The sequence below is a fragment of the Longimicrobium sp. genome (assembly GCF_036280135.1).
Taxonomy (GTDB): Bacteria; Gemmatimonadota; Gemmatimonadetes; order Longimicrobiales; family Longimicrobiaceae; genus Longimicrobium.
On record NZ_DASURI010000399.1, the window covers coordinates 1 to 41,998 of the forward strand.

Genomic DNA, 41,998 nt, shown 5'->3' on the forward strand with positions numbered 1-41,998 from the left:
GGGCAGCGACGCCAAGCAGAAGCAGGCGACCATCGATCGAGTCAAGCAGGTGATCGGCAAGGCGCTGGAAGAGGGCGTGCTCCGCAAGGAAGACGAGGAGAAGTACAAGAAGATCTTGCCCACGATCGGAGATCCCCCGGACGTGGCGAAGGCCAAGATGGACGGCTTGTGGGATGCGATCCAGAGGCGCCGGCAGACGCAGCTCGACGCGCTCTCTGATGCGGGCTACGACACCGCGCGCTTCCGCGAGCGAGCCCCGCGCGAGCGTACCGCCCCGACCTCGCCCGGCCAGCCGACGGGCGCCAGGAAGAATCCGTTCCGATGAGCCCCGACCTCGAGGCCGTCCTGCGCCGTAGCCCGCTGACGAACCAGCAGCGGGCGGAGCTGTGGGACGCCTTCGAGGGCTCGGCCGACCAGGACGAGCTGGCGGGCCGGCTGGAGGGGCTCCAGATCCCGAAGCAGGTCAAGGCCGACCTGTGGGACATGAAGGGCGCCGGTTCGGCCCCGGCTCCCGCCCCGGCCCCGAGCGCGGGCCAGCGCGTGGCCGGCGCTGTCGATCGCGTGCTCGACGCGAACGAGGACTTCGGCATCGGCATTGCCAAGGGGGTCGGCTCGTCCGTGGTCGAGGGGATCCAGGGCGTCAACGCGCTCCCGTTCGCGATCAACCGCGCGCTGGGGATGCAGGACCCGTTGGAGCCGATGCTGGAGCGGGCCCGGCCAATCGTGGAACCGAAGGGCGCGGTCCAGAACGTGGGATTCGGGGTTGAGAAGGCTGGCGAGCTGGCGGTCCCGATGGGCGGGGCTCCGGTGCGCGGGGCCGTGCGCGCGGCGAAGGCGGCGCCGGGCGCGGCTCGCGCGGTGGCGCGCGGCGTCGGGAAGGTGGCCGGTTCCGAGCTGGCGGCCGAGCTGGCCGGGATCGCGTTCCCGCGCGCGGCGCACGCGGCGAAGGTGAGCAAGTCGCTCCTGGCCCGGCTCAATCATGCGCTGGGACGGGGTGCACGCGAGGTGACGGAGCAGGCCGTGCCGAAGGTGTCCCAGGCCACGGCCGAGGCCATGGAGGCCGCGGTGCGGCGTGGGGCTGTCCCGCTGGGCCCGCGCCCGCTGCCGCCGACCGGCGTGATGCCGGCCCTCCCGGCCGAGGTGGGCCCGGCAGCGCCGCAGATCCCGCAGGCGTTCGCGGACGCCACGGCCGCCTCGGCCAAGGCGCGGAACCTGCCCATGGACGCCGCGGGCGAGCTGGCGCAGAAGGTGGCTTCGCTCAAGGCGAGCGGGCTCTCGCGTGGGCAGATCGCGGCGTCGGTGCGGGACATCTTCGGCAAGCAGTTCGAGGGCATGACGCCGTCGAGCGCGCGGAAGATGGTGGACATGATCCTTGGCCCGGCGGCGAAGCGCGCGCCGAAGGCCGCAGCGAGGTAGGAGAGCATGGCCGGCACGCCGATGCCTTACGTCCTCCAGCAGTGGTTCACGAACGCGGGCGCCCCGCTCAACGGGGGCCTGCTCTTCGTGTACCTGGCCGGCACGAGCACCAAGACGGACAGCTACACCACGGCGGCCCTGAGCACGCCGAATGCTAACCCCGTGGTCATGAACAGCGCGGGCCGGCCCACGTCGGGCGGGATCTTCCTTGCGCCGGGCGTGAACTACAAGTTCGTGATGGCGCTCTCGACCGACACGGACCCGCCCGCCTCACCGATCTGGACCGTGGACAACGTCCAGGCCGTGCCGGCGGCCGCGTCTGACGTGGACGTCGAGGTCACCTTCGGTACGACGGTGGCGGCCGAGGAGTGGGTGTACCTGAGCGCGGGCGACGGCGGCAACACCACGGGCCGCTGGTATCTCACCGACGCCGATCTCAGCTATGCGTCGGTGTCGGCTCCGATGCTGGGGATCGCGCTGACCGGCGGCGACGCTGGAGACACCGGCACCGTGCGCGTGGTGGGGCGCATGACCGGCTTGTCCGGGCTCGTGGCCGGAACGGTCTACTACCTCAGCGCGACCGCAGGTGCCGTCACGTCCACGGCGCCGACCTCGACCGGGAACGTGCGGCGCGTGCTCATGGCCGACGGGACCACTAGCGGCCTCATCCTGGATCAGTCGTGGGCGAGCGACGTGCAGACGTTCGCCGCGAGCGGGACCTACTACAAGCCGAACACCGCCACTTTCGTCCGGGTGGTGGCCTACGGTGCGGGCGGTGGCGGAGGCGGTGGTGCCGGTGGTGAGGCGGCCGGCCAGGTAGCCCAGGAAGGGGCCGGCGGCGGTGGCGGCGCCCGGGTCGAGCGTACCTTCCTGGCTTCGGACATCTCCGCATCGGTGGCCGTCACCATCGGGGCCGGTGGGGATGGCGGTGCGGGCGGGGCCGGTGGTTCGCCATCGAATGGCACTATCGGCTCGGCTGGTGGGAATACGACCTTCGGGGCTTACCTCACCGCATTCGGTGGTGGCGGTGGTGCGCCTGGACTGGCTACGCCTGCGGCGTCGGGTGGCGGCGGCGGCGGTGGTGGTGGCGCCGTCGGTGGCAATGGGGCCAGCGGAGTGAACACGGTGGGGGGTGGGCCTGGATCGGACAGCCTTGGCGGTGACGCCACGTCGGATAGCGGTGGTGGCGGGTCCGCAACCAGTTCCAACGGGGGTGGAGGCTTCAACGGCGGTGGTGGCGGCGGCGCAAATGAGAGTGCCGGAAACGTCACGATCGCCGGCGGGACGTCCCTGTTCGGTGGAGGTGGGGGCGGCGCTGGCGGTGGAGTTGCTGCCGCGAACACCAACACCAACGGCGGCGCTGGTGGCGATACCGGCGGAGACCTGACCTTCGGCGGGACTGGTGGCGGCGGAACTGGCGGAACCGGCGGCGCGGCGTTCAACACGAACCAGAACGGTGCTGCCGGAGACAGCACGAAGGGCGGCCAGGGCGGCGGCGGTGGTGGTGGGCGGCGAGACGGGACCACCGCCGCAGCGGGTGGTGCCGGTGGCGTGCCTGGCGGTGGTGGTGGCGGGGGTGGGGCTGGTCAGGCCAGCAGCACCGCCGGAGGCGCAGGCGGTGCTGGTGGCGCTGGTGCGTGCTACGTGTTCAGCTTCTAGCGGCTGTAGGCGATCGGGCGGGCCCGGCTGTACACCGTCAGGCTCGCTGCCTTCGCGAACGACGGCGCCGGGCACGCCGTGAAGCTGGCGTAACCACCGTTGAACCGCACGCACGTGGAGCCGTACAGCAGCACGGGCTCGGCCCATCCCTGCTGTCCGATCAGGCTGAACTCGTGGACGCCGTCCTCGATGGTGCCGGGCGTGAAGACGGCCCGGAAGCCGCTGGGGTAATCCTCGAAGTAGCTCACCGCGGCGGGCGCGCCCCACGTCGGCGGGATCGCGTCCGGGCACATGGTCGGGCTCAGGGCCGCGTTGTCGCTCTTGGCCCGGTACACGGCCGTCAGGCGCACGGAGCCGTCCGCGAGGTTCGCCAGGTTGAAGCTCAGGCTCTTGGCTCGGCAGTCGTGCGACTGCGCGTAGACCTGGGATCCCGCCAGCAAGACCAGCACGGCGACGGCGATTCGCTTCGTCATGACCTTCACTCCTCCTCGTGCGCGCGGAAGTACGTTCCGGCCGTCGCGGCCTGGCCGGGCTGACTCGAGACCACGAACACGGTGGCGTAGTACAGCCAGCCGGGCTCGGGCGCGACCCATTGCGTATGCCAGTAGTCCTCGTCCACGACAACCTCGGTCGTGGAGCCGTCCTTGCGGATCACCCGCCAGACCTGCTCTTCGAGGAGCGGATCGCATCCGGCGGGGGCAAACGGGGAGACCTCCCAGGTGAGGTACACGGTGCCGGGCTGCTCGGCGTCGGGCGAGGCCACGGCCACGACCGGGCACGTCCCGGCCTGGGCCAGCGACCCCGCCAGGAGCAGCGCCACGGCTACGGCACAGCTACGGAACTTCACGCGACCACCTCATGCGCCCGCAAGTGACTGAATCTCCGCTGGTGACCCGCCATGGACTCGAACCATGAACCCAGAGATTAAGAGGCTCAGCGACGGGCATGCACTGGCCTCCACATCCGACTATACGCGAGCGAATCCGCCGGTGTTCCGTGCGGTTTGGCACAGTCTGTATCGGTGTGCTACCGTGCCACTCCACAGCTACGGCACGGCTATGCGAGTCAAGATCGGCGCTCGGACGGTGGCGGCTCTGGAGTCGGGGCAAACCGTCTGGGATACGGAGATCACGGGCTTCCACGTCCGGCTCCAGCGTGCGAACGGCCGCGCGTCGTACCTGCTCCAGTACAGCCTGCTCGGACGCTTGCGGGTGCTTACGCTCGGGCGCGCAGGCAAGATCACGGTGCATCAGGCCCGGCTCCTCGCGCAGCAGAGGCTCGGGGAGCTGGCGTCCGGGCAAGACCCCGCCGCGGCCAGGGACCGGGCGAAGGGGGTGCCGACGGTCGAGGAGTTCAGCAAGCGCTACCTCGCGGAGGTGAGCGACACCAAGAAGCGGCCTGCCTCCGCAGCGAACGACCGTAGGTATCTTCGCACCTACGTCAATCCGGCCCTTGGGCGGGACCGGCTGGACGCGCTCGACGTGCCGCGCGTGGCCGGCTTCCATCACGGCATGCGGAAGACGCCGGCGACCGCCAACAGGTGCCTCGCGCTGCTCTCGCACATGCTCAGCACGGCCGAGCGGTGGCACCTACGGCCGCAGGGGAGCAACCCGTGCAAGCTCGTGGAGCGGTTCCGCGAGCGGCCGCGCGAGCGCTACCTGACCGGCGAGGAGCTGGCGACGGTCGGCGCCGCGCTGGCTGCGGCCGAGGCCGAGGCGCCGTACATGACCGCCGGGGTGCTGCTGCTGGCGTATACCGGCGCGCGCCCGTCCGAGGTGGCGGGCCTGCGCTGGTCGTGGCTCGACCTCGAGCGAGGGCGCGCGCAGCTCCCGGACAGCAAGACCGGGCGGCGGGTGCTGCGCCTGACCGGGCCCGCGCTGTCGGTGCTGCGGACCCTGCCGCGCCTGGCGCGCAACCCTTACGTCCTGCCCGGGCACAAGCGCGGGACGCACGTCCGGCCCGGGAGCCTCGGTCACTTCTGGCTGCGCGTCGCGCGCGGGGCCGGGTTGCGTGGCGTGCGGCTCTACGACCTGCGACACACGTTCGCGAGCGTCGGAGCGACCTCGGGCAAGGGCCTGCCCACGATAGGCGGGATCCTGGGACACCGCCGGGCGGAGACCACGGAACGCTACGTGCACCTGGCCGCGGATCCGCTCGCGGCGGCCGCCGATGAGATCGGGCGGGAGATCGCGGCGGCTATGCGCGGCGGGGCCGGAACAGGTGCCGGTACGTCTGGCGAGCCAGAAGGGCCGCGCGCCGCTCGGCGCCGCCCGCGGTCGCGAACGTCTCCTCGACGTGCCGCCACTCGTCGGCCTCGGAGTGCCGATAGCTGAGGCGCCAGCGGTCCGCGAGCTGGACGGCGCGGTACAGCGGGTGCTCGTGGCCGGGGATCCGGAACAGGATCACGGCCGGCGAGATGTCGGTGCGCGTCAGGCGGGACAACGCCGGCCCGCAGGAGATTGCCCGGGATCTAGGTGGGTCGCCCTTAGCCCTGGCACGCAAGCGGGCCGGCGAGGCGCAGGATAACACGGCTGGCGCGCAAGCGTGTTGCCGGTTGCCAACAAATGTGATATAAATGTGCCGAAGTATCCAAAACGCGCCAGGCCACAATGGCCGTCCCTCCGGCCGCAATCCTTGGGGGCCTTGAATGCAATGCGGACTCTCCGCCGCCGTACAGTCGCGTAGGCTGGCCTCGTGACAGCGGAGGCCCTGCGGGACGCGCTACTGAAGATCGCGGACGCGCAGCGCAAGCTAGCGTGGCTCGTGGCCGACATCGCTACTTCTTCAGGCCGGCCAGCTCGCGCGCGGCGCGCAGGTCGTCCTCGATCGACTCCAGCCGCTTCGCCAGCCGTAGCGCTTCGTGCGAGGGCAGCGCGGCGGGGGCGAGGGCGGGCGTGACGCCAGCGTGTCCGTGCGGATCGCTGACCAGGCCGAGCAGGTAATCGACCGAGACCCCTGTAATTTGATGGATACGGACGAGCTCGTCCATCTTGGCCTCGGTGATGCCGTTTACCCACCGCGAGATCGCCCCCTCCGTGCGACCCATCCGGGCCGCAAAGGCCCGCTGAGACAGTCCCGTCCGGCGTAGAGCCTCACGGAGCCTGACCGCAAACACTTGAGAGCCTAGCGGTTGCGTAATCTCTCCAAATCTTAACAAGTAGTACCATTTTCCGCTTGACTGCGGGTCTAGTCGGGCCTATATTGCTTGCATGCGAAGCAAGTCGGCCCTCAACGGTTCCGCTCCCTCCCCCGTCGCGGTCCTGGACCGCGAGAACGGGGCGGCGGAAGATACCCGGAACGCAACGGGCGTTGTCCAGCCTCCGAACACTTCCGCCGACTGTCACACGTACCTGACGACTGTCGAGGCCGCGTCGTACCTGCGGCTCCGGCCTCGGACTCTCCAGCTCTGGCGCATGCAGGGCAAGGGTCCGGACTACCGCAAGCACGGGAAGCTCCGGGTTTACACGGTCGCAGACCTCGACCGCTGGGCCGACGCTCAGCGGGTGGCCGTTCACGCCGAGAAGTAGGGGGGAAACGCAATGACCAGCGTCGCCGTGACGAATCCGCTCCGTGGGATCTGCGCGCACTGCGGGTACACGTACCGCGGCGGCGCCGAGCCGGCCTCTCACGGGATCTGCAAGTTCTGCCTGCCGATCATCAAGGAGTTAGGCATGACCGGCGCGGCGATCGAGGCGTGCCGACGCCACGCCGAGACCCAGGTGGGCCGGCTGGAGCGCCAGATCATGGAGGGCCTGGCGCTGCGGCCGGCCCGGAAGGATCTGACCGAGGCCGAGGTGTTCGCGGGCCTGATGGAGCAGGGCCAGTGAGCGCCTCCCACGTCGGTTGGGAGCACGTGGCTCTGGAGCAGCGGCAGGCGCGCATCGTGCGCGTCATGGAGGTTGCCGCCTCGGGTCTGACGGAACGCGCGGCGGATCTGCGCGGCGCCGAGCCGGACGATCGCGAAGAGATCCGGATCAAGGTCGAGTCCGCGATCGAGGAGCTGCGGCTGGTGATCCAGGAGCTACGCGACGCTGCCGATCTGCGCTCGGCCACGTCCGAGGTGCGCGCGTTCCTGCGCGGAGGTGTGCGGTGAGAAAGACCGACGCGGTGCTGCTGGCGTGCGTGCCGTGGACGGCCCTGGCGGCTCTCGGCTGGGCGGTGCTGACTCGTCCCGCCCCGGTGACCGCCAGGGCGCAGCAGGTCAAGGTGGTGACGCTCACGACGGCGCAGGCCGACGAGCTGGCGCAGCTCCAAAGCTACATCTCTGGCTTCGGGCACTACCTGGCCGCAAAGAACGGCGACCCGCAGAAAGGCATCAGGCCCAGCGTGTCCCGGGCGACGGCCATCGCCGGGATCATCGGCACCTCCTGCCGTTACCGCTCGCTCCTGACGGCCGCGACCCTGGAGACGGACGGCCTCCTCGCCATCGAGCGGAACGACGTGACCACGGAGGACATGGAAGACACCGCGTTCGAGGCGGCCCGGTGCATCGAGCGCCGCCGGCTGCGGGCGGGCCTGTGAGCGTGCTCGTCAAGCTCGCGATCGTGGCCGCCGCCGGGACCGCGGTGTACTGGCTCGCACGCCTGATGCACCGCGGCGAGGACCGTGTGTCGGCCTCGACCCTGCGCGGCCTGGACAGGACACACGAGGCCGAGGAGCCGCGGCGGTGGCTGCGCGGCAGGACGGTGTCGGAGCGCGGGCCGGTCCGGCGTGACCGGTACTCGCGGGCGATCCATTGAGCGGGCGCTGGCAGTGCCCTTCATGTCGGCAGTGGCGGCGCGGTCCCGTGTGCGGGACGTGTCGCGTACCAAGGCCGCGGTAAGCGGCAGAAAGGCAGAGGCGTAATGAAGATCGGAAGTGCGTTCCCGAGCAACTACCTGAAGCACGAGGACCTGGGCGGCCGCAACGTGCTCGTGACGATCGAGAGCGTGCGCGTCGAGGAGATCCGCGGCGAGGGCGGGAAGGAAAACAAGCCCGTCCTGTACTTCGTCGGCAAGGAAAAGGGTCTGGTCCTGAACAAGACCAACGCGGAGACCCTCACGGAGATCCTCGGCACGGACGAAACCGACGACTGGCACGGCTGTCAGGTGGTGCTGTACCACGACCGCAACGTGAGCTTCGGCGGGAAGCGCGTGGGCGGCATCCGGATCGCGCCGGCACCGAAGCCGGCCAACGGCAAGCGGCCGCAGGCTCCGCCGCCGCCCGTGACGGAGGACGTCCCCCCGGCCGAGTTCCAGGCCACCGACGACGACATCCTTTTCTAGGCGCCCGGCCATGAAGATCGGGCGTTACTTCGACGCAGCGCCGGGGCCCAGGCCGGCCCCGGCCGTTCCCCGCACCCGTCCGCAGTCACCCGAGACCCTGCGCGAGTTCGGGCCTCGGTCGGAGACGGCGGTGGACCTGCTGGACCCGACGACGTACCGCATGGTCGAGGCCCTCGCGGCAGACGTGCGGGAGATCGCGCGGCGCGCTACGGGCCAGCCCCTCAAGTCTGCCGAGGAGGCGCACCAGCTCACGGAGCTGCTGGCCCGCGCGGCCTCGGCCGGCAAAGACCTGGACCGCTACCGGCGCCAGGCAGTGGACCCGCTCAACGCGCAGGTGAAGACGATCAACGCCACGTTCAAGCCCCTGACGACGGCGATCGAGAACATCCAGGAGCGGGGCAAGCGCTCGCTCGAAGCCTGGTTGCAGCAGGAGCGGGCCCGGGTCGAGCGGGAGCGGCGCGAGGCGGAGCGGCTGGCCGAGGAGGCCGCCGCGCGCGAGGGCCAGGCCCTGCTCGAGGCCGACGCCGCGCAGACGCCGGAGCAGCGCCAGGACGCACTGGCCCGGGCCGAGGCCGCGAGCGCGGACCAAGCGGCCGCCGTCGTGGCGGCTCCGCTCCCGGCCCCGCGCGTGCTCAAGGGCGAGTACGGCACCGCGGGCCTGCGGAAGCGCTGGACCTTCGAAGTCGTGAAGCCGGAGGACGTGCCGCGGCAGTACCTGACGGTGGACGAGAAGGCGATCCGTGCGGCTGTCGCGGGCGGTGTGCGGCAGATCCCGGGCGTGTCCATCACCGAAACCGAAGAGATCGCCGTCCGGGCGGGAGGGTAACGGACATGGCCTTGCGGTTCCGTCGGTCCAATCTCAAGTACGGCGAGGACGCGCCGTCGAGCTACCAGTGCATGCGTATCCGGATGCGCGCGGAGCGGCTGGTGCTGGCGGCTCGCAAGCTCCAGACGGAGGCTCAGCGGCAGCGCAGCGAGCGCGACTCGCTCACCTGGGAAGAGCACCTGTCGAGGGCGTTATGAAGACTGCCAAGACGTATCGCCATCAGATGCTCAGTGAGCTGCCGAAGCCGGCAAAGCTGGATCCGGTGCTGGCCGAGCCGTTGCCGGAGCCGGCCGCCGTGGTGTGGGAAGACCCGCCGCCGGCAAAGGGGCTGGGCCGCGGGAGGTCGAAGTATCCGGCGTTGTTTGCGTTGCTGCGGCAGCATCAGGGGCGCTGGGCGCTGCTCTACACCATCGGCGGCAAGACCAACAACGGCAGCATGGGCACCTACCTCCGGAAGATTGCTCTCGCGGCCGGCGGCGGCTTCGAGATCGTCCAGCGCGGGCTCAAGGTCTACGGCCGCTACGTCGGCACCAAGGCGGAGTAGGGGCCTGTGATCGTGATGATGCGAGGGGGCGCGGTGTCTGGCGTACCCCTCGCCGTGACCGGCAGTCAGCAGAAGCCCGCGGAGCGGTTCCCCTCGCGTGAGCGGCCCCGCCCCGCTCGCGTCACCGTTCCGCGGGCTTTTCCTGGCGGCCGTTCAGATCACCCGCGCGTGCAGGAGGGTACGTCCGGGTGCAGCCGCTACCACGAGCGCCGGTACGCCCAAGGGCCGGCGAGACACCGCGCAGGACGGCCGCCAGGAACCTCTAGAGAGCCGGCGTCGGATCCACGCTGGAAGGCGATGGGGTGGGGCTCATTCCCCCTACATGACGCGCACGCCAGGGGCGTAGGAGCAGGAGAGCGCCCCTATCCCGGTGGCCGCGTTGCCTGACGCCGGCTCTCTAGAGGTGCGGTGAATGGCTGAGACATCGATTGCGTGGACGCACTACACGTTCAATCCCTGGTGGGGCTGCACGCGCGTTTCGCCGGGCTGCGAGCACTGCTACGCGGAGGCTTTCTCCCACCGCATGGGGCACGAGATATGGGGGCCGACTGCCGACCGCCGCTTCTTCGGTGACACCCACTGGAACGAGCCGCTGAAGTGGCACCGCAAGCGCCAGCAGGGCGGACCCAAGCATCTCGTCTTCTGCGCGTCAATGGCCGACGTGTTCGAGGATCGGCGCGACCTCGACGCACCACGCGAGCGGCTCTGGTCCCTGATCGAGTCCACTCCGCTGTTGACCTGGCAGCTCCTCACCAAGCGGCCGGAGAACGCGCTCCGGCTCAGTCCGTGGGGCCAGGACAGGGGGCGCCAGTGGCCCGTCAACGTGTGGCTGGGATTCACGGCAGAGAGCCAGGAGTGGCTTGACAGGCGTTGGCCGGCCGCGCGCGCCGCGGCGTCCTGGGTGTCGCAGTTCTTCATCTCTGCCGAGCCGCTGGTCGGACCCATAACGCTCGGCCGTCGCGCCGCCTCCGTGAATTGGGTAATCACTGGCGCCGAGAGCGGGCACGGTGCCCGTCCTATGTCGCTCGATTGGGTCCGCTCGCTGCGCGACGAGTGCCAAGCCAACGGCATCGCCTTCTTCCACAAGCAGGAGATACGCGCCGGACGGAAGGTCGAGACTCCAGAGCTGGATGGCCGGCGATGGACGGAATTTCCGGAGTGAGGTGAGCATGAAAGACCTGGACATCCGTTTGCTGGACCGCCAGGCCGCGCGTGAGTCCGTGATCAGGACGATCGAGGGCCTTGCGCGGGAGGCCCGCCGGGTAGTGAAGATTCATCCGTGTGGCACCGGATCGGCCTACCGCCGCGAGCGTGCGCGATTGTTCCGGGCGGCCCTGCGCGCCGTCATGGGCGCGTAGATGGCCTCGCCCGGCCCCTACCCCGACCGTGCCGACGATCGCGCCCCGGCGACGCGTTCCCACGCGTGCACGGGCCAATCCTGCGAAGCCCCCGGCTGCCGGAATCCGCTCCGGCCCGCCCAGGTCGCGAAGGGCGGCCGGTACTGTTCCCCGAAGTGCCGCCGCGCCGGCTGGGAAGCGCAGCACCCGCGGGCTAACCGGCCTCGGCCCGGCGTGGGCGAGGGCCGGGCGGTCGATCGCGTGCTCGGGATCATGGCCGACGGCAAGTGGCGCACCGTGCCAGAGCTGGCGGTCCTGGCCGGCTGCACCGAGGCCGGCGCCTCGGCCCGCCTGCGTGACCTGCGCAAGCCCAAGTTCGGCCGGTTCACCGTGGAGCGGCGCCCGATCGCTCCCGTGTGGACGCCGAGGCTGTACGAGTACCGCGTGATTCTCAGGGGGTGATGGGTGGCCGGGCACTTCGTCAAGCTCTACGGTTCGATCCTGAATAGCAGCGTCTGGTGTTCCACGCCGGAGGTCAAGCTGGTGTGGATCACCATGTTGCTACTCGGGGACGGCGACGGAAACGTCTACGGTGCTGTCCCGGGCATCGCTCGTCAGGCCGGCGTGCCAGTCGAGGCGTGTCGGGAAGCGATCAAGTACCTGAGCGGCCCCGACCCGGACTCGCGCACGCCCGACCACGAGGGCCGCCGGATCCTGCCGATAGACGGCGGCTGGAAGATCGTCAACTCCAGGAAATACCGCGAGATGCGAACTGAAAGGCAGCGGCAGTCGGCCGACCGTGCGCAGCGATACCGGGAGAGAAAGGCGGCCGGCCAGACTCGGCGTCCGCGTGACGCGTCACGCAAATCACGCGCAGAGGTAGAGGTAGAGACAGACACTACGGATATTCCTCCGGAAGGGGCGGCTACCGCCGCACCCGCCGCGAAGAAACCGAGAGCGCCGTCAGTCCAGGCGGAAGCCGTGCAGGACTACGAGCAGCGTTTCGGCGCCGGCTCTGCCCCGGGCGGGCGGATCGCGGGCGTCATGACCCGGCTGGTGGAGCACCAGGCCGCGGCGCGTTCCGAGGAGCCGTACCCCTGCTGGTCGGGCTGGGTGCGGCCGGCGTGGCGGCGCTACCTCGCGGAGACCACGCATCCGGCGCCGAACGTGAACGACTTCGCGCAGCATTTCGCGGACTGGGCGGGCGTGACGGCCTTGGCGCGAGCGCCGGCGCGCGGCGGCGGTGGGGCCGAGGCGCGATCCGATGCGGCCGTGGCGCGGTTCATTCAGCGCGGGAGGTGAGAGGGTGACATGTCACTTTGTCGAAGGCGCAGTGCTGTGCACTGGCACTGGCGGATGGCGCGTGAGCCCCGCTTTGGAGTGCGGGTGGTGCCTGGAAAAGCGTCGCTGCATCGAGACGCCCATCTTCAGCGGCTACTGCGGATACGACGTGATCTGCGGCACCTGCGGCTCGGAGTGGAACACCGACGATGGACGGTTCCGCAAGATCGACAACGACGAGCGCGACGCCAACATTGCGCGCGTAGCCGCGATGCCGGATCCGAAGTGCTGGGAATGCCACGATACCGGCGACACCGGCGAGCCGATGGACGAACCAGGTACTCACCCGTGCAAGTGCGGAGCGGGCCGGTGATCGTCCAGCTCTCGACGGGCCGCGAGCGTGTCGGCCGCGAGGTGTTCGGGGTGGGCCTCCGGGCCATCGCGGCGGCGTACTGGCGCGAGCTGTCTGACGCGACGCTGGAGACGTTCTACGCCGTGCTGGGCGGGGCCATGACCGACCTGGAGTGGCACCGGTTGGTCGAGGAGGCGATCGGGCCCGGCTCGAGGGATCGGACGTTCCCGCCGACGCCGGGCGAGCTGCTGGCGATTCTGGACGCGCAGCGGCAGGCCGAGCGGCCGGGCGTGGATCTGCTGGAAGAGGCCGAGGCCGACGAGCTGGCGCTGCGGGTGGCCCGGGAGCGTGCGTGACCGGCTGGTACTACATGCGAGGGCTGTTCTGGTTCCGGCTGTTCGGATGGGGCCTCCGAGTGGCCGATCGCAGGATTCATCCGGCGCTGTTCTCGGAGCGGACTGGCCGGATATGGGTCCTGAGGGTTGGTCCGTGGAGCATCGCCGGCCTGAGGCCCTGGTCGTCGCGTGACTGACCACGGCGCAACGTTCACGGCCGACGTGACAGCGGACGGCAAGCTGCGGCCGCTGAACCGAGCCGGCTGGGACGTGGTGTTGAACGGCTGGGCGGGCAAGCGCGTAACGGTCCAGATTGAGCCGGAGCGCAGGACCCGGACGAATCCCCAGCTCCGCCGGTATTTCGGCTGCATCGTGCCGGTGGTGCGCGAGCTGCTGAGCCAGGGCCGGGTGGTACCGCTGAGCAAGCTCCAGGTGCACCGGTTGCTGTGCGGCGCCTTCCTCGGGCACGAGTCCACGCCGATCGGTGACGTGCCGATCGAGAGCAAGACGCTAGACCCGGGCCAGTTCGCCGCGTTCTGCGACCAGGTCGAGGCGCACTTTCGGGTGGAGTTCGGGGCCGAGTTCCCGTTGGAGGCCGAGTGACCTGGATCTCTCGGCGAGTCCCGCTGAAGCGCAGCTCGAAGCCGATCGCGCGGCGCGCGCGGCCCCGAAGCCGGATTCCGAAGGCGCTGGGCACTCACCGCGAGCGGGTGAAGTACGCGAACGACCTGTGGCGGCGGCTGATCTACGCGAAGGAGCCGAGCGGGATCTGCCCGCGGTGCCGCGCGCGGAAGTGGCACGACGCCGCGCACTGCTTCGCGAAAGGCCCGTATCCGGCGCTGCGCTTCGAGCTGGAGAACGGCGCGCCGCTTTGCCGCCCGTGCCATACGCGCGTGGACTCGGACCACCACGCCAAGGTCGAGTTCTTTACGCGCTACATCGGGGCCGTCGAGTACGAGCGGCTGCGGCTGCGGGCGCTGTCTCGGGCCAAGTCCGACCTGGCGTTGACGATCCTGTACCTGGAGCGTGCGTCACGTTCGGGGGCGGCGGTAGTATCTCGCCCGGTGGGGCCGACCTGAAGCGTGACGCTTGACAAACGATAGGCACTCTGCTATATTGGTCGCATGACACCAAAGACCAAGCGGGGAACGTGCCGGTGCTGCGGCGGGGTCGTGGTGCTGGTGGATGGCGCGTGGGTGCGCGACGCGAGAATGGCGCGCGGGATCAAGCTGGCGCACGTGGCTAGCCGCCTGGGCGTTTCGAGCTCTTACGTGTCGCAACTCGAGGCCGGGCTGCGGCCGTTCTCGCTCAAGCTGTGGACCCGTTACCGCAAGGCGCTGGAGGGGTGACCATGCTAACCGGGCGGATCGAACACGACTCCAGCGGCCTGAGGATCATGACCACGGACATGGACTGGAACGAGCCCCGCATCGTGACGACGATTTGGCGTGTGGTCGTGATCGATGGCCCGGCGCCGCAGGACGGGACACTGGCGGTTCTTCGTCCGACTGGCGTGTGGGACTGCGGTAGCGCTCAGTGCAGCGTGGCTCAGCAGGCCGAGTCGATCGAGTTGACGCCGATCAAGCCGCCTCGCGGGAAGCGTGGGCGAGTCGAGTGGCGCGACGGGGAGTGGAAGCCGAAGCGCAAGGCTCTGGAGGGGTGATGTCGAATCAGGGGCGGATGGACGCGGAGGCAGACGCGGCGCAGCTCAGAATCGCGTGGCGTGACACCTGGGGCACCGAAGGGCGCATCTTCGATGCCACTTACGCGATGGATTGGCCGCAGGGGCCGGACTGCCGAGCCGCAAAGCACCACGCAACCATCAGCGCGCGGGCCGTGTTCATCGCCGTCCCCGGCCTGCGAGACGACGAGCCGGGGGAGCGCGAGGGGGAGTGAGCATGCCTGAAACAGAACTGCGGTGCGTTGACTGCGGGGCCGAGAAAGACTCCGAGGGGTGGTGCCCGAATTATTGCATGACCGGCGAGTGCGGCTGCTGGTATCACGCCGAGGAAGGCATACCGTGTCCGCACGATCTCGCCAAGGCGAAGCCGGAGCGCGAGGGCAGGGAGGGGTGATGGCGAAGGAGACGGCGTTCGCGGTGCTGAAGGACGTAGACGAGGTTGTCCGCACCTATCACGAGAGCATGGACTGTACGTTCTGCCCAGCCGACCCAATCGCCAACTGTCCTCTGATCGAGAGAATCGAAGCAGTGCTGACCAAGGCCGAGGCCCGCTGATGCCTCGCGCCGAGAAGTCCGAGTCCGAACGTCGGCTGGTGTTCTGTTACTGGCTGTGGCAGCCGCTCGGAGACTGCCGGGAGCATCAGAGGAACGAGTGCTTCTTCCTGCCGGCGACGGTCGTGCGGAGGTACTGGCGCGCGCGAGACGGCGCCGACGACCTCGAACGGTGTGACGTGGTGTTCGACGCCTTCCCCGACTACGTCTCGAAGGGGCACTTCTACACCAACACGCTGGAGGGGCGGTGATGTCCGATCTGCGGGAGAGGGCGGAGAGATGGTATCGGCAGCGTTACGGTTACGCGCCCGAAGTGGACCTGTCTGGCAGCCAGGACGTAGACGAATTCGTCACCTTCGCCTCCGAGCTGCTGCGCGAGCGCGACGCGGAGATCGCCCGGCTCAAGGGGGAGGTGGAGAAGCGCGACGCCGAGATCGAGCAGTCGGACGTGCGCTACCTCCATCTCCGTCGCCAGGTGGAGGCGGGGCGGGCCTATCGTGATGACCACACGCGCCACTGCCTGGTCGGGACTGGCCCGGGCGGTGAGGTGATCGATGAGCGCTGCGCCGATTGTCGCGCCTGGGACGCGGCCGAGAAGGGGGAGGGACGCTGATGCTGCCGAAGGGACCGTGGGGATACGAGAGATCGATCAGCGGCGACTACTGCGTCGGCTGTCTGACTGGATACCACGGAGGACCCAAGCACAGCCGGGGCTGCCTCACGGCCGTGGTCGAATCCGTCTTCACGGAGGTGGTGGGGGCGCTGCAAGGCGAGCTATCGCCGGGGCGGTCAGACTGCAACGACCGCAAGTGCGGAGCATGCTCGCGGTGTCGGTCCTTGGCCGCCCTCGCCTCGGTCGAGAAGCTGAAGGAGGGGCGGTGAGACGCCTGTTCCGTGAGACCTGTCCGAATTGCGTGAGTGCGTGTCATCTTGGACGCTACCTGGAAACTTGCATCGTTTGTTCGCCCGGACTCAATGCGCCGGCTCGGGGCTGGGTGTGGCGGCCCGTGTGGTTGCATCGGCTACTGGTGTCGCGCTGGAACTTCGCGGCCCTGGAGAAGGGCTCCCGATGAGCGACCCGAGCGAGGAGGCGAGGAAGCTGGCGGATCTGTCTCCCGGGCACCATCTGGCGAGATTGGTTATTGCTAGGCAGATCGAGTCCGCCCTCCGCTCGGCCCGCGAGGAGGGGAGGAGGGCGGGGCTGAGGGAAGCGGCGGACCTGCACGAGAGCATGGACGTTGCTTGCGATCACGAGAGGTTGACGGGCGATCCTGGAGCGGGGGCGATGGCCGCCGTGATTCAGTACCGAGACGCAATCCGCGCCCTGGCCGACGCGCCGCGGGGGGAGGGGTAGATGCTGCCAGGTGAGACGATCGGGAGCGGGGCTCCGAACAAGTGCGACTGCGGCAAGAAGTTTCGGATCCGAGTGTTGCAATCGGGTGGCGGCTACTACATCGGCACGGCCTGTGAGAACAGGGACTGCTCAGAGTACGGTATGCCGTATTCGCGTGAGTCGCTGCGGTACTGGCAAACACGCGAGGAGGCCGAGAGGGCCCTGGCTGGACGTTTCTGGATTCCCCGATGACCACCCCAGCCGAGGTGCGGAAGAAGCCGAAGCCGCGCTGCCCAAAGTGCGGCTACAAGATTTCGTGGGCCTTCGAAGAGGAGGCTGGATTCGGGATTGTCTGGTGCCTCAGATACCGCGCGTGCGGGTGGGAGCAGGTGAGCTGATGCCGACTAACCCCCGGCGCCGGATCGAGGAGGCGGCGAGGGAGATCGAGCAGCCGTTCGGCTACACGATCGTCTACGGGCATCATCTCAAGATCGTGGCTGTCCTGGAGCGCCTGATCCGGGAGGCCGCGGAGGTGGTAACGCGCCCGTGCTACGACGACACTGACCCCGACTTGGCGATCCTCTCCCACTTCGGCCTGGGCGAGGAGGAGGGGAGGGAGCGGAATGGCTGAGAAGACTAAGCCGGAGCCGTGCCCGTTCTGTGCCGACGATCGCGTATCGGTCGAAGGTGCTGCTGGCCTGTGGTGGGTGTTCTGTGGGAACCCGTTCTGCGGCGCTAGCGGGCCTGATCGCCGGACTCGACGGGACGCCATCGAGCGGTGGAATGACGCGCCGAGAGATCGGTCTCTGGTGTCCTCCGATGCCCGCTGAGCTGACGGTGTGGGCGGTGGTGTGCGCGGATGAGCAGATTCATGGGGTGGACTCCGAGGATCCGTGGGTCCAATTCAGAAAGCGTCCTGACCCGGAAGTTGTGGCGGGCCTGGACAGAATTGCCCCAGGATTCGCTGCCTGCGGCCCCCACCGGGTCGCGGAGATGAGGGAGGTGGGGAGGTGAAGGACCGCCGCGTGCCGAAGAAGGGCGAGCCACTGAGACGTTGGGTTGACTGCGAGGAGTGCGGGAACCCGTGTACGGCTTGGGCGAAGCAGTGCGGGTCGTGCGGTATTCTCGGGCCGATCTGCTTTTCCTGTCTCAGCCGCAAACACACGTTCTGCGACCCGGAGGCCGCCGATGTCCGACGCTGAGTTTTTGGCCTGGAAGATCGAGTCTCTGCTGACCGACCGCTGGGAGATCGGGACGTCTGAAGACGGCAGCGACAGCTCGTGGAGTCCGGTCGGGCCAGGAGAGATCACCGCGGCTGTGCTTCCGCTGCTCGCCCCCCTCCTGGAGGAGCAGGGGCGGCTGCGGAGGGTGCTCGACAACGTTCAGTTCCAGGTCACCTACATGTGCGAAGAGATCGGCGTCGTGCTCGGACTCGGTACTCAGAGTCCTGCCGATACGGTGTCGTCGGTCAGGGATCTGATGCAGGGGGCTGAGTCCTCGAAGGAGCGCGCCGAAGCGGCCGAGGCCGAGGCCGCCAAGTTTCGGAGCCCCCATCGCCGCGTCCGCTGTGACCACGATGACTATATGTGTGATGTCTGTAAGGTGCAGTGGCCGTGCGACGTGGCCCGAGGCGCTACGTTCGGCGGCCTTGGCGGGTCCACCACTGGGAGCCTGTGTCCAAAGCATGGCGTTCCAATGGTGCAAACGATCACCGAGCATGTGCTGTGCGCGGTGTGTGAGCAAGCCGAGGCCGCCAAGCTGCGGGAGGAGCGAGACGAGTTGCTGGTCCGTGATCACGCTTACGCCGAGCGTGAGAATGCCCTGAACGACGGCTGCCTGAAGCTGGAGGCCAAGGTCGCCGACCTGGAGGCGCGCAAGCTTGGCTACCGCAACGCGGCCGTCATCCTGAAGAACCACGTCGCTAGTAGGGCTCGTCTTCTCCGCAAGGTCTTCGACCGACTGAAGGACGCCCGCAACGCGCTCGCCTCCGCCCAGCAGAGGGCGGGGAGGATGGAGGGGGCGCTGCGGGAGATGCTGGATTTGGCAGAGCGTCGGTTGGACGGTATCTGGCGGGGACACTTGGAGCCCGGCGTCAGAGCAGCCCGCGCAGCCCTGTCCCCCGCCCCGGAGCCGGCGCCGTGGAAGTGCGCGGCGCGAAACAGCGCGTGCGACCCACCGCAAGACTGCGACTGGCCCAACTGCGGATGCGACCCGAAGGCGAGCGAGGTCATGTCGGCGCTGGTCGAGCAGGGATGGAGGCCGCCCGCCCCGGCGCAGGAGGGGGCGCCGAAGCCGGCCCACCTGTTCTGTCCGAAGTGCAACGAGCGCCACGTAGACCGCGGCGAGTGGGAGACGCGCCCTCACCACAAGCACCTGTGCGAATTCTGCGGACACGTCTGGAGAGTGGAACCGTACACCTACGGGATTGCGGCCCCGGAGCCTGCCCCGGTGAGCCGAGAGGGGGAGCCGCTTGCCAAGGCACTAGAGATCATCGAAGCCGCTGCGGAGAACGAGTGCGGGGCCTGCGCCGACGGGGAGTCTCTCTGGCGCGGCGAGGACCAGCCGGAGCTGTATCTGCACGGCTTCGATGACGAGATGGGCGAGTGCGAGAGTCAGACGATGCAGGCCGCGGTGGACGCAGGATTGCTGCCGATCACGATCCTGCCGAAGTGCAAGGCCGGCCATGCGTGGTACGGCGGCGGCTGCCCGAATTGCGCCCGGCGCGCCGCGGGGGAGGGGGAGCCCTAAAGATTCCTCTTGACATCCGCTCGTCCGCGAGCTATATTTGGTGTCAGGAGGGGATGATGAAGAGCAAGTGGCAGTACAAGGTGGTGAAGACGCAGCGTGGACAGCAGGGCCAGTGGTTCCGCCACCGGGCGGCCTACACCAGCGTGGACGAGGCGTCGGCGGTCCAGTACGCCGAGGGGTTCGCTGCCGAGCAGCAGGCTGCTGGCGTGACGGGTACGCGGGTCCTGGTGCTGGCGCGCAAGGGCGACCGCGTGGTCCGCGAGTTCGGCTGGTAGCGCCGGTCTTGGGGAGGCGCCCACGGGCGCTCTCCCAGGGCTTACGCGATGAATCCCAAGAACGCGCCGATCCGCGAGACCTTCGCCCCGATCTACCTCTGCCACTGCCTCCGCTGTGGACACGAGTGGGCCGCCCGGTGCGAGTGCCCTCCCGGCCTGGAGCACCACCTAGCCGAGTGCGATCCTCCCGAGATGTGCGCCGGCTGCCGTGCTCGTCGCTGGTGGTTACCGGCTGGTCCTGTCGGATGGCCTCGGGGGAGATCGCGCAAGGTGGCGGGGGAGGGGGAGCCGAGGGGATGATAACCGAAAACGAGGACGGGACGTTCAGTGGCGTCCCGGGAGGCTGCACGATCCGCAGGGCCAAGAGACGCGAGACGACTTACGGCGGATTCCACGGGGGAGATCCGCGAGACTTCAAGCCCGATCCTGAATGCTCGACTCAAGAGGAGCGCGCCGCTCATCGGGCCGCGTGCGAGGCGTGGGACAGAGGCGAGCGCCCTGAGAGCGAGACTGGCCGCATGGGCAAGTTCGAGCAGTTGCCAGACGGTCGGACCCTGAAGCATCCATGTACCTATGGAGCATTCGGGCTCGGCACCGGTTCCGTCGAACTAGACGTGCTCGAAGTTGTTCATCCGGACGGGCGAGTCGAGGTCTACTACTAACCGATGGAGCCGAGGGGATGAGCGACTGGAAGCCGATCGAGAGCGCGCCGAGGGATGGGACGCATCTGCTGCTGTACTCGGCGGAGTGGACAAGGCATGCCGTTAACACTGACGCGAGGTCGTTCGCTGGCGGTCGCGAGCCGGCGCCAGCGTTTGCCAGGATCAGGGGAGTCTACGAAGGGCGCTGGTCGGACGTTGGGGCCTGCTGGTATTCGGTCACTCGCCACAAGTTCCTTTCGCCGCCGACCCACTGGATGCCGCTGCCAGATCCGCCGGAGGGGGAATGAGCGACACCCCGCAGGTGCCGGCCAACCTCGAGGCCGAGCGCTGGGTGCTGGGCGGGATCATGACGGCCGGGCTGCGCGAGAAGGGGCTCGACCGCGTCGCGCCGATCCTGTCCGCGGGAGACTTCTACCCGTTCAAGCACCAGACGATCTACGCGGCCATGCTCGAGCTGGCGCGGCAGGGGGAGGACCCGGACCTGATCACGCTGGTGAACCAGCTACGCCGGGGCCAGCAGATCGAGGGTGTCGGGGGCGAGAAGTACGTGGCGGGCCTGGTGGACGGCGTGCCGCGCGTGACGGGCATCGAGGGCTGGGCGCGGATCGTGCGGCGGCACAGCCTGCGTCGGCAGGTGGCAGCGGCCGCAGAGGGGATCGCGCTGGCGGCGATGATGGACGATCGCGACCCCGAGGAGGTGATCGAGGCCGGCCTGGGCGAGCTGGTACGGCTGTCGAAGGCGGCTACGGACCGGGCCTTCCCGGACAACGCCGACCTGGTCAAGCGAGTGATCGCGGACGCCGAGGCGCGGGAGCTGGAGCCCGACGGCATCCTCGGATGGCGTAGCGGCATTGTCGGCCTCGACCGTGCGTTGCAGGGTATCCAGGGCGGGGAGCTGGGCCTGGTGTGCGGCGGGCGTGGCGAGGGCAAAAGCGCGATGGTGTTGCAGATCGCGCAGAACGTGGTCGCTACCGCGCCGGGCCGGGTCGTGTACTTCACGCTGGAGATGAAACCGGAGATCCTGACCGAGCGCCGCCTGTCGGGCGAGGCCGGGGTGTCGGTGCGTTCGCTGTGGAAGTACCGCTACTCACCTGACGAGCGCGCGCAGCGTTGGGCCCGGATCGCCAAGGCCGAGCCGGTGATCGCGCGGCCCGAGCTGGTGACGTGCTCCAGCGCGCGCACGGTCGGCCACATGCGGGCCCGGGCGCGGCAGATCCAGGCCGAGCACGGCCTGTCCCTCGTGGTGGTGGACTACCTCCAGCTCGTGCGTCCGGCGCAGGCCAAGCAGCGGCGTAACGAGGAGGTCGCGGAGGTGGCGCGCGACCTGAAAGACCTGGCGATGGACCTGAACGTGCCCGTTGTGGCGGCGTGCCAGCTCAACCGCGGCCCGGCTTCGCGCAAGGATGGCAGGCCGGCCATGACCGACATCGCGGACAGCGACGAGCCGGGCAAGGCATGCGATTGGGCGGTGCTGATTCACCGGCTGGACCTGACGCAGCCGACGCCGGAGCGGCGCGAGGAGATGAAGGGGCAGGTGGACTTGATCATCGGGAAGCACAGGAACGGCTGGGCCTCGGACGTGCGCGTGCGGTTCCTGGGCGCGGTGACGCAGTACATCGATGCGCCGGAGGTTGAGATCACGACTTGATCGTTCGGTAACCTTTCCGCTTGAAACACTACAGGCTGTAGTCGTACCATTCGGCGTAACAACCTGCCGCGCCCTGGACGGCTTGGGATGGCCGCCCGGTGATGCCCGCGGATCAACCGCGGGAGGTCTCCGGCGCGGCCTTCGCTGTTTAGGGGGCCATGCGGTTGCTGTCGAAGGGGCCGAGTCCTCACCTGAGCTGGGCCGAGCTGGCCTGTCACGACGGTACGCCGTACCCGGTGGAGTGGCGCCTGAATCGCGCTGTCCGGCTCGCGGTCGAGTTCGAGCTGGTGCGGAAGCGCGTGGGCGGGCCCATTCGGATCCTGTCGGCGTACCGCACTGCGGAGCGTAACCGCCTGGTGGGCGGGGCGCGCAACTCCGAGCACGTTCAGGGCCGGGCGCTGGACATGGAGCCGCCGCCGGGCATGACGGTGGCGCGGCTGCACGAGCTGGTGCTGGCCGAGGCCGCGGAGCCGGACTCGCGCATCCGTGGCGTGGGCCTGTACCCGTGGGGCGTGCACATGGACGTGCGGCCGGCGGAGCGGCTGGCGCGGTGGGTCCACGGCCGGCCCGCGGCGGATGAGGTCGCATGACGCGCCGCCGCTGGATCAGGGCATTCGTTGCGGTGTTCGCGGTCTGGCTCGCGATGGAGCTGTGGTCCTCGTTCGACAAGGATCCGGACACGGTCCCGTTCACCTGGATCCTGGTGGATCACGTGAGCTGGGAACTGTTGCTGTTCGTGTTCGGCGCGCTGGCGCTTTGGCTGCCGCCCCACTTCTACATCCGGTACAGGCGGCGGGCGCGCGAGAGGGCGCGGAGCACTTCGGCGCGGGCCGGGATCTACTGGGTGTTGCTGCTGGCGTTTGCGGTCGCAGGTTGCGACTACATTCGTCGGCTGCCGGACCTGATCCCTGGGCCGCCGAGTCCACCGCCCACCACGCTCGCGCCGGCGCCGAGTCCCAGCCCGGAGCCGTCAACGGCGCCGCCGACGCCCGCCCCGGAGCCGTCGAGCGCGCCGCCGAGCCCCGCTCCGTCTCCGGTCCCGTGCACCGCGCCTCAGGGCGGCGGCGAGTGGGTGCCCGACGCGCGCTTCGAGGACGCGCCGCCTGAAGACTGGATCTGCGACGAGGTCAACGCGGCCCTGCTCACGCTCTCGGGCTGTCCGGGTCCGAACACGTCCTGCCCGCTGGACCCGCCGGAGCGGCAGCGCTTCTTCCGCGAGCGCCTGATCCCGGAGCTACAGCGGAGGGGCTTCTGCGCCGGGCAGCACCTCGACGGCCAGACCGACGAGGTGAGCATCACGACGCCCGAGGAGTACCCGGCGGGGCCGTGGCGCAACTTCCATGCGTTCGGCAACGGGAAGGCCGTCTGGTGCCGGCCCGGGATGCCGAACCGGGAGGGCGTGCCCGGGCGCGGGAGCTGGCGCGGTCGCTGGCGGTTCGTGCCGGACGGCAGCCCGATCCCGGAGCCCGAGCCTCCCGCGAGCCCCGAGCCGGACCCGGAGCCGCCGCCGACGCCCAGGCCGAAGCCCCGGATCGCGGACCGCGCCTACGTGTCCGGCGTGACCACGCTCAAGCCGGGGCAGAGCGCTGGCCTCGAATGCATGTTCTGGCTCAACGGCGAGCGCGTGAGCCCGCCCATCAAGGACTTCTCGGTCGGGGCGATGCTCGGTGGGCCGATCCGCGCGTGGCACTTCACGGTGACGCAGCCCGGCCAGTACCGCCGGGTCCTGACGCTGAAGCCGGACTGCCCGGCGGGCACGTTCAAGGTGTACTGCAACACGGTCAACCCGGACGGCTCGTACACCACGAGCCCGAACCTGACGATCGAGGTGCGCCCGTGACGCGCACGCTGCTCATCCTCGCCTGCGGCCTCACGCTGGGCTACCTCGCCGGGAAGGGGCGCCCGGCCAGGATCGGGAGGATTCGATCGTGAGCAGGAGCAGAAAGGACCAGCGGGGCGGGCACCGACCGCGCGGGCCGCAGTGCGGTGAATTCCATACGAGAACCGCTCCGAAGATCGATGGTGCCTTTGCCGTCGGCAGCCGACAGAAGCCGAAGCGGCTGGCGAACAGGTACGCGCGGCGCAAGGCGAGAAGCGTGGCCCTGGTGACTCGCGAGGACTGTGCGGACGGGACCACGCGATGGGTGTACGTGCTGTGAGGGGGCCCGGGCATCGCGTTGAGGTGGACGGGGTGTCAGCCGGCGCGGCGCTGCTCGTGCTGTGGCTGGCGCTCATGGCGCTGGAGGGATCGTGCGTACCGAACACGCTGGGGGGTATGTGGTGAGCGAGACACTGCCGGTCAAGTTGCAAGAGCGGCTGTGGTCCACGTCACCGCTGCGGTTCACGAGTCCGAAGATCCAGGAGGCCGTGGACGCTGCTGTCGCGGCGGCGCCGCCGGATCACTCCCGGCTGTTGCTGCGGGTGGACCTGGACGGCGCGTACCTCGTCGGTGTGAAGAGGCTCGGGGCCGGGCTGTCGCTGCGCGCGATTGGCGGCCTCGATTGGGAGAGCCGGAAGCTCGAGGGCGCTGTCGAGCTGGTCGGGAGCTGGGAGGACTGAAGGCCATGAGCTGGAAGAGAGCGGCCGAAGCCGCGGCGTTTGCGGCGGCCATGGTGCTGCTGCCGGAGATCCCGGCGTGGCTTTCCAACTGTGACGCCGACTGGTGCACGAAGTACGGCCCCACGATCGCACGCGTGAGCATCTTGCTCGTGGCGTGGCTGCGGCAGAACCGTCCCGAGTGGGACGGGGCCGACCGTAGGGGCAAGCAGCAGCAGGCGCCGCAGTCACCCGGGGCCTGATGGCGTGGAGCGGATCCCGAGCGAGGTGTGGACGGGGCTTGCCGGCTTGCTGGCCGGGGTCGGTGCATACTTCGCCGGCAAAAAGCGGCGCACACCTCAGCAGACTGTCACTTCCCCCCGCGCGTTTGATCGGTCCTGGGCTCAAGGTATCGAGTCTCAGATGCGCAAGCTCCTCGGCCTCGCTCACGAGGTGGCGGAGATCGCGCGAAGGATCGATCGAATGGAGCAATGGCAGGACGGCCACGAGGCCGAGGACCGCAAGGCTCACGAGCGGCTGGTGATCGTGGAGCAGCAGTACAAGGCCGTGCGTGAGTCTCAGGGGCGCTCGGAAGGCATGCTCAAGCGCGTGCTGGACCTGCTGGAGACCGACCTGAAGGAAACGAAGCGGCGCTTGCTGGACCTGGAGCGGCAACTCCAGGACCGCGGGAGGTTGGCTTGACCGAGTGCTGGCTGTGCCATACGACCGAGGTCGAGAGCGGGCGGCCGCTGCTGGGCGACGGAGCGCACGCCGAGTGTCCGCGTCCCGAGCCCCGCCCGAGCCGGTACGTCCCTCTCCCGCCGGCGGTGGAGCGCCGGCTGTTCCGATACGACCTGCCGCACAAGCTGCCGCGCACGATGCGCCGCCGCGGCGGCCGGCCCAGGCTCTATTCCGAGGAGGCAGCACTGTGAAGACCGTCACCTGTTTTGATTGCGGCAAGTCGGTGCGTGACAAGCCGCTGCTCGGTACTCTGCACCTCTGCTTGAATGAGAGGGCGGCCGCCATGCGTCGGTTGGAGATCGAGCGGCAGCGGCGAGCACGGAGGCTGTCCAGCGCTGGCGTCGGCCTCAGCCGCTACAACCCGAGTCGTTATGCGGGTCTGGCCTTGGCGGTGCTCCTGCCGTTGCTATTCGCGGCTCCGGCCCACGCCCAGGTGAGCACGTGTCCGGGCATGACGATCCCGCTCTCGCCCCTGCCCGGCCTGAGCCAGCAGATCACGGTGAGCACGAGCTCCATCGGCTTCACGGCGGGGAACATCACCAGCGCGAACCAGGGCAACGCCGTGCTCGCGGTGGTGTCTGTCCAGAGCGCGGCCATCCGCTACCGGGACGACGGCTTGGCGCCTACATCCTCGGTCGGGCACCCCGTGGCGGCGGATACGGTGATCGTGGTGTGCGGCCGGGCGGCGGTGCTGGGCTTCCGGGCGATCCGCTCGGGCGGGTCGGACGCGACGCTCGACGTGAGCTACTACAGGTTCGCGCAGTGACGGCCCCCAGGATGCCCCGTCTACGCGTGGGAACGCGTGCGCGGGACGCGATGTTTCTGTGCCTGGCCGTCGGCCTTGCCCTGACGCTGATCGTGTCCAGGGCGGCCCTGTACGCTCAGACGGTCCCGCTGAGCCAGGGTGGCGCCGGCGCCGGCCCGGTGGTGGGGAACATCCTCACGGCTCGAGCCTCGGCCACGCTGTCCAAGACGGACAACACCCTCACGGACGTTGCCGGGATGTCCGTGACCTTGGAGGCGGCGACCACGTACACGTTCCGGGTGGAGCTGTTCTGCACGGCCACGGACGGGGGCCTGCGCTCGCTGATCAACGGCACGGCGACGGCCTCGGCCTACGTGGCGGAGGGCGTGACGATCTACGACGGTGCCACGGCCAACTCGCGCACGACCACGTTCGGCAACGGCGTGTCCACGGTGGCGACGGTGGTGGCGCCGACGGTGCACATCACGATCACCGGAATGATCACCACGACGGACGCGGGCACGTTCAAGGTGCAGTTCAGCCAGGTCAGCACGAACGCGGCGGCGTCTACGGCCCTGGTCAACTCGTACATGTGGGTCATGGAGACCGAGTGATGGCGAACGTGTACTGCCGTTCCTGCGGCGTACCGCTGGAGACCAAGGCCGACCAGGGCCTCGGCTGCTGCGCGCGCTGCTACCGGCCGCACGCTGGCCCGGCGTGCCAGGCTGGGCACTGCTCCCACGGCCCCCGGCCGCGCCGGACTGCATAACGGGAGCTGAATTCAATCAAATGGCGCGCGGTGGACGCCGGCCCGGGGCAGGACGCAAGCCGGGCAACAACGGAGCCGAGAAGGAAGAGCTTCGCCGGCTGCTGCGCGAGCGTGTCGCGGTCCAGTGGGGGCCGATGATCGACGCGCAGATCGAGAACGCGAAGGGCATCAAGTACCTGGTGGTCAGGGAGAAGAAGACGGGCAAGTTTGTGCGTGTGACGGAGGCGATGGCCCGGGCCAAGGCCAAGCTGGGCGACGGCGAGGAAGAGATCGAGGTGTGGGAGAAGGACCCGAGCGTGCAGGCGTTCACGGACCTGGCGAACCGCACGATCGACCGGCCGGCGGAGCAGCCGCTGGACGTGAACGTGACGGGGGAGGTCAACCTGGTGGCGCGGCTGGTGGCGGGGCGTAAGCGCGTGGCCGAGGCCAAGCATGGCTAGCCCGGCCCGGGTCGAGCTGGAGCTGGCCGACGAGGTCGCCAAGTTCTACGCCGACCCGCTGGGCTACGTGCTCTTCGCCTATCCGTGGCGGGAGCCGGGCACGCCGCTGGCCGACCACGACGGGCCCGACAAGTGGCAGGCGAAGGCGCTCAAGAGCCTGGGCGAGCAGGTCAAGGCGCGGCGCTTCGATGGCCTGCACCCGGTGGCTCCGATCCGGGCCGCGTACAGCTCCGGTCACGGGATCGGCAAGACCACGTTCGTTGCCTGGGTGGTGAACTGGATCATGTCCACGCGCCCGCACGCGCACGGCACGATCACGGCCAACACCTACGTGCAGCTCGAAACCAAGACCTGGGCGGCCATAAAGCGCTGGACGGGCCTGTGCATCACCTCGCACTGGTTCCAGGTGGGCGACCATCGCATGTACCACGTGGACCATAAGGACTCCTGGTTCTGCGCGCCTCAGAGCCCGAAAGAGGAGAACAGCGAGGCTTTCGCGGGCCAGCACGCCGCGGACTCGACCAGCTTCTATGTGTTCGATGAGGACAGCGCCATTCCGGACAAGATCCACGAGGTGGCCGAGGGCGGGCTCACGGACGGCGAGCCCATGATCTTCCTGTTCGGCAACCCGACCAGGAACAGCGGGCACTTTCACCGGGCGTGTTTCGGTGCGGAGCGGAACCGCTGGAACCCGACCGTGATCGACAGCCGCACGTCCAGGTTCACGAACAAGGCGCAGATCCAAGAGTGGATCGACGTGTACGGCGAGGACAGCGACTTCGTGCGCGTGCGCGTCAAGGGCCTGCCGCCCCGGGCCTCGGAGCTTCAGTTCATTGACCAGGGCCGGGTGTTCGAGGCTCAGAAGCGGCCCACGCCGGCCATGTTCGGAGACGAGCCGCTCGTGTGCGGGGTGGACGTGTCCGACGGCGGCTCGGCCTGGAACGTGATCAGGTTCAGGCGCGGCGCGGACGCGCGCAGCATCCCTCCGGTGCGGGTCCCGGGCGAGAAGGTGCGCGGTGATCGTTCCGCGTTCCTGGCAGTGCTGGCCGAGGTGCTGAACGGGGAGTATGGCGGCCAGCGCGTGCAGGCGATGTTCGTGGACAGCGCGTTCGGGGCGCCCTACGTGGAGCGGCTCCAGGCCATGGGCTTCAAGCAGGTGCAGGAGGTGAGGTTCGGCGCGGAGAGCCCGGACCACCACCAGGCCAACCTGCGCGCGTACATGTGGCACAGCCTGAAGGAATGGCTCTTGCGCGGGGCGATCGACCCGAAGGACGTGAAGCTGGAGACGGACCTGACCGCGCCGGGCTACCACATCAACAAGCAGGACAAGCTCGTGATCGAGAGCAAGGAAGACATGGCGAAGCGCGGCGTGGACTCGCCTGACGACGGAGACGCGCTGGCACTGACGTTTGCTGCGCAGGTGGGGCGCGTGTCCCGTCCGAAGCGGCCCGGGCCCGGCCAGCCGGCGGCTTGGACGTGGGCATGATCGCGGTCCGGCGCGGCGACGCTTTCTTGCTGCCCATCGCGGGCCTGTTCGGCTTCGGCGTGGTCCTGGTCGTGGACGAGCGGGACGGCTGCGCCCAGGTAGCGATGCAGAGCCAGTCTGTGGGCCTGCTGTCCCTGGAGACTGTGGAGGCCGGAGCGGCGCTGCTGCGCGAGCGGGCCGAGGAGATCAGCACCGATGCCTGAGACGAACGCAGCCGGCTACAGCTCCGGCGCCAAGAAGGGCCAGACCCACGCGCAGATCCTCGAGGCCGCGCGCAAGCGGTTCAAGCTCGCGGTGGGCGCGGAGAAGAAGCAGCGCGACCGGGAGAAGGAAGACCTCCAGTTCCAGGTGCCCGAGCTTCAGTGGGACGAGGCCGCGCGGGCCGAGCGCATGGGCAAGCCAGGCATCCCGGCCCGGCCCACGCTGAGCATCTCCAAGATCGACCAGCCGATCGCGCAGGTGGAGAACGCGATGCGGCAGGCGCACCTCGGGGTCGAGGTGCACCCGCTCAGCCCGGACAGCGACGACGACACGGCCGAGGTGATCCGGGGCTTGTACCGCAAGATCGAGCAGGACAGCCGGGCCAGCTTGGCTCGTTCCTGGGCCTTCGCGCGCGCGATCCGGGCCGGGCGCGGCTACTACCGCGTGAACACGAAGTATGACGAGGCCGGCGGCAACCCGTTCGATCAGGTCATCACGATCGAGCGCATCCTGCACCAGGAAAGCGTGTACGTGGACCCGACGGCGGTTGAGCCGGACTACTGCGACGCCAAGTTCGCGTTCGTCGCGGTGTGGCTCACGCCGGAGCAGTTCGAGGCCGAGTACCCCAAGGCCAAGAATCCGGCCTCGGACGATCAGTCCTGGGACCAGGCCGGCGAGGACCAGCCGGAGTGGGTCCGGACCGAGGGCGGGCAGCGCGCCATCCGGGTCGTGGAGTACTGGACCCGGAACGTCGAGAAGATCAAGCTCTGCCTGTACGAGAACGGGGAAGTGGTCGAGAAGGGCCCGGGCGAGGAGCCGGACACGAAGGGCAAGGGCGCGCTCGTTGCGGAGCGCGAGTCCGAGCGTACCAGCGTGAAGGTGTGCAAGCTTACCGGCTTCGAGGTGCTGGACGAGGCCGACTGGAACGGGCGTTACATCCCGCTCGTGCCTGTGATCGGGCGGGAGTTGCAGCCGATCGAGGGTGAGCGGCGGTGGGAGGGGATCATCCGCAAGGCCAGGGACGCTCAGAAGCTGTTTAACTTCGCGGCGAGCAACGCCGTGGAGCGGGCGGCGCTGGAGCCCAAGGCCCCGTTCGTGCTCGACCCGAAGCAGATCGATGGTTATGAGCACCTGTGGGACCAGGCCAACACGCGGAGCTTCCCTTACCTGCCTGTGAACATGTTCGTCGGCGCGCAGCAGTACCCGCCGCCGCAGCGCACGCAGGTGGACAACCAGGCCATGAGCCCCAGCCTGATGTTGCTCCAGAACGCTACCGACTGGCTCCAGAGCACGACGGCGACGTATGACCCGAGCCTGGGTCGGCAGAATCCGCGCGAGCGCAGCGGCCGGGCCATCGTGGCGTTGCAGGATCAGGCCACGCTCACGTCGAGCGACTTCCTGCAGAACCTGGCGGAGATCAGCCTGACGTGCGAGGCCAAGATCGTGCTGGACCTGCTGCCGACGATCTACGACCGGCCGGGCCGGATCGCGCAGACGCTGGACCTTGAGGGCGAGACCGAGACGGTGATGCTCAACGCCTCGTTCACGGCCGACCAGAACGGGCGGCCGCGGGCGGCGGGCGAGGGCATGCCCGGGGCCAAGACCTACGATCTGCGCAAGGGCGTGTACTCCGTGGCGGTGTCGATCGGCCGGAGCCGGCAGACGTTGCAGCAGGAGGCCGTGGACGAGATCGGCGGCATCTTGCAGGCCATGCCCGCGCTGCTGCCGATCATCGGCCCGACGTGGTTCCGGTATCGAGACTTCCCGGGCTCGAAGGAAATCGCGGACATGCTGGGTAAGATGCGGGACCAGCAGTACCCGTTCCTGAAGGACGGCGCGGCGCCCGACGACCCGGCGGCGCTGAAGGCTCAGCTCCAGCAGCAGGGCCAGCAAATGCAGGCCATGGGCGCGCAGCTCCAGGAGGCGATGAACAAGCTCCAGACGGACCAGGTGAAGGCCGAGGCCGACATCCGCAAGGCGGAGATCGACTCGCAGACCCGGCTGGAGACGGAGCGGCTCAAGGCCGAGGCTCAGATCGAGGTGGAGCGGATCAGGGCTGCGCAGAAGGACCTGACGCAGACGAAGCAGATGGTGGCCGACCAGCGCGAGGCTGCGATGGACCGTAGCCACGAGGCGGCGCAGGCCACGCGGGCAGAGACGGCCGCAATCATGCGGGACGGGCAGGGGGACAGGGCGTGAACGGCAAGCAGGCGAGGGTGGCGAGGAAGGCGGCGCACGAGACAGCGCTGGGCATGGCGGCTCAGCTCCGGGACCCGATCGGGGCCGCGCTGAGCAACGAGCAGGTGACGCGCGGGCGGGTGGACTCGCTGGAGCGGCGGGCGGATGCCATGGTGCGCGACCACGACGCGTTGCAGGTGCTGGTGGCCGATCACGTGAACCTGGGGCTGCTGGGCAGGCTGCGCTGGCTTTTGCGCGGCCGGTAGCTTGCTCGGCACGAAAGGCGTTGACTTCCGGGTGCTGAAAACTGTAAGTGGAAAGTAGGGCATGAGCAGCACGGTACAGGTTGACGGCTACGACGTGACGAGCACGCACGAGACCGCGGATGCGATGGTCGAGGCGCTGACTCCGGAGAAGCCGGAGGGGTCGGGCCCGCGCGTGCTGCGGGACCAGGGCAAGGCTGTACCGCAGCAGGACCCGGACGAGGCCAAGGTCAGCGAGGCCGCGTCGGAGCTGGGCAAGCGCGGGGGCCAGGCCGCGGCCGAGGCGCGGAAGAAGGCGGCCAAGGCCAAGCCCGCCGCGGAGCCGGAGCAGCCCGAGGCCGAGGCCAAGCCCGAGGAGAACGAGCAGGAGGCCGAGCGTGAGCAGGCCGAGCCCCGCAAGGGCAACCCGCGGCACGACCCGACGGCGCGCGTCGCGCAGGCCACGCGAGAGGCGGCCGAGGCCCGGCGAGAAGCCGCAGAGCTGAAGCGGCGCCTGGCCGAGCTGGAGGCGCGCGTCAGCCGTCCGGCCGACCCGACGCCGGCTCAGCCCGCGCAGCCGCAGCGCCAGGCCGCGCCCGCTCCCGACGAGGACCAGGAGCCCAAGGAAGACGACTTCGAGAACTACGCCGACTATGTGAAGGCCGCCGGCGCACACGCGGCCCGGCGCGAGTTCCGACAGCTCCAGGAGCGGCAGCAGCGCGAGGCCCGGGCCGCCGAGTTCCAGGCGTCCGTGCGCGGCTACGTGACCAAGTTCAGTGAGCGGCTCGCGGCGGCCGGCCAGGGCGAGACCCCCGAGGAGCGCCACGCCGAGTTCATGTCCCGGCTGTCTCCCGAGGTGCAGAACCTTCGCCCGTCCCTGTCGCTGGAGCACCCGAGCATGGCCGGGCCGCTCAATGTCCTGGCCGACCAGATCGTGGCCTCGGAGCACTCCGCGGGCCTGCTGGTGTTCCTGTCCGAGAATCCCGACGCACTTCAGCGGTTCGCCACGCTGCGATCCCCGCACGACGTTGTGCGTGAGGTGGCGAAGATCGAGTACCGGCTCGAAGCTGCAACCGCAGGCGCCAGCGCGAAGCCGGCAGTATCCCAGGCGAAGCCCCCGTTCCGGCCTGTGAACGGCACGCCTAGTACCGCAGACGCCGCGCCAGGTGACGACGCCTCGTTTGACGAGCACGTCGCTTACCACAACGCAAGGGAGCGGCGCGCGAAGCGGTAGGGACGCGGGCGGCCTCGCCCGCGCTGGTATCGCCTTATGGCGAATACGCTGGTCACCCCTTCCTGGACCCTCAAGGAGGTCGGGCGGGGTTTCGAGAACAACCTTCGGTTCGTGAACAACATCGAGCGCAAGTACAGCGACGAGTTCGTGCAGGCCGGGGCCAAGGTCGGCAACACGATCAACTACCGGCTGCCCCAGCGCTTCACCGTCTCGGACGGGCAGGCGCTCGACATCCAGAACCTGCTCGACCAGACCGTGCCCATCAGCTTGACCAACCAGAAGCACGTGGACATGAGCTGGAGCGCCTGGCAGGAGACGACCGAGGTCGAGGACGTGCGGCGCCGGTACATCGACAAGGCCGCATCGGCCCTCGCGTCGGTGATCGACAACCTCGCGTTCGAGACGGTCTACAAGGACGTGTACAACAGCGTCGGCACGCCCGGCACCACGCCGAGCACCAACCTGACCTACTTGCAGGCCGGGCGGAAGCTGGACGACCTGGCGACGCCGACGGACAAGCGCGTCGCGGTGCTCGACTCCGAGCAGATGATCGTCCTCGTCAACGCCAACCTCTCGAGCTTCAACCCGTCCGCGGTGATCTCCGAGGGCTTCCGCAAGGGGATGTTCGGCCGGAACGTGCTGAACATCGATGAGTGGTACTCCTCGCAGAGCCGGGCCACGTTCACGACCGGGAGCAGCACCACGAGCACCCCGCTCGTGGACGGCGCGGGCCAGACCGGCAGCACGATCAACATCAACGGCTGGGGCTCCGGCGCCACGTCGCTGAAGAAGGGCGACATCATCACCATCGCGGGCGTGTTCAGCGTCAACCCGGAGAACTACCAGAGCACGGGCCGGCTCCAGCAGTTCGTGATCACTGCGGACACCTCGGATTCGAGTGGTGCCACGGCCACGCTGCCGATCAGCCCGTCGATCATCACGTCCGGCTCGCTCCAGACCGTGAGCGCCTCGCCGGCGAACGATGCCGTCGTGACCTACTGGTCCATGGCGGCCGGCGGCTCGCAGTCCGCGACCGCGTCGCCCACGGGCCTGATCTTCCACCCCGAGGCGTTCGCGGGTGTCACCGCCGACCTGGCTCTGCCCAACGGCGGCGCCAAGGCCACGCGGATCAGCTCGAAGCTGCGCGGGATCGCCCTGCGCATGGCCGAGCAGTGGGACGTCCAGACCGACCAGAACATCACCAGGATCGACACCATCGTCGGCTTCGCGACCACGCGCGCGTCGTTTGCGTGCCGGGCCCAGGGGTAACGCCATGGCACTGACTCGGACGACCCTGTCGAGCGCGGTGGTGGTGGCGGATACCTCCATCGTGGTTGCTTCCGCGACCGGCTTCGCGGCCGACCGCATCGTGCGGATCGACCAGGAGTTCATGGTCGTGCAGAAGAGCTATTCCAGCGGCACCACCATCCCGGTGCGTCGCGGGCAGCTCGGGACGAAGAACGTGGCTCACGTGGCCTCGGCCGGCGTCGTGGTCGGGACCGCTGCGGACGATTGGGACGCGCCCGGCGTCGCGGCGGTGGTGAACAACCCGACCGCGGGACGGCCGCGGATCATCGAGTCGATCACGGCCGACAACTCCACGGTGACGCATTCGGCCGCCGGCACCGACCACGTCGTGATCCTCAACGGGACCAGCGTGATCAATCTGACCGTGCCCGTTCCGACCACGGACATGGACGGGGACGAGCTGAACATCTTGGCGAACGGGACCGCGGCTCACGTGATCACGTTCACGGGCGGCATCGGTGGCGAGGGCTCCTCGTACGACGTGATCACGAGCAACGCCAACGGTCCGGTGGCGTACAAGTTCGTGGCCTGCAACGCCGTGTGGCTCGCGTACTGCCAGCCTGCCATGACCGGCACTGTGACCAACCTCGTCGGCGGAATCGCGTAAGGGGGACAGATCATGGCTGTTCAGAGGAACGTCCCGACCCCGACCGCCGATTCGACCACCGAGACTCTGCCCAGCCGTACCGGGCCCGGCCTGGAGTCCTACGTGCTCCCGATCGGGGCCGGCTACACCTGGAGCGGTGACGAGGGCAGCTTCTTCCACGCCTGCAACGCGACGGTGGGGACCGGGATCGCCGGTCACGCCGCGCCGGTCGTGGCCGACACCGACACCAAGGCGCTGTTGCACGTCTACAACGGCGGCACCAAGACGATCATCCCGGTCTATCTCAACCTGGAGTTCACGGCCATCGGTGCCGGCGGCACGCTGTCGTACAACGTGGTCTACATCGACGACAAAAACGCGACCGCTCGCAGTTCGGGCGGGACCGCGATCACGCCGGTGTGCACCAACTCCGAGGGCTCGAACACCACGGGCGCCACGATCCACTTCGGGGCGGTTGTCACCGCCATGACCTCGAGCCGCAAGGTGTTCTCCCAGGCGTGCCGCGAGGTGATCCCGGTCGTGGAGGACCAGATCACGGTTTTCTTCGGCTCGCCCAACGGCGGGATGTTGTCCGGCCTGACCACGGCCGGCACCGCCACGGCGAACATCGTGCAGTATGCGCCGCCGATCGCGATCCGCCCGGGCGGCAACTTCAACTTCGCGCGCATCCGCGCCTCGCAGTCGGGCGCGGACTCGTACAGCTTCTCGTTCGGGTACATCGAGCGCTAGCCCGATGCCCGCTACCGTGACGCTCAGCACGACGGAGCTTGTCGAGGCCGTCGGACCGTCTGACGGTGCGGTGAAGCTGGCGTCCACTTCGGGGCTGTTCGCCGGCTATCGGCTGTTCCTGGAGGGGGAGTCGATGGAGGTGATCAGCCTCGGAGTGGATTCGTGGGTGAACGTGCGCCGGGGCGTGGACGGCACGAAGGGAGTGCCCCACGCCTCGGGCGGCACGATCTACATCGGCCAGCCGCATCAGTTCTACAGCCAGGACCCGACCGGCCGGCCGCCGGCCGTGATCCCGGTCTCGCCGTACATCAACGTCGTGAATGGGTCCCTGTGGTTCGCTCAGGGGGATGCGTTGCCCACGGCCACGCGGTGGTGGCAGCGTCAGACCACGACGCACGGGGTCGGCGCCCTGGGCGTGCGCACCACGACCCTCGATCCCACGTCGAGCACGTAAAGGAGTCTCATGGCAGCGTTCAAGTCCAATTACGAGAAGGAAGTCGAGCGGTGGAACACGCCGCGGAGCCAGGGCGGGATGCGCCCGGACACGTTCCAGGCGTTCCCGGTCATGGTGTACCGCGCGCGGCGGCCGGAGCGTGGCGGGCCCTATCTGGTGATCGACCCTCGCGAGGAGGCGTGGAGCATGGGCAACTGCGCCACGGCCAGGAACGAGGAGGAGCTGGACCGGTATCTCCGCCAGGGGTGGCAGCGCACGCCGGGTGAGGCGATCGAGCACGCCAACCGCGAGGACGAGCGGATTGCGAACGAGGCCGCGGCTCGGGCGCACTCGGACCGGCGCCTGAGCGAGAAGGCCAAGGGCGAGGCCGCCGAGGCCGACGCCGAGACCGCGGATCACCTGCCGGAGATCCCCGAGAAGCCCGTGGTGCGTCGAGGGCGGAAGCCCGCCGCGGCGTAAGGCGCGATGGCGACCCTCTCCGAGCTGGCGGAAGGCGCGCTCCGGCGGCTGGGAGTTCTGGCCGCCGGGGAGGTCATGTCCGCGGAGGACAGCGCGATTGCGCTCGCCGCGGTCAACAGCCTTCTGGACCAGTGGGCGGGGGAGAGGCTGGTCATCTACTCGCCGTCGGTGCGCACCACCTGGACGATCAGCGCGAACTACGGCGAGTACAGCGTCGGCTCCGGCTCGGACATCAACGTCGCGCGCCCGGTGTACATCAACGACGTGCGCCTGATCCAGACCACGCCCAATCCCGACCTCGAGACTTCGCTGGTGCGGCTCACCGATCAGGGTTACGCGGACATCGCGGAGAAGGCGGCCACGGCCACGCTGCCCACGTCCTGGTACTACAACCCCACGTACCCGACCGGGACGCTCAAGCTCTGGCCGGTGCCGACGTCGAGCGCGTTGCAGGGGGCGCTGTACGCGCCGGGTGCCGTGGCGGAGTTCTCGGCCATGTCCGAGTCGGTGAGCCTGCCGCCGGGCTACCGGCGCATGATCGAGACCAACCTGGCTGTGGAGCTGGGGCCGATGTTCACCCGGCAGATCCCGGGTGAACTGGCGATGGCCGCGCGCGAGTCGAAGGACACCGTGAAGCGGGCGAACTATCGCATGTCGGATCTGTCCTTCGAGGCCGGCGCGCTCGTGGGCGGGGCTCGCTACTTCGACATCAGGACGGGCGAATGAGGCTCCCCGGCTTCGTGGGCCCGTCCTACGTGGACCGCAGCTTGACCGCGGACCAAGAGGACACGATCAACCTGTACGTAGAGAAGCTCCAGAGCGAGGGCGCCACGCACAAGTTCGCGCTGCTGCCGTTCGGCGGCGTAGAGTCCCTGGCGACGCTGGACACGTCCGGGGCGGGCCGGGCGCACTGGTTCGAGGACTCGGAGCAGCGCGAGTTCGCGGTGATCGGGTCTTCCCTGGTGGAGATCGACCGATTCGGCGCGCTCACGTCGCGCGGCACGGTCGCGGTGGACGCCAACCCGGCCACGATCTGCTCGAACGGGGCCGTCGGTGGGCAGTTGTTCATCACGAGCGGCGGGAACGGCTACTGCTACGACCTGGGCACGAACACGTTGACGCAGGTCACGGCCTTGGACGGCAAGGCCACTCAGGGCGAGTTCCTGGACGACTGGTTTTTCGCGCTCGACGCGAACACGGGCACGCTCTACCGATCGGACCTGCTCGACGGCCTGACCTGGACCACGGGAACCAACTTCGTGCAGCGCTCTCTGGCGCCGGACCCGTGGATCGCCATGAAGAGGCTGAACCGGCTCATGTACCTGTTCGGGGCCGTGACGAGCGAGGTCTGGTACGACGCTGGGACTACGCCGTTCCCGTTGGCGCCGCACCCGTCCGGCCTGATGTCGCTCGGCGTCGCGGCCCCGTTCAGCGTGGCGCGGTCGAACGATGAGCTGCTGTGGGTGGGGGCCTCGGACCTGGGCGCGGGGTCGGTGCAGCGCGCGAGCGGATTCCAGCCGCAGCCGGTGGCGACGTACCCGATCGAGATGGCGATTGGGGGCTACGCCACGATCAGCGACGCGGTCGCGGACACGTACACGGACCAGGGGCACCGGTTCGTCCAGTTCACGTTCCCGAGTGCGGGCGTGACGTGGGTCTACAACGCCACCTCGGACACGTGGACGAAGCGCGGAACGTGGATCAGCGAGGACGGCGCCTTTACGCACTGGCGCCCGCGGTGGCACGTGTACGCCTATGGCGAGCACCGCTGGCTCGACGGGGAGACTCCGGTCGTGTACCGGGCGACGCCCGACCTGACGCTCGACGTGGACAGCCGGCCGATCCGGTACGTGCGGCGCGCGCCGGCCCTGACGAACGAGAACGAGCGCGTGTTCTATAGCTCCGTCGAGGCCGAGCTGGAGCGTGGCGTCGGCACGACCACGGGCCAGGGCGAGAATCCGCAGGTGATGCTGCGGATTTCGAACGACGGCGGGAAGACGTGGGGGCCCGAGATGTGGCGCTCGGCGGGCAAGATCGGTGAGTACGGTAAGCGCGTGCGGTGGAACCGGATGGGCGCCGCGCGGCGGCGCGTGTACGAGCTGGTCCTGACGGACCCGGTCGGGCTCAAGCTGATGGACCTGTACGTCGAGATGGCGCAGCAACCGAGGGCGGCATGAATCAAGCCGGTCTTCCGAAGGACAGAATCGCCGACAGCGGCGGGGCGCTGACGCAGCCGTGGAACCTGTACCTGTCCGACCAGGCCGAGCAGTTGCTCGCGGCGCCGTCGCTCGTGAAGCTGTACCAGAACACGGGCTTGACGTCCTCGCTCGCGGCGGAGGACCTGGCGAGCGGGGGTGTCTCGCAGGGCGTGTACATGATCGCCTACGAGGCCCGGATCACAACGGCGGCCGGGGTGTCCAGCTCGCTCCAGCTCTCGTTCTCGTGGACGCGGAACGGACAGACTATCACTCAGGCCACTACGGCGTATACGGGGAACAGCACGGGCACGCTCGCCGCGACTGGTTCGCTGATGCCGTTCGTGGACGATTCGACGCCGGTGACGGTCGCGACGACGTTGAGCACGTCCGGGTCTCCGGCGGCGGTGTACGAGATGGCGGTCGCTCTGATCCGGGTGAGCGCATGACGACGCGATTGCTGCCGGCGACGGAATGGGCCCGCCTGGACGGGTGCGGCCTCCAGATCGCTCCGCTCGTGCCGCCGGGCGACGCCGAGGTGGTCGTGGTCGAGGACGGCGGCCGGATCGTGGGGTGCTTCACCGTGGTCCGGGTGACCTATCTCGAGTCCGTGTGGATCGCGCCCGAGCTGCGCGGCAACGCGGGGATCGTGCGGTCGCTGTACCAGCGCGCGTTCAAGCTCGCGGCGAAGTGGGGCCGCTGGGCGCTGGGCGGGGCCGAGGACAGCAATCCGGCCATGGGCGACTACCTGGAGCGGCTGGGCGCGAAGCCGATCCCGGCGAAGTTCTACGCGGTTCCGTTGGAGGGAGGGCACTAATGCCGGCAGCGGCAGTCATTCCGGCGGTGGCCGGGCTTGCGGGCCAGGCCATCGGCCTGCACGGGCAGAACAAGGCCGCGAAGCACGCCGCGCGCAGCGAGGCACAGGCGCTCGCGGTCGCGGAGCGGCAGGAGGCCGAGCGGAAGGCCGAGCGCGCGCAGCGCATGGAGATGTTCCAGCAGGCCATGGCCGACTACCGGAACCGCTCCGGGGCGCTCCAGGGCATGACCCTGGGCATGCTTGGCGGGGCCGGGTTTGGCATGGGCGGCCGCTTCTCCACCCCGGCCGACGTGGGCCGCGCTCCGGTGCCGATGCCGCCGATGGACGCGCCCGCGCCGGGTGGGATGCCTGGCGGGATGCCGGGCGGGATGGGCGGGGCTGGCGTGCCGGAGGTGCCGTCGGCTGGCATGGGCGGGCCCGGGATGATGGCCGGCGACACGCTCGCCACGCTGGGACGCCGCAGGGGCCGCTACTAGGAGCCGGGCAAGGTGAGGGTCCAGGCGATCCGCGATCGGGCCTGCGCCACGCGTTCCCACGCGTGCGTGGGGCCGTCTGCGGGGAGGATCTGAGGCATGGCCGGGATCCCGTCGTGGGAGGTGTGGGTCAAGGAGAACTATCCCGACATCGACCCGACCGAGCCGGGGATCGCCGGAGCCGCGCATCGCGACCCGGCCCGGCCGCCCGAGGTCGAGGGCTGGGAGGACACGCCCGAGGGGCAGGTCTACAAGGCCGCGCACCGGAAGCGTCAGGCGTGGTTCGCGGCGCACAACCAATGGCTGGACCTGTTCACGAAGAGCGGCCAGCGGCCCAGCGAGCAGGGGATCTTCGACAAGAAGGAGCACGGGCAGTCGATCTTCCGCGGCTGGGATCAGAACTGGGACAGCGTCCAGAACGATCCGCTGGCGAAGGCGTTCCAGGCCGACCCCAACTTTCAGGGCTTCGTCAACGCGTATGAGCACCCGTGGGTCGCGTTCGACAACTGGAAGCGGCTGCGGCAGCAGCAGAAGCAGTTCAACCCGCAGTCGAGCAGCGACCTTCAGCGGCTCCCGGGCGGCGGCTTCTTCGACACGGTCGGCGGTGGCGAGAATCGGAAGCCGGTCTTCTTCGACCAGTTCGGGCGCGAGACCAGCCTCGGCGGCTTGGCTGCGCCGGGTGGCGGGGGGTCGTACACGTTCGGCGGCGGGCAGTTCCCGCGGCAGAGTCAGGGCGGCGTAGGTTCCGGCGGCGTCTTCCGGGACGACACGACGGCGCCGGTTACCGGAGGTGGAGGGATGGCGAGCAACACGGCCGGATTCGATCCGTTTGACGAGGAGCGCAGGCGCCGGCGTGGCCTGCCTGGGCCGCAGGGCTTCAGCGGCGAGAGTGGTGGTGTGCCTGGGGCGCCGGCTCCGCAGCCGGGCCCGCGGCCCTCCGCTCCGGCCCCGGGCGCCATGGGCGGGATCACGCCGTACTACCAGCCGACCGGCTTCTCCATCCCGGGCTTCGGCGGGGCCATGTCTCCGAGCTTCAACTTCGACGCGATCCCGACGTTCGACGCGCCGGACTACGAGGCGCCGACCGCCGTCACGATGCAGAACGACCCGGGCTTCCAGTTCCGGCTCCAGCAGGGGCGGGACGCGCTCGAGGCCAGCGCGGCGGCGCGCGGCGTCCTGCGCAGCGGCGGGACGCTCCAGGACATCGTGAAGTACGGACAGGACCTGGCGTCACAGGAATTCCAGAACGTGAACGACCGGTACAACCAGGGCTTCGACCGGCGCCTCGCCGCGGCGCGCGCCGAGTTCGATCCCAAGTTCGCCGGCTGGCAGACGCTCACGAACGCGGAGCTTCAGCGAGGCATGGGGGCTTTCAACCGCGAGTTCGACGTGTACCAGCTCATGCAGCAGCTCTACCCGCAGTGGTTCCAAATCATCAACGGACAGGCGGGTGAAGCGCCGCGGCCGAGCGACTTCGGGCTGTAGGAGGGCGTCGTGTACGAGGATGGCGGCTTTCGAATCGCGGACCTGATCATGCGGCAGGGTGCGTCCCGGGCCGAGGCCGCGGCGCGCAAGTTCGCCATGATCGGGCAGGGCGTCGCGGACCTGGGGCAGAACGTGGGCGGGATCCTTCAGGCCCGGGACGAGCAGCGGGCCACGTCGAAGCGCGCGGCGGCGACCGCGGCGCTGTTCTCTGGCGAGGGCCCGCCGGACCCGAAGCGGGTGCTCGCTGTCCTCGGTCCGGAGCACGGCGCGAAGGTCATCGATGCGATGGGCTCGTTCCAGAAGATCCAGCAGGCCCAGGCGCAGCAGGTCCAGCTCGACGAGAAGCAGGCGACCGAGGAATTCGGCAAGCTGGCGCACGGCTTCTCCAGCCTGCCGCCCGAGGTGCAGGCGCAGCTCTATCCTGCTGTGAGCGGTCTGGCGCGGCGCAGCGGCAAGTTCCCGGAGATGCCCGAGGAGTTCACGCCCGAGGTGGCCTCGCAGATCGGGGCCTTCGGCCAGGCGTGGTCGGCCGGCTCTCAGAAGCCCGAGGGCTTCACGCTCGCGCCCGGGCAGGTGCGGTTCGGGCCGGACGGGCAGCAGATCGCGGCGGCGCCCGCGGCTCCGGAGAAGCCGGCCGGACCGCGCGTGGTCGGGCGCTCGCTCGTGGACGAGAGCGGCAAGGTGATCTACCGCGACCCGGAGGCACCGCAGCGCGCGGACGCGGAGCCGCTCGTGGCGATCATGGGCGAGGACGGCTCGCCGGTGCTTGTGCCGCGGTCTCAGGCAGCCGGGAAGCGCCCGGCCAGCAACCGCGAGCAGGGCCGCGCGGTGACCTCGGGTGACGCGAACCGGCTCGCGGATCTGGATACGTCTCTGGACGACATCATCGCGCTCGAATCCGCCCTGTCCGGATCGCGCGCGACCGGCGCGACGGCCCGGGCCGGGGCCATGCTGCCGGATTTCGTCACGGAGCTGACCGGGCTGGGC

At 69.2% G+C, this 41,998-nt stretch carries 61 protein-coding genes; 58 read left to right on the forward strand and 3 right to left on the reverse strand.

Annotation, left to right across the window (positions count from 1 at the left end; genetic code table 11):
• The 3 genes from VFZ20_RS12540 to VFZ20_RS12550 form a co-directional block, all read left to right on the forward strand.
• Positions 1-325, forward strand: a 325-nt coding sequence (locus VFZ20_RS12540) for a hypothetical protein (RefSeq protein WP_329684227.1), incomplete at its 5' end; no start/stop codon positions are given.
• Positions 322-1,416, forward strand: coding sequence for a hypothetical protein (locus VFZ20_RS12545; RefSeq protein ID WP_329684228.1), 1,095 nt, complete (start codon positions 322-324; stop codon positions 1,414-1,416). The genes VFZ20_RS12540 and VFZ20_RS12545, both read left to right, overlap by 4 nt.
• Positions 1,417-1,422: 6 nt before the next feature.
• Positions 1,423-3,075 (forward strand): hypothetical protein, encoded by a 1,653-nt coding sequence (locus tag VFZ20_RS12550; protein WP_329684229.1) that lies wholly within the window; start codon positions 1,423-1,425, stop codon positions 3,073-3,075.
• Here VFZ20_RS12550 and VFZ20_RS12555 read toward each other — a convergent pair.
• Together VFZ20_RS12555 and VFZ20_RS12560 are read right to left on the reverse strand one after the other, a co-directional pair.
• Positions 3,072-3,548: a hypothetical protein gene (locus VFZ20_RS12555; RefSeq protein ID WP_329684230.1), complete on the reverse strand. Its 477-nt coding sequence runs from the start codon at positions 3,546-3,548 to the stop codon at positions 3,072-3,074. The two genes, VFZ20_RS12550 and VFZ20_RS12555, sit on opposite strands and share 4 nt — an antisense overlap.
• Before the next feature lie 5 nt (positions 3,549-3,553).
• Positions 3,554-3,922, reverse strand: coding sequence for a hypothetical protein (locus tag VFZ20_RS12560; protein ID WP_329684231.1), 369 nt, complete (start codon positions 3,920-3,922; stop codon positions 3,554-3,556).
• A 211-nt stretch (positions 3,923-4,133) separates the two neighbouring features.
• Here VFZ20_RS12560 and VFZ20_RS12565 point away from each other — a divergent pair, with 211 nt between their 5' ends.
• Entirely contained in the window at positions 4,134-5,408 is a 1,275-nt protein-coding gene (locus VFZ20_RS12565; RefSeq protein WP_329684232.1) for a tyrosine-type recombinase/integrase, read from the forward strand.
• 443 nt (positions 5,409-5,851) lie between these two features.
• On the opposite strand, the gene VFZ20_RS12570 is transcribed toward VFZ20_RS12565, so the two are convergent.
• On the reverse strand, positions 5,852-6,190 hold the full coding sequence (locus VFZ20_RS12570; RefSeq protein ID WP_329684233.1) for a helix-turn-helix transcriptional regulator: 339 nt from the start codon (positions 6,188-6,190) through the stop codon (positions 5,852-5,854).
• 94 nt (positions 6,191-6,284) lie between these two features.
• On the opposite strand from VFZ20_RS12570, the gene VFZ20_RS32930 reads away from it, so the two are divergent.
• From VFZ20_RS32930 to VFZ20_RS12830, 54 genes are all read left to right on the forward strand, one after another.
• Positions 6,285-6,602, forward strand: a complete 318-nt coding sequence (locus tag VFZ20_RS32930; RefSeq protein ID WP_414682937.1) for a helix-turn-helix domain-containing protein — start codon at positions 6,285-6,287, stop codon at positions 6,600-6,602.
• 12 nt (positions 6,603-6,614) lie between these two features.
• Positions 6,615-6,902 carry a hypothetical protein gene (locus VFZ20_RS12575; RefSeq protein ID WP_329684234.1) on the forward strand — a complete coding sequence of 96 codons (288 nt, stop codon included), beginning with the start codon at positions 6,615-6,617 and terminating at the stop codon, positions 6,900-6,902.
• A 26-nt stretch (positions 6,903-6,928) separates the two neighbouring features.
• Positions 6,929-7,168 carry a hypothetical protein gene (locus VFZ20_RS12580; protein WP_329684235.1) on the forward strand — a complete coding sequence of 80 codons (240 nt, stop codon included), beginning with the start codon at positions 6,929-6,931 and terminating at the stop codon, positions 7,166-7,168.
• Entirely contained in the window at positions 7,165-7,596 is a 432-nt protein-coding gene (locus VFZ20_RS12585) for a hypothetical protein (RefSeq protein ID WP_329684236.1), read from the forward strand. The genes VFZ20_RS12580 and VFZ20_RS12585 overlap by 4 nt, the downstream gene beginning before the upstream one ends.
• Entirely contained in the window at positions 7,593-7,814 is a 222-nt protein-coding gene (locus VFZ20_RS12590) for a hypothetical protein (protein WP_329684237.1), read from the forward strand. Before VFZ20_RS12585 ends, VFZ20_RS12590 begins: the two co-directional genes overlap by 4 nt.
• Positions 7,815-7,919: 105 nt before the next feature.
• On the forward strand, positions 7,920-8,339 hold the full coding sequence (locus VFZ20_RS12595) for a hypothetical protein (RefSeq protein ID WP_329684238.1): 420 nt from the start codon (positions 7,920-7,922) through the stop codon (positions 8,337-8,339).
• A 10-nt stretch (positions 8,340-8,349) separates the two neighbouring features.
• The gene (locus tag VFZ20_RS12600; RefSeq protein WP_329684239.1) at positions 8,350-9,165 is read left to right on the forward strand and encodes a hypothetical protein; all 816 of its coding nucleotides are present in this window, start codon (positions 8,350-8,352) and stop codon (positions 9,163-9,165) included.
• Between the two features lie 11 nt (positions 9,166-9,176).
• A complete protein-coding gene (locus VFZ20_RS12605; protein ID WP_329684240.1) occupies positions 9,177-9,362 on the forward strand; it encodes a hypothetical protein in 186 nt (61 codons plus the stop codon).
• Positions 9,359-9,709 (forward strand): hypothetical protein, encoded by a 351-nt coding sequence (locus VFZ20_RS12610; RefSeq protein ID WP_329684241.1) that lies wholly within the window; start codon positions 9,359-9,361, stop codon positions 9,707-9,709. The genes VFZ20_RS12605 and VFZ20_RS12610 overlap by 4 nt, the downstream gene beginning before the upstream one ends.
• Positions 9,710-10,121: 412 nt before the next feature.
• Positions 10,122-10,871: a DUF5131 family protein gene (locus tag VFZ20_RS12615; RefSeq protein ID WP_329684242.1), complete on the forward strand. Its 750-nt coding sequence runs from the start codon at positions 10,122-10,124 to the stop codon at positions 10,869-10,871.
• A 7-nt stretch (positions 10,872-10,878) separates the two neighbouring features.
• Entirely contained in the window at positions 10,879-11,067 is a 189-nt protein-coding gene (locus tag VFZ20_RS12620; RefSeq protein ID WP_329684243.1) for a hypothetical protein, read from the forward strand.
• Between the two features lie 252 nt (positions 11,068-11,319).
• Positions 11,320-11,508, forward strand: coding sequence for a hypothetical protein (locus VFZ20_RS12625; protein WP_329684244.1), 189 nt, complete (start codon positions 11,320-11,322; stop codon positions 11,506-11,508).
• Positions 11,509-11,511: 3 nt separating this feature from the next.
• Entirely contained in the window at positions 11,512-12,348 is an 837-nt protein-coding gene (locus VFZ20_RS12630) for a hypothetical protein (protein ID WP_329684245.1), read from the forward strand.
• 61 nt (positions 12,349-12,409) lie between these two features.
• Positions 12,410-12,700 (forward strand): hypothetical protein, encoded by a 291-nt coding sequence (locus VFZ20_RS12635; protein ID WP_329684246.1) that lies wholly within the window; start codon positions 12,410-12,412, stop codon positions 12,698-12,700.
• Positions 12,676-13,035, forward strand: a complete 360-nt coding sequence (locus tag VFZ20_RS12640) for a hypothetical protein (protein ID WP_329684247.1) — start codon at positions 12,676-12,678, stop codon at positions 13,033-13,035. The genes VFZ20_RS12635 and VFZ20_RS12640 overlap by 25 nt, the downstream gene beginning before the upstream one ends.
• A gap of 168 nt (positions 13,036-13,203) precedes the next feature.
• The gene (locus VFZ20_RS12645) at positions 13,204-13,617 is read left to right on the forward strand and encodes a hypothetical protein (RefSeq protein ID WP_329684248.1); all 414 of its coding nucleotides are present in this window, start codon (positions 13,204-13,206) and stop codon (positions 13,615-13,617) included.
• Positions 13,614-14,093, forward strand: coding sequence for a hypothetical protein (locus VFZ20_RS12650; RefSeq protein WP_329684249.1), 480 nt, complete (start codon positions 13,614-13,616; stop codon positions 14,091-14,093). The genes VFZ20_RS12645 and VFZ20_RS12650 overlap by 4 nt, the downstream gene beginning before the upstream one ends.
• A gap of 45 nt (positions 14,094-14,138) precedes the next feature.
• Positions 14,139-14,363 (forward strand): helix-turn-helix transcriptional regulator, encoded by a 225-nt coding sequence (locus VFZ20_RS12655; protein WP_329684250.1) that lies wholly within the window; start codon positions 14,139-14,141, stop codon positions 14,361-14,363.
• Positions 14,360-14,677 carry a hypothetical protein gene (locus VFZ20_RS12660; RefSeq protein WP_329684251.1) on the forward strand — a complete coding sequence of 106 codons (318 nt, stop codon included), beginning with the start codon at positions 14,360-14,362 and terminating at the stop codon, positions 14,675-14,677. Before VFZ20_RS12655 ends, VFZ20_RS12660 begins: the two co-directional genes overlap by 4 nt.
• On the forward strand, positions 14,677-14,910 hold the full coding sequence (locus VFZ20_RS12665; RefSeq protein WP_329684252.1) for a hypothetical protein: 234 nt from the start codon (positions 14,677-14,679) through the stop codon (positions 14,908-14,910). The genes VFZ20_RS12660 and VFZ20_RS12665 overlap by 1 nt, the downstream gene beginning before the upstream one ends.
• A gap of 178 nt (positions 14,911-15,088) precedes the next feature.
• The gene (locus VFZ20_RS12670) at positions 15,089-15,250 is read left to right on the forward strand and encodes a hypothetical protein (RefSeq protein WP_329684253.1); all 162 of its coding nucleotides are present in this window, start codon (positions 15,089-15,091) and stop codon (positions 15,248-15,250) included.
• Positions 15,250-15,498 carry a hypothetical protein gene (locus VFZ20_RS12675; protein ID WP_329684254.1) on the forward strand — a complete coding sequence of 83 codons (249 nt, stop codon included), beginning with the start codon at positions 15,250-15,252 and terminating at the stop codon, positions 15,496-15,498. The genes VFZ20_RS12670 and VFZ20_RS12675 overlap by 1 nt, the downstream gene beginning before the upstream one ends.
• Complete coding sequence (locus VFZ20_RS12680) at positions 15,498-15,860, forward strand: hypothetical protein (RefSeq protein ID WP_329684255.1); 363 nt, start codon at positions 15,498-15,500, stop codon at positions 15,858-15,860. Before VFZ20_RS12675 ends, VFZ20_RS12680 begins: the two co-directional genes overlap by 1 nt.
• Positions 15,861-16,316: 456 nt before the next feature.
• Positions 16,317-16,601, forward strand: a complete 285-nt coding sequence (locus VFZ20_RS12685) for a hypothetical protein (RefSeq protein WP_329684256.1) — start codon at positions 16,317-16,319, stop codon at positions 16,599-16,601.
• A 376-nt stretch (positions 16,602-16,977) separates the two neighbouring features.
• Positions 16,978-17,211 carry a hypothetical protein gene (locus VFZ20_RS12690; RefSeq protein ID WP_329684257.1) on the forward strand — a complete coding sequence of 78 codons (234 nt, stop codon included), beginning with the start codon at positions 16,978-16,980 and terminating at the stop codon, positions 17,209-17,211.
• A complete protein-coding gene (locus VFZ20_RS32935) occupies positions 17,204-17,410 on the forward strand; it encodes a Lar family restriction alleviation protein (RefSeq protein WP_414682938.1) in 207 nt (68 codons plus the stop codon). The genes VFZ20_RS12690 and VFZ20_RS32935 overlap by 8 nt, the downstream gene beginning before the upstream one ends.
• A gap of 358 nt (positions 17,411-17,768) precedes the next feature.
• Positions 17,769-19,328: a hypothetical protein gene (locus VFZ20_RS12695; RefSeq protein WP_329684258.1), complete on the forward strand. Its 1,560-nt coding sequence runs from the start codon at positions 17,769-17,771 to the stop codon at positions 19,326-19,328.
• Between the two features lie 53 nt (positions 19,329-19,381).
• Positions 19,382-19,603, forward strand: a complete 222-nt coding sequence (locus tag VFZ20_RS12700; RefSeq protein WP_329684259.1) for a hypothetical protein — start codon at positions 19,382-19,384, stop codon at positions 19,601-19,603.
• A 945-nt stretch (positions 19,604-20,548) separates the two neighbouring features.
• A complete protein-coding gene (locus VFZ20_RS12705; RefSeq protein ID WP_329684260.1) occupies positions 20,549-21,913 on the forward strand; it encodes a replicative DNA helicase in 1,365 nt (454 codons plus the stop codon).
• Between the two features lie 158 nt (positions 21,914-22,071).
• Positions 22,072-22,503, forward strand: a complete 432-nt coding sequence (locus VFZ20_RS12710) for a YcbK family protein (protein WP_329684261.1) — start codon at positions 22,072-22,074, stop codon at positions 22,501-22,503.
• The gene (locus VFZ20_RS12715) at positions 22,500-23,753 is read left to right on the forward strand and encodes a hypothetical protein (protein ID WP_329684262.1); all 1,254 of its coding nucleotides are present in this window, start codon (positions 22,500-22,502) and stop codon (positions 23,751-23,753) included. Before VFZ20_RS12710 ends, VFZ20_RS12715 begins: the two co-directional genes overlap by 4 nt.
• Before the next feature lie 440 nt (positions 23,754-24,193).
• Positions 24,194-24,472: a hypothetical protein gene (locus tag VFZ20_RS12720; RefSeq protein WP_329684263.1), complete on the forward strand. Its 279-nt coding sequence runs from the start codon at positions 24,194-24,196 to the stop codon at positions 24,470-24,472.
• 5 nt (positions 24,473-24,477) lie between these two features.
• The gene (locus tag VFZ20_RS12725; protein WP_329684264.1) at positions 24,478-24,711 is read left to right on the forward strand and encodes a hypothetical protein; all 234 of its coding nucleotides are present in this window, start codon (positions 24,478-24,480) and stop codon (positions 24,709-24,711) included.
• Between the two features lie 160 nt (positions 24,712-24,871).
• On the forward strand, positions 24,872-25,150 hold the full coding sequence (locus VFZ20_RS12730) for a hypothetical protein (protein WP_329684265.1): 279 nt from the start codon (positions 24,872-24,874) through the stop codon (positions 25,148-25,150).
• A 226-nt stretch (positions 25,151-25,376) separates the two neighbouring features.
• A complete protein-coding gene (locus VFZ20_RS12735) occupies positions 25,377-25,955 on the forward strand; it encodes a hypothetical protein (RefSeq protein ID WP_329684266.1) in 579 nt (192 codons plus the stop codon).
• Positions 25,956-26,005: 50 nt separating this feature from the next.
• The gene (locus VFZ20_RS12740; protein WP_329684267.1) at positions 26,006-26,548 is read left to right on the forward strand and encodes a hypothetical protein; all 543 of its coding nucleotides are present in this window, start codon (positions 26,006-26,008) and stop codon (positions 26,546-26,548) included.
• Between the two features lie 175 nt (positions 26,549-26,723).
• Entirely contained in the window at positions 26,724-27,143 is a 420-nt protein-coding gene (locus VFZ20_RS12745; protein ID WP_329684268.1) for a hypothetical protein, read from the forward strand.
• Positions 27,136-28,629: a terminase gene (locus VFZ20_RS12750; RefSeq protein WP_329684269.1), complete on the forward strand. Its 1,494-nt coding sequence runs from the start codon at positions 27,136-27,138 to the stop codon at positions 28,627-28,629. Before VFZ20_RS12745 ends, VFZ20_RS12750 begins: the two co-directional genes overlap by 8 nt.
• Positions 28,626-28,832: a hypothetical protein gene (locus VFZ20_RS12755; protein WP_329684270.1), complete on the forward strand. Its 207-nt coding sequence runs from the start codon at positions 28,626-28,628 to the stop codon at positions 28,830-28,832. Before VFZ20_RS12750 ends, VFZ20_RS12755 begins: the two co-directional genes overlap by 4 nt.
• Entirely contained in the window at positions 28,825-31,029 is a 2,205-nt protein-coding gene (locus tag VFZ20_RS12760) for a portal protein (RefSeq protein ID WP_329684271.1), read from the forward strand. The genes VFZ20_RS12755 and VFZ20_RS12760 overlap by 8 nt, the downstream gene beginning before the upstream one ends.
• 53 nt (positions 31,030-31,082) lie before the next feature.
• The gene (locus VFZ20_RS12765) at positions 31,083-31,274 is read left to right on the forward strand and encodes a hypothetical protein (protein ID WP_329684272.1); all 192 of its coding nucleotides are present in this window, start codon (positions 31,083-31,085) and stop codon (positions 31,272-31,274) included.
• Positions 31,275-31,335: 61 nt separating this feature from the next.
• Positions 31,336-32,484: a hypothetical protein gene (locus tag VFZ20_RS12770; protein WP_329684273.1), complete on the forward strand. Its 1,149-nt coding sequence runs from the start codon at positions 31,336-31,338 to the stop codon at positions 32,482-32,484.
• A 36-nt stretch (positions 32,485-32,520) separates the two neighbouring features.
• Positions 32,521-33,753 carry a P22 phage major capsid protein family protein gene (locus VFZ20_RS12775; RefSeq protein WP_329684274.1) on the forward strand — a complete coding sequence of 411 codons (1,233 nt, stop codon included), beginning with the start codon at positions 32,521-32,523 and terminating at the stop codon, positions 33,751-33,753.
• Between the two features lie 4 nt (positions 33,754-33,757).
• Entirely contained in the window at positions 33,758-34,399 is a 642-nt protein-coding gene (locus tag VFZ20_RS12780) for a hypothetical protein (protein WP_329684275.1), read from the forward strand.
• Between the two features lie 12 nt (positions 34,400-34,411).
• Positions 34,412-35,128 carry a hypothetical protein gene (locus tag VFZ20_RS12785; protein ID WP_329684276.1) on the forward strand — a complete coding sequence of 239 codons (717 nt, stop codon included), beginning with the start codon at positions 34,412-34,414 and terminating at the stop codon, positions 35,126-35,128.
• 4 nt (positions 35,129-35,132) lie between these two features.
• Positions 35,133-35,582 carry a hypothetical protein gene (locus VFZ20_RS12790; RefSeq protein WP_329684277.1) on the forward strand — a complete coding sequence of 150 codons (450 nt, stop codon included), beginning with the start codon at positions 35,133-35,135 and terminating at the stop codon, positions 35,580-35,582.
• Between the two features lie 9 nt (positions 35,583-35,591).
• Entirely contained in the window at positions 35,592-36,041 is a 450-nt protein-coding gene (locus tag VFZ20_RS12795) for a hypothetical protein (RefSeq protein WP_329684278.1), read from the forward strand.
• Positions 36,042-36,047: 6 nt separating this feature from the next.
• A complete protein-coding gene (locus VFZ20_RS12800) occupies positions 36,048-36,767 on the forward strand; it encodes a hypothetical protein (protein ID WP_329684279.1) in 720 nt (239 codons plus the stop codon).
• On the forward strand, positions 36,764-38,218 hold the full coding sequence (locus VFZ20_RS12805; RefSeq protein ID WP_329684280.1) for a packaged DNA stabilization protein: 1,455 nt from the start codon (positions 36,764-36,766) through the stop codon (positions 38,216-38,218). Before VFZ20_RS12800 ends, VFZ20_RS12805 begins: the two co-directional genes overlap by 4 nt.
• A complete protein-coding gene (locus tag VFZ20_RS12810; protein WP_329684281.1) occupies positions 38,215-38,685 on the forward strand; it encodes a hypothetical protein in 471 nt (156 codons plus the stop codon). The genes VFZ20_RS12805 and VFZ20_RS12810 overlap by 4 nt, the downstream gene beginning before the upstream one ends.
• Positions 38,682-39,053 (forward strand): GNAT family N-acetyltransferase, encoded by a 372-nt coding sequence (locus VFZ20_RS12815; protein WP_329684282.1) that lies wholly within the window; start codon positions 38,682-38,684, stop codon positions 39,051-39,053. The genes VFZ20_RS12810 and VFZ20_RS12815 overlap by 4 nt, the downstream gene beginning before the upstream one ends.
• Positions 39,053-39,529 carry a hypothetical protein gene (locus VFZ20_RS12820; RefSeq protein ID WP_329684283.1) on the forward strand — a complete coding sequence of 159 codons (477 nt, stop codon included), beginning with the start codon at positions 39,053-39,055 and terminating at the stop codon, positions 39,527-39,529. The genes VFZ20_RS12815 and VFZ20_RS12820 overlap by 1 nt, the downstream gene beginning before the upstream one ends.
• A 96-nt stretch (positions 39,530-39,625) precedes the next feature.
• Positions 39,626-41,011, forward strand: coding sequence for a hypothetical protein (locus VFZ20_RS12825; RefSeq protein ID WP_329684284.1), 1,386 nt, complete (start codon positions 39,626-39,628; stop codon positions 41,009-41,011).
• Between the two features lie 9 nt (positions 41,012-41,020).
• The coding region (locus VFZ20_RS12830) for a hypothetical protein (RefSeq protein WP_329684285.1) at positions 41,021-41,998 on the forward strand (978 nt) is incomplete at its 3' end.

Coding starts and splice junctions, on each gene's coding strand:
- VFZ20_RS12730 (WP_329684265.1), top strand. CDS start 24,872: ATGCGCAAGCTCCTCGGCCTCGCTCACGAGGTGGCGGAGATCGCGCGA.
- VFZ20_RS12780 (WP_329684275.1), top strand. CDS start 33,758: ATGGCACTGACTCGGACGACCCTGTCGAGCGCGGTGGTGGTGGCGGAT.
- VFZ20_RS12805 (WP_329684280.1), top strand. CDS start 36,764: ATGAGGCTCCCCGGCTTCGTGGGCCCGTCCTACGTGGACCGCAGCTTG.
- VFZ20_RS12710 (WP_329684261.1), top strand. CDS start 22,072: ATGCGGTTGCTGTCGAAGGGGCCGAGTCCTCACCTGAGCTGGGCCGAG.
- VFZ20_RS12810 (WP_329684281.1), top strand. CDS start 38,215: ATGAATCAAGCCGGTCTTCCGAAGGACAGAATCGCCGACAGCGGCGGG.
- VFZ20_RS12695 (WP_329684258.1), top strand. CDS start 17,769: ATGTCCGACGCTGAGTTTTTGGCCTGGAAGATCGAGTCTCTGCTGACC.
- VFZ20_RS12620 (WP_329684243.1), top strand. CDS start 10,879: ATGAAAGACCTGGACATCCGTTTGCTGGACCGCCAGGCCGCGCGTGAG.
- VFZ20_RS12765 (WP_329684272.1), top strand. CDS start 31,083: ATGGCGGCTCAGCTCCGGGACCCGATCGGGGCCGCGCTGAGCAACGAG.
- VFZ20_RS12670 (WP_329684253.1), top strand. CDS start 15,089: ATGGCGAAGGAGACGGCGTTCGCGGTGCTGAAGGACGTAGACGAGGTT.
- VFZ20_RS12700 (WP_329684259.1), top strand. CDS start 19,382: ATGATGAAGAGCAAGTGGCAGTACAAGGTGGTGAAGACGCAGCGTGGA.
- VFZ20_RS12565 (WP_329684232.1), top strand. CDS start 4,134: ATGCGAGTCAAGATCGGCGCTCGGACGGTGGCGGCTCTGGAGTCGGGG.
- VFZ20_RS12750 (WP_329684269.1), top strand. CDS start 27,136: ATGGCTAGCCCGGCCCGGGTCGAGCTGGAGCTGGCCGACGAGGTCGCC.
- VFZ20_RS12550 (WP_329684229.1), top strand. CDS start 1,423: ATGGCCGGCACGCCGATGCCTTACGTCCTCCAGCAGTGGTTCACGAAC.
- VFZ20_RS12690 (WP_329684257.1), top strand. CDS start 16,978: ATGCCGACTAACCCCCGGCGCCGGATCGAGGAGGCGGCGAGGGAGATC.
- VFZ20_RS12775 (WP_329684274.1), top strand. CDS start 32,521: ATGGCGAATACGCTGGTCACCCCTTCCTGGACCCTCAAGGAGGTCGGG.
- VFZ20_RS12760 (WP_329684271.1), top strand. CDS start 28,825: ATGCCTGAGACGAACGCAGCCGGCTACAGCTCCGGCGCCAAGAAGGGC.
- VFZ20_RS12825 (WP_329684284.1), top strand. CDS start 39,626: ATGGCCGGGATCCCGTCGTGGGAGGTGTGGGTCAAGGAGAACTATCCC.
- VFZ20_RS12600 (WP_329684239.1), top strand. CDS start 8,350: ATGAAGATCGGGCGTTACTTCGACGCAGCGCCGGGGCCCAGGCCGGCC.
- VFZ20_RS12785 (WP_329684276.1), top strand. CDS start 34,412: ATGGCTGTTCAGAGGAACGTCCCGACCCCGACCGCCGATTCGACCACC.
- VFZ20_RS12655 (WP_329684250.1), top strand. CDS start 14,139: ATGACACCAAAGACCAAGCGGGGAACGTGCCGGTGCTGCGGCGGGGTC.
- VFZ20_RS32935 (WP_414682938.1), top strand. CDS start 17,204: ATGGCTGAGAAGACTAAGCCGGAGCCGTGCCCGTTCTGTGCCGACGAT.
- VFZ20_RS32930 (WP_414682937.1), top strand. CDS start 6,285: ATGCGAAGCAAGTCGGCCCTCAACGGTTCCGCTCCCTCCCCCGTCGCG.
- VFZ20_RS12615 (WP_329684242.1), top strand. CDS start 10,122: ATGGCTGAGACATCGATTGCGTGGACGCACTACACGTTCAATCCCTGG.
- VFZ20_RS12740 (WP_329684267.1), top strand. CDS start 26,006: ATGTTTCTGTGCCTGGCCGTCGGCCTTGCCCTGACGCTGATCGTGTCC.
- VFZ20_RS12680 (WP_329684255.1), top strand. CDS start 15,498: ATGTCCGATCTGCGGGAGAGGGCGGAGAGATGGTATCGGCAGCGTTAC.
- VFZ20_RS12725 (WP_329684264.1), top strand. CDS start 24,478: ATGAGCTGGAAGAGAGCGGCCGAAGCCGCGGCGTTTGCGGCGGCCATG.
- VFZ20_RS12715 (WP_329684262.1), top strand. CDS start 22,500: ATGACGCGCCGCCGCTGGATCAGGGCATTCGTTGCGGTGTTCGCGGTC.
- VFZ20_RS12800 (WP_329684279.1), top strand. CDS start 36,048: ATGGCGACCCTCTCCGAGCTGGCGGAAGGCGCGCTCCGGCGGCTGGGA.
- VFZ20_RS12595 (WP_329684238.1), top strand. CDS start 7,920: ATGAAGATCGGAAGTGCGTTCCCGAGCAACTACCTGAAGCACGAGGAC.
- VFZ20_RS12770 (WP_329684273.1), top strand. CDS start 31,336: ATGAGCAGCACGGTACAGGTTGACGGCTACGACGTGACGAGCACGCAC.
- VFZ20_RS12790 (WP_329684277.1), top strand. CDS start 35,133: ATGCCCGCTACCGTGACGCTCAGCACGACGGAGCTTGTCGAGGCCGTC.
- VFZ20_RS12625 (WP_329684244.1), top strand. CDS start 11,320: ATGGCCGACGGCAAGTGGCGCACCGTGCCAGAGCTGGCGGTCCTGGCC.
- VFZ20_RS12815 (WP_329684282.1), top strand. CDS start 38,682: ATGACGACGCGATTGCTGCCGGCGACGGAATGGGCCCGCCTGGACGGG.
- VFZ20_RS12705 (WP_329684260.1), top strand. CDS start 20,549: ATGAGCGACACCCCGCAGGTGCCGGCCAACCTCGAGGCCGAGCGCTGG.
- VFZ20_RS12610 (WP_329684241.1), top strand. CDS start 9,359: ATGAAGACTGCCAAGACGTATCGCCATCAGATGCTCAGTGAGCTGCCG.
- VFZ20_RS12755 (WP_329684270.1), top strand. CDS start 28,626: ATGATCGCGGTCCGGCGCGGCGACGCTTTCTTGCTGCCCATCGCGGGC.
- VFZ20_RS12685 (WP_329684256.1), top strand. CDS start 16,317: ATGAGCGACCCGAGCGAGGAGGCGAGGAAGCTGGCGGATCTGTCTCCC.
- VFZ20_RS12745 (WP_329684268.1), top strand. CDS start 26,724: ATGGCGCGCGGTGGACGCCGGCCCGGGGCAGGACGCAAGCCGGGCAAC.
- VFZ20_RS12575 (WP_329684234.1), top strand. CDS start 6,615: ATGACCAGCGTCGCCGTGACGAATCCGCTCCGTGGGATCTGCGCGCAC.
- VFZ20_RS12820 (WP_329684283.1), top strand. CDS start 39,053: ATGCCGGCAGCGGCAGTCATTCCGGCGGTGGCCGGGCTTGCGGGCCAG.
- VFZ20_RS12555 (WP_329684230.1), bottom strand. CDS start 3,548: ATGACGAAGCGAATCGCCGTCGCCGTGCTGGTCTTGCTGGCGGGATCC.
- VFZ20_RS12795 (WP_329684278.1), top strand. CDS start 35,592: ATGGCAGCGTTCAAGTCCAATTACGAGAAGGAAGTCGAGCGGTGGAAC.
- VFZ20_RS12545 (WP_329684228.1), top strand. CDS start 322: ATGAGCCCCGACCTCGAGGCCGTCCTGCGCCGTAGCCCGCTGACGAAC.
- VFZ20_RS12665 (WP_329684252.1), top strand. CDS start 14,677: ATGTCGAATCAGGGGCGGATGGACGCGGAGGCAGACGCGGCGCAGCTC.
- VFZ20_RS12675 (WP_329684254.1), top strand. CDS start 15,250: ATGCCTCGCGCCGAGAAGTCCGAGTCCGAACGTCGGCTGGTGTTCTGT.